Here is a 57,671-nt window from a genome sequence, read left to right as displayed (position 1 = left end):
GTCCTTCACTTCGCCGAACGTCGTGAATCCGTCCCCGGCGCCGGTCGACATGAAGTCGTTCGTCGTCACTTTGAAGGTACGGCTGTCGTTCAGCTTCCCGTCGACATAGATCGGAGTGCCATCCAGCAGCGTAATTTTGCTGTATTTCTGACCTTGCGGCTTCGTGTTATCCCACTCGACCTTCAAACCCGAGAATTGCATGGCCGGCAGCTTGGAATATTGGTCCGTGACCTCAAGCAGCGTTTTGATTTGCGCAGCGGTCATCGTGCCCGTGCGGTTGTAGTTACCGAACGGCAGCACCTCGAACATCATGCCGTAGGTTACTTTGCCCGGCTCGATATCCGCGCGCAGCCCGCCGATGTTCGTGAAGGCGACATCGGACTTCTCGGCCCAACGCATTGCATCGGTGACGGAGTTGCCGATCGGCGTCACGCCGTCGCGCACCTGATTGCCGTTTGCGTCGTAGCGGTAGGAGCGGGTCGTCCATTTTTCAGAGGCTACGGCGATTTGCTTGTTGGTTTGCTCGGCGATTTTCGCTTGGTAGTCGGCGACCGTTTTTTGCACGTCTTTGTTCGCAGTCGTCAGATTCGTGTACGTTTCCAGCAGGCTGGCGTTCGAGGAAACGACTTTTTTGCTGTTCTTATCGACATAAAGCTGAATGTGGCCGACGGCGTACAGCCAGCTCTGCGCTTCAACGACCGGAATGTGGTTCACGATCCCCGCTACGCGCTTATGGGAATGACCCCCGACGATCGCATCCAGCGTGCCGTTGCCTGTCCCGTTCGCGAGCTCGACGAGCTCGCCCATAATTTCCTGCGATTTGGCGTCCTGCTCGCCCGGCAGGTGGGAGGTCACCAGGACGATGTCGGCGCCTTTGGTGCGCAGCTCGGCCGACAGTTCCTTCGCGTACGGAACCGGGTCGGCGAACGTCAAGCCTTCGATGTTGGTGGACTTGGTCGTCGTCTTGGTCTGCGGCGTGGCAAGGCCGATAATGCCGACCTTCAGTCCGCCTTTCTCTACGATGGTATAAGGCTGCGTCCAGTCGACGCGCTTGCCGGTTTTGTCTTCGATGATGTTGGCTCCGAGAATCGGGAACTTCGCTTTCTTGATATTGTCGATCAGCGTGTCGCGGCTGAAGTCGAACTCATGGTTGCCGATGGCAGCGGCGTCATATTTGACCTGAGCCATCGAGTCCATGACAGATTGCCCGTTCGTCGTATTGGAGATGAGCGTTCCTTGCCATGCGTCTCCGCCATCCACGACGACCGTGCCGCCGGGATTGACCGAACGGAAATCGTCGACGATGCCGCCGAGCGTTTCGATGCCGCCCTGCGCCTGATTGCGCTTCTTGTCGAAGCCCACTTCGATATGGCCGTGAATGTCGTTCGTCGTAAGAATATCGATAACTTGGAAAAGGACCGGTTTCAGCGCCTTGACCGCTTCGTCGCGGGTCACGGAGCCCTTCGGATCGAAATTGCCGTCCAGCTTCGGCTCAAACAAGCCCGCAAGCGCGCCGTAAGCGACAAACGGACGGGCCGACTCGCTGATGGAGGAGGCGTCCTTGAAGTAGCTCAGCACGTTCTGGTTTACTTTCGGCGCTTGGCCTTTGGTGAGCGCGCGCACGACGAGAACGGCCAGCTCTTCGCGGGTTACCGGTCGGTTCGGCTCGAAGAGGCCGCTGTCGCCTTTGGATACGATGCCGGCGGCGACGGCGTTGGTAACGGCTTCAAGCTGCCACGCCTCCAAGTCGGAGAAAGGCTGCGACGATTTGTCGCTCTTCGCCAGCTTGGCTGCCCGGTTCAGCATGGTGACGAGCTCCGCGCGGGTCACCGGCCGGCTGCCGCGCAGGTCGGTTTCGTTCGGATATCCTTCTACCGCGCCCTTCTCGAAGGCTAGCTGCATGTCCGTTTTGGACGGTGTCGAAGCGGCGGCTTTGGTCGCGGCCGCCGGTTCGGCCGCCAGCGCGTAAGGGGTGCCGGAGAGTCCGGGCGCGCTCAGCAGCGAGGCGGAGAGCACCGATAGGACGGCAGTTTTTTTCCAGTGGGACGAATGCTTGGTCAAATGATTTTTCCTCCTAAATCATGGTTATATATGGGATCGAATCTATTATAACGGATAATTGTCATCGTGGTATGAACGCAATTCATATTTTTTTTTGATGAAGCGGGCCTTGAAAGTTTGCTATAATAGAACGATCATGAACGATCGAGGTGCGACCGATGCAAAAATATTTAGATCTGCTGCAGGACATCATGACAAGCGGGGTGCGCAAGGAGGACCGTACCGGAACGGGAACCATCTCGGTATTCGGGCGGCAGCTCCGCTTCGATTTATCCGAAGGCTTTCCGCTGCTGACGACGAAAAAGCTCCACATCCGCTCGATCTTGCACGAGCTGCTGTGGTTTTTGAGCGGGGACACGAATATCCGCTATTTGCAAGAGAACGGCGTCACGATATGGGACGAGTGGGCGGACGAGAACGGCGATCTCGGGCCGGTTTACGGCTCGCAGTGGCGTTCGTGGCCGGCTCCGGACGGCCGGAGCATCGACCAGATCGCCAAGCTGATCGAGCAGATTAAGCGGAACCCCGATTCGCGCAGACATTTGGTCAGCGCGTGGAATCCTGCCGAAGTGGACAACATGGCGCTGCCGCCTTGCCATTATGCGTTCCAGTTTTATGTGGCGGACGGCAAGCTGTCGTGCTTGTTCAACATGCGTTCGGTCGATACGTTTCTCGGGCTGCCGTTCAACATCGCAAGCTATGCGTTCCTGACGCATATGGTGGCGCAGCAGTGCGATCTGCAGCCGGGCGAGCTGATCTGGACGGGCGGGGACGTGCATATTTACGCCAATCATGTGGAGCAGGTCAAGCTGCAGCTGACCCGCGAGCCGTATCCGCTGCCGCAGCTTGTGATCAAGCGGAAGCCGGATTCGCTGTTCGATTACCGGTTCGAGGATTTCGAGATCGTCGGGTACCAGAGTCATCCGGCGATCAAAGCGCCGATTGCGGTATAACGAGAGCGTACGGGGGCATCATGAGGCAAAAAGGACGCTTGCAGTTCGCGAAGCGGCATACTATACGCAAGGAGAGGTTCGCGTGACGATTTCTTTCATTCTCGCGATGGACGAAGCCCGCGGCATCGGCATCGATAATACGCTGCCGTGGCGTTTGCCGGCGGATTTGGCTTATTTCAAGCAAACGACGAAGGGACATACGGTGCTGATGGGCCGCAAGACGTTCGATTCCATCGGCAAGCCCCTGCCCGGACGCCGCAATGTCGTGCTGACCCGGGACGAGCGATTCGCCGCGCCGGGCTGCGAGGTGGTCCATTCGGCGCAGGAAGCGGCCGACGACTACGGCCGCGGCGGAAGCCGGGCTTCCGAGGAGCTGTTCGTCATCGGCGGCGCGGAGGTGTACCGGCAGCTGCTTCCGTTCGCGGACCGGCTGTACATTACGGAGATCGCGCACCGGTTCGCGGCGGATACATTTTTTTCCGAGCTTGAGCCCGGCGAATGGCGCGAGGTGTCGCGGCAGCGCGGCGTGAAGGACGAGAAAAACCCGTACAATTACGATTTTGTTGTGTACGAGCGGGCCGGAATGTAACGTATCTCCAAAAAAGGAATGAAGCCGTGGCTTTTCGCGCATCTTAAAAGTTGAACCGTGTGCACATCCAGCATATTGAGAGGAAGATGCCGAACATGACACAGGTCAACCAGCATCAAATGCCGATCCGGCATGTGATCGACAACGCGGAGAAAGCGATCCAGGTGGCCAAGGACGCCGAAATGGCCGTCCGCCATGCGCAGCTTCAGTCCGACCCGCACAAGCTGTCCTCTGCGCTTGCGCAGCTGGAATCTGCGCATCAGGCGCTGGCGAAGGCGCAGAGTCAGATGGCGGCGCAGGACCACGCGCATCACGGACAGGAGCTCGTGCAGGTGCAGGACCAGTTGAACCAGACGCAGCAAAGCTTGGACGTGGTCGCATCGAACACCGAGCAGCCGAAGCAAGTTCGCTGACCGGACGCAGATTCGCGCCGCCCTGCGGCATTTAAGCGAAAAAAAGCACAGGCCCGCCGATCAAATTCGGCAGAGCTTGTGCTTTTTGTATATTATGGAACCTGGAGCAATTCGAGACCGTTTCTCGGGACGCTACCGTTACGCCTGCAAGTGCTGTCACGCCGGTAGAAACGATCCCTTGAACCGAGTGTAACGTATGGAATGCATTTCATAGCAAGCGTTTTTTTCTATGAAAAGCGATGTGTTACAATACAGCTAATGAGGCGAGGAGGCGGACGGTTATGGCAAACATAAAAGAAATTGCCCGCATGGCAGGCGTTTCGGTCACGACGGTTTCCCGCGTGCTGAACCGCCACCCGTACGTGAGCGAGGATAAAAGAGCTGCCGTGATGGAGGCGGTGCGGAAGCTGGACTACGTGCAGAATTTGAATGCCGTCCATTTGATCAAGGGCAAGACGTCGATGATTGCCGTCGTGCTTCCTTATGTGGATAATCCGTATTTGAGCTCGCCGGTGGAAGGCATCTTGAGCGAAGCGAACCGGTGCGGGTACCGGGTCGTCCTCTGCCAGACGAACTACCGCCCCGAGGAAGAGCTGAAAGTGCTCGAAATGCTCCGAATGAAGCAGGTCGACGGCGTCATTATTACGTCGCGGACAAACGATTGGGACGTGATCAAGCCTTATTTGGCTTACGGTCCGATCGTCGTTTGCGAGGACGCCGGGGACGAGCCGCTGTCCTGCGCCTATATCGATCACTATCGCAGCTTTGAAACGGGCCTGTGTTATTTGACGGCCCAAGGACACCGGCACGTCGCTTGCTGCATCGGCAGGCGCGGCAGCAATACGAGCCTGGCGCGGGAACGCGCCGTTCGCGAAGCGCTCGCCGCCGTGCAGGAGCCGCTGCGGCCGGAGTGGATATTCTACGACGCGCTGTCGATGGAAGCGGGCGTTGAGGTCGCGCATCGGCTGGCCGGCATGAACCCGCGCCCGACGGCGGTGCTGGCGGGCGCGCATCAGACCGCGGCGGGGCTGGTTGCCGAAGCGCGCAAGCTCGGGCTTCGCGTACCGGACGATTTGGCGGTGATCGGCTTCGATAACCATATGCTCGGACAGTTGCTTGACATTACGGCGGTGGAGCAGTCGAACAAGGACGTGGGCCGCGCCGCTTTTCAAATGCTGCACCGCTATATTGCGGAAGAGCGGTATGAGGCGGAGAAGCAGGAGCTGCCGGTCCGGCTGGTGGAGCGGTCGACGGTCTGAAGCGCGTGGAAAGCTGGACAAGCAGAGCGATGCCGGCTATACTAATACCTAGAATTACGATACATAGATTTACGATGCTTATTCCGAAAGACAGCATAGGCTTGGAAAGGAGGCGCGCTCTGCCATGAAGCTCAGCAAGGAACTGCTGAAAGGAAGCACCGGGACGATGATACTTACGCTGCTCGGGCGGCGCAACATGTACGGGTACGAACTAATTAAGGAGCTGGAGAAGAGCTCCGGCGGGATGTTTTCGCTGAAGGAAGGGACGCTGTATCCGATTCTGCACGGCATGGAGGCGGAGCGCTGGGTTGAAGCGTACTGGGAGGAGGCGCAAGGGCGGCAGCGCAAATACTACCGCATCACCGAGGCTGGCAAAGGGCATCTTCAAGAGAAAACGGCGGAGTGGAAGCAGTTCCGCGACGCGGTCGATCTCGTTTTGGGGGAGGGAAAAGCATGATCCGTGAGCACGAGAACGTGCGGGATTATTTGAGCAGCGTTTGCTCGCAGATACGGGCGAGGGAACTGCATAAGGACATCCGGCGGGAGCTGGAAAGCCACTTGGAGGAGCTGGTACTCGACAAGGAAGCGGAAGGCGCGAGCCGGGAGGAAGCGGTCGCCTGGGCGATCCGGCAGATGGGCGACCCGGTAACGGTCGGCCGTGAGCTGCACCGTATCCACAAGCCGCGGATGCATTGGGGCTTGCTGTTTGGCTTGATAGTGTTTTTAGGGTTGGGTGTCTTCGCGATGTACAGCATCGAATCGAGTTATGCGGCGATGCGGCCCAACGGCCTCGGCGGAGTTGGTTTCGCAATCTTTAAAATGTTTTTCATCGCGCTAGGACTGCCGGTTTTATTGGTGTTTTATTTTATGGATTACCGGAAGCTGAAGGCTTGGTCGCTTCTTATGTATTATCTTGCCGCCGTCGGTATGCTTTACGTGCTGCTGTTCGGACATCAGGTGAACGGGGCGAGAAGTTATCTGTCCATTGGGAGATTTTCAATAGATTTGACAACCGTTACTTCTTATTTATTCATCGCTGCGGCGGCTGGCTTGCTTCTCGATTGGCGGGGGCAGAAGCGTAATTTTTGGCTGAAATCGATGCTAGCTTTTGTTCTCGTACCGGTCATGCTCTATATTATGGTGCCTTCGTTATCGACCATTCTATTTTATCTGGCAAGCTATGGGATATTATGTGGGGTCGTTACCCGTAAATGGTGGCTTGCGCTGCTGCAGACGGGAGGAATACTGCTTCTTCTAGGTGGAGCGTTCTTGATCCGGTTTTACTTGAGTCAGCGAGTGTTGGCCTTTCTTAATCCCGATAGAGATCCTTCGGGCGCGGGGTATATGTATATCCAGATGAAAGAGGCCCTGGGCAGCGCCGGCTGGTGGGGCCACGGATTCGGAGCGGTCAATCCCAAGCTGCCCTATGTACATAGTGAACTGATTTTCACTTATCTTGTTTACAGCTTTGGTTGGGGCGTCGGTATCGCGGTTGCAGTCGCCGCCGTATATTTCGTCGCCCGGCTGCTCCATTCGATGGGGCAAGTCCGCGAGACATACGGCAAAATGCTGATCGTGGCCGCCACTTCCATCATCGGGGCGCAATTCGGCTACTGCATCGGCATGTCACTCGGCTTGCTGCCGATTACCTCGGTTGTCCTTCCGTTTGTCAGCTATGGCGGCACCCATACGCTGATCGAGATGGCGGTCATCGGCCTCGTTCTCGGCATATATCGGCGGAAGGACATGATCCGCCTTGGCAGGACCTTCTGACGGCAAAAAAGACGCCAGTCGCACCCGGCACAGCGGGACGGTGGCGTCTTTTTGCATGTCTAAGCGGCTACGTCCCGCTTGCCGAAGATGAAGAACGACAGCGCCATAAACAGCACAAAATAAGCGAGCAGCATCGTAACCGAGAAGCCGAGGGTCATTCCTTCGATCAGCGGTTTCCCTTTCAGATATTGCGTCAGATCGAGGTGGGCGAACAGCACATACTTGACCCATGGATATTCGCGAAGCCCGTACACGATGCTCGTTCCGACAAAGAGCAGGGCAATGGAGCCGCCGATGGCGAAGGAGCTTGACCGGAACACGGTGGAGATCATGAATCCGAACGTCGCCATCATTACGAGAGAAACGCTGTTCAGCGCATACGTTTGAAGCAGGGAAGCGACCATGCTTTGTTCGATCACCATGCCGTCCCTTACGTCGAGAACGGGCTGATGAAGCGCGCCAAGTCCGTAGAAGCCGATGCCGAGAAGCCAACTGATGGCGAAAACGGTAACCAGCAGAAATAAAGCGAAGCCGAGGGAGGCGATATATTTGCTCAGCAGCACCTTCCACCGTTTGGCCGGCCGAATCAGGATGAGCTTGATCGTACCTCCCGAAAACTCCCCGGCGACGTTGTCCGCCGCGACGACGATCGTGAAGATCGTGATCAGCGTGATCAGGTTTGCTCCCAACGTGACGGGAGTCCATAAGCTGCGTTCGTTGACGGGAATGTCGTGCTCGATGGCATACCGGTCGAGGAGGATGCTTTCCTGAAGACGCAGCTTCTGTCCTTCGCCCGTCCGCGCGTCACTCATCATTTGCTCATTCTGCTGAATGTTTGCTTCGAGCCGGGTTTTCCAGTCCCTTTGATCATTCGGCTTGTCCATAAATTGGACGGTGGACAGAAGCGTCATAAATACGACCAAGCTCGCGGCCATCACCCAGGTTCGCCACCGGCGGAAAATTTTCATCGATTCGTTCTGCACTAAAGGCATCAGCCTAAGCATGCCGCTCCCCTCCCGTCAGCTCCAAAAATTGCTCCTCCAGCGTCCGGCCCGAACTGCGGACGCCGTACACTTCGATGCCGGCTTGCACCAGCGTGCGCACAGCGGAAGGGATGCCCCGTCTGGCGAGCCTGCCTTCGACGGCGCCTTCGGACGTCCCGCCGCGTTCCGAACCGGTACACTCGAAGGCTGCTTCTGGATACGAGGAAGCGAGCAGCAGCTGCGCGCTCGCCGGCTCGTTCACCTCGAAGACGACGGGGAGCTTGGCGTCAGAGGGCCCGGCGGCCAGCTCCCGTACCGGACGAACATCGATCAACTCGCCTTGCCGAATGATGGCTACCCGGTCGCACATCAGTTCCATCTCGGACAGCAGGTGGCTGGAAACGATAATCGCCAGCCCTTCCGTCTGGGCCAGCCGCCGCAAATAATCGCGCAGCTCCCGGATACCGGCGGGGTCCAGGCCGTTGGTCGGCTCGTCGAGGATAAGCACCTTCGGACGGTGAAGCAGTGCTTGCGCGACGCCCAGCCTTTGGCGCATCCCGAGAGAGTAGGTGCGCACCTTATCGCGAATCCGCTCCTTCAAGCCGACCAGTTCGGCGACCTCGTCGATTCTGGCTTTCGTCACGCCCTCGTGCATTCTCGCAAAATGCAGCAAATTGTGGTAGCCGGACAAATACTTGTACATCTCCGGATTTTCGACAATAGCCCCGACGCGCTTCATGGCGTCTTCAAACTGCCGTTTGACGCTGAGGCCGTCGATCATCACTTCCCCGCCCGACATGCCGATGAGACCGACGATCATGCGGATGGTCGTCGTTTTCCCTGCGCCGTTCGGGCCGAGCAGACCGAATATTTCGCCAGCCCGCACCTCCAGATCGAGCCGGTTGACGATCGCCTTTCCCCGGATCGTCTTTGTAAGCCCGCGAATCTGCACTACGGGCGGCCGATCCTGCCATGCCTCGGAACCCGTTTGTTCCGTCGGGCGCTTTTTTTCTACAGCATGCTCTGCTTGCCTGTTCAAACCATATCCCCTCCGTACGATATCCTTCCGATCAAAGCTCAGTATAGCCGGGACATCTTAATAACTAGCGGAGGAAATTCTTAACAACATCTTAAATTCAGGTGGACTGGCAAAAGGGGGAGCGCAACGACGAAGAGGACCGGAGCAGCGCCCGGTCCTTACAAAGCTATATCATGGTTAATTGTGTACATGTATAGGAATCAGAGCGGCTGCACATGCTGGTAGGTCACAATCAGAGCGAACGTGAGCAGCAGACTTAAGAGCGCATACTTCATTTGCTTCAGCGTGAAATTCATGAGCTTCCCTCCCTTTCCTAGCCTGTGAGATTCATTGTAACGCAGGACAATAGGTCTTGGTGTTAAGATTTTGTAACGACACGTCTAGCGGTCCCTTAGCCATCGGGTCGTAGATAGTTGTCATTACCCGTCCGATTGTCTGCCTGAATCATAGCGGCAAGGTGAATAGTTAAGTAATTTAATTATCAGCTATTTATCATCCGATTGCAATTGAAGTAAATGGAAGAAAAGGAGACGATAGTTTTGTAGATGATAGAGAAGGAGAGAGGGATCGTGGGATCAAGAATCATGCACTACTGCATAGGCCAGCGGATTGCACAAAAGCTTTCTATCGAAGACCGCAGCGATTTTTTGCTTGGGGGGCTTGCGCCGGACGGCCTTCATGAAATGAACCATACCAAAGAGGTTACCCACTTTGTCGAAAGAGAGCCAACGGGGAGACGCCGCATTAACTACCTGAGGTTTGTTGAAAAGTACAAAGAGCGGATACGGGAGCCTTTTTACTCGGGCTATTTATGTCATTTGATTGCGGATGAAGTGTGGTCGGTGGATACGTATTTTCAAAAGGTGCGGTCGTTGTCGGCAGAGGAACGGAACGAGGCGCGGAACATGACCTACAGAGACTTCCGGAGACTCAACGGTGTCATTATTGCGCGATATGGGCTACAGCGGAACCCGCATCCGATTCCCGAAGTGGCTATGGACGAAATCAATGCGGAGTCCGTTGCGTCATTGCTTGACGATTTGGATAAAGATTTCGATTATGACGAAACGGTGGCGCATGAGCCACTGGAGTTTCTGCGGCGCGACGAGGTTTTTCACTATATCGAAGCATCGGTCAACCGGTGTACGGCCTTCCTGCTGGAGCACGTGATGGAGCCCAAAGTTGGCGAGCTTCAGCCGGCCGCTAGCCCAAATCCCGCGGCAGGCTGTTCCGGCTGCGGAAAGCTGTCGGACTAATGCCATAAAAGGCGGCAAACTGCTTTGAAAAATAATGGATCGAATCGTAGCCGAGGTTGTCCGAGATGGACGTGACCGATTGCCGGCTTTCCAGCAGCAAATTGGCCGCTTTTTTCATTTTCATCCGCAGCAGGTAATCCTTCGGGGTCATGCCGGTTTCCTGCTTGAATAGCTTGTAAAAGTAGGACTTTTTCAGCCGGCATTTGCGGCACCAGTCCTCAAATGAATAACGGCGCTCCGGGTGGCGCTCCATCTCCTCCATAATTTGCAGGATACGGTAATCGTTCGGTGCAGCGCTTTTGATGCTGTTGAACCAACGCAGCAGGAACGCGCGCATCAGCGATCCCGTGATCGCTTCCGCATAAAAAGGAGCGTCCTCCGATCTGGCGATTTGCACAAACAGTTCAATCAGGTGCGGGTGGGGGCTCAGCGACATTTTGGTCGGAAACTCGTCCAGTTCGGGGCAGGCTTCCTGCCAGGTCAACATCGACCGGTCGGGCGGATCGGGATAAAAGGCGAAGCGCGGCTCCGGAATCGGATGCCGCTCCCATAAATCGCAGTAAATGTTATACGAATCAAGCGGAAAGCCGGGCTTATGGTGAAACGAATGCACCTGTCCCGGACGAATGAAAATCAGGGTGCCTTTTTCCACGGAATACGTGACGTTATCTACGACGATATCTCCGCGGCCGTCCAGAAACAGATGATAGGCGAACGTATAGCCGACTCTTGTTCCTTCATGCTCGCCGCCGTTATACGTATAAGGAGCCGCCGAACGCACAAACGGAGCGATGTCTGCCAAATTCTTCATCTCGGGTTCCTCCGGGCGTTAGGTTTTCGCGAATAGCGGAATTTTGTACAAATCGATGGAAGGCCTTTCAAATACATGCCCAACGTCCTAATGATACAATAACCCCGACAAAAGAAAAAGCGCAGGAGGCTGGAAGGCGATGGAACACGCTGTCTAGACCACCCGATCAATAAAGCCACACAGCGGCTTAACTCAACTACACCAAGAAAGCGAGGTCGCCAAACGATGCGATTCCGACAAGTACACTTAGATTTCCACACCTCTGAAATGATCCCGCATATTGGGCGGAAGTTTTCCAAGCCGCAATTCCAAGAAATGCTCAAGCGGGGGCACGTCGACTCGATTACCGTCTTCGCAAAATGCCACCACGGCTGGGCGTATTTTCCTTCCGAGACGAACGAGATTCACCCGCATCTCGACTTCGACCTGCTCGGCGCGCAGATCGAAGCGGCGCACGAGATTGGCGTGAAGACGCCGGTCTACTTGTCGGTCGGCTTCGACGAGAAGCTGGCGCGCGTCCATCCCGAGTGGCTGATGCGGGATGAGAACGACCAGACGAACTGGGTCAAAGGATTCATGACGCCGGGGTATCACCAGTTTTGCCTGAATTCGCCCTATCTTGATCTGATGATCCGCCAAGTGGAGGAGGTCGTGCGCAAGTACGATGCCGACGGGATTTTCCTCGACATCGTCGGCGTTCGCACCTGCTACTGCCATACCTGCGTGGCCATGCTGCGCCGGGAAGGAAAAGACCCCCGTGAGAAGCGGCACGTTGTTGAGCAAGGCGAGCGGATTTATGCGAATTACACGCAGCGGATTCGCGAAGCGATCCATGCGATCAAGCCGGAGATGCCGATTTTCCACAACGCGGGGCATATCTCGCAGGGGCGCCGGGACTTGGCGGCGATGAATACGCATTTGGAGCTGGAATCGCTGCCGACCGGCGGCTGGGGCTACGATCATTTCCCGCTGTCGGCCCGCTACGCGCAGCCGCTCGGTATGGATTTTCTCGGGATGACCGGCAAGTTCCACACGTTCTGGGGCGAGTTCGGCGGCTACAAGCATCCGAATGCGCTGCGCTACGAAACGGCGCTCAGCTTGGCGAACGGGGCGCGCTGCTCCATCGGTGACCAACTGCATCCCGAAGGGCTGATGGACCCGGCCACCTACGAGCTGATCGGCAGGGCGTACGCCGAGGTCGAGCGGAAGGAAGCGTGGTGCGCGGATACGACGGCGATCGCGGATATCGGGCTGCTGTCCGTCGAATCGGTCGGCGTGGACAAAATGGGCGGCGCAATGTTCACGGGCAACTCCGACGCTGGTGCGGTGCGGATGCTGCTCGAAGGCAAATTTTTGTTCGACGTGATCGATCCGGACGCCGATTTCGACCAATACAAAGTCATTATACTGCCGGACCACGTGCTGATCTCGGACCGGCTGCACGCGAAGCTGGAGCAGTTTCTCCGGCAGGGCGGGAAACTGCTCGCTTCGGGCAAGTCCGGCCTGGATGCGGAGGAGCGCGATTTCGCCATCGATTTCGGCGTGCGGCGGGTCGGCGAGAATCCGTTCAAACCGGACTATTTCCGCCCAAAATTCCCGCTGCGCAGCCTTGGCGAAGCGTCGTTCGTTATGTACGCTGCGGGGCAAAAGATCGCATTGGACGGCGGAACCGAGCTAGGCCGGCGCGAAGATCCTTATTTTAACCGGGAAGTATTCACGTTCTCGTCGCACCAGCATACGCCCAGCTCGATGAATGACGGCGGCCCGGGAATGGTGGAAGGCGCCAGCGGCATTTACATCGCTTGGAACGTCTTCGAGGACTATGCAACGAAGGGCAGCCTGTTCCTGAAAGAAATCGTGCTCTACGCATTGGACCGGCTGCTGCCGGACAAGACGCTGACCACAAGCTTACCCGCTCAGGGGATCGTTACGCTGCAGGAGCAGCAGGTCGAGCGCCGTCTCGTGAACCATCTGCTGTACGCCGTGCCGGTCAAGCGCGGGGACGGCGTCGAGATCATTGAGGACATCGTTCCGCTTTATAATATCGATGTGAAGCTGCGTTTGCCGGGACGACGGGTGAAGGGCGTATACCTCGCACCGCAAGGAACGCCGCTCGATTACAGACTAGGCGCCGAAGGCATCGAGTACACGCTGCCTGAGCTCGAATGCCATCAGATGGTCGTCATCGATCTGCAAGACTAAGACAACTTCAACGTTTTACCAATCCGGAGGTGTTCCAATGCACCTCCGTTTTGTCCTATAATGAAACTCTGATAGCGCTTACTGCGGGAGAGGTGACGGGGCTTGCTGACAGCTATGAAAAACCGCGTACTGGACTATTATTACTCGCTTTCCGTCAATAAAAAGATCACGCGCTCGTTTATGACCGTCCTGTCCTTGCTGCTGATTTTGCTGTCCGTTTTTACGTACCGTGTCTCGTCCGCTATACTGATCGACAAAGCGATCGAGAATACGGAGCAAAATTTGCGGCTGGTCTCGGAGAAGCTGGAGATCATCCTCGACAACTCGGAAAACTACTCCAAAATCGCGATTACGAACAACAGCGTACAGCGCTACCTGAGCGCTCCGCCCACCTCCGACCCGCTGGAAAATTATAACCGATCGGTTGAGGTTTCGAATGCCCTCGCCGATATCGTCGATTCCAAGACGTTCGTTGACGGTATGCTCATCTACGACCGCAACGGCCACCTGTACGATTCCGGCGGGCTCAAGAACGTCCGGAACGTCAACGACGAATATGTCCGGGCATTCTCAGGTTCGACTTACGGACCCGTATGGAAGGATACGGCCAAAAGCAACTACGAGAAGGAAGGGGGGGCTCACCCCGTCGTCTCGCTCCTTCAGAAATTCAACACCGCCAAGGACGGGAGTCCCCTTGGAGTAATCCAACTATCTATCGACGAGCGGTACATTGCCGATCAATACGCTCATATCAATATCGGGCACAGCGGCGAAATTTTTATCGTCAACAAGCAGGGCACGATCGCTTCGCACAGCGACAAAAGCCGACTTTACGCTTCCATCGGGCAGGAGCCGTATTATTCCTGGGTGATCGGGCATGAGGGCGGCCGGACGTTCAGCTTGAACGGCGAGGACAATCTGGTCGTGGCCCGCACCTATCCGCGATTGAACTGGATTATTGTCGGAATCGTGCCGATTAAGGAGATTACCCGCGATAACCAGATTTTGATGGAAAAAACCTTTTATTTAAGCCTCATTTTTGTCGTTTCGGCCATCATCCTGACCATTCTTATCGCCAGATCGATTACGAGGCCGCTGAATCAGATCAAGAAGACGGTCAAGAGCGTACAGGAGGGCAACCTCGATGTCTGGCTCGAGCTGAAGGAGCGCGACGAGATCGGCGCCCTGGCCAGAGAGTTTAACAAAATGGTCGTCCGCACCAAAACGCTCATGGAAAACATGGTAGAAGAGCAGAAGAAGAAAAAAGAGTACGAGCTCGCCGTCATGCAGTCGCAAATTAATCCGCACTTTTTGTACAACACGCTGGAGAGCATCTGCGCGCTTGCCGATTTGAAGCGGAACGCGGATATCGTGAACATTGTCAATCAGCTGGCGCTGTTTTACCGGGGTGTACTCAGCAAGGGCAGCCATATCATCTCCATGGAAGATGAAATCATCATTACGCAAACGTACTTGGAAATTTTGAAGGTGCGCTACGGCGACCGGCTGGATTCCCGTTTCGAGATCGACGACAACGTGTACAAGTACTCGACGATCAAGCTGCTGCTGCAGCCGATTGTGGAAAATTCGATCAATCACGGGCTTCGAAATAAAAGGGGAAAAGGACTGATCCGCATCCAAGCTTATGTTCTGGACGGCAAGGTGCGGATCGAGGTGAGCGATAACGGTACGGGCATTACGCCGCAGCGGCTGCGGCAAATTTTGAAGCCGAACCCCGGGCATTACCGAACAAAAAGCTTCGGGCTGAAGAGCACCGACGAGCGAATCAAGCTTTATTTCGGTTCCGAATACGGGTTGGAGATCGACAGCGTGCCCGGGGAAGGAACGACCGTACGCATGACGCTGCCGGCGATCGAGAACGGGGGGATACCGCATGATTCAAGCGATGATCGTCGATGATGAATATTTGATCCGGGAACGGCTGAAGGTCGGTGTCGATTGGCAGGAGCTCGGTTTCGAGATCGCCGGGGAGGCCGAAAACGGGGAGGAGGCGCTGCTGCTGCTTGAGCATGCGCCGATCCGGCTGGCGATCGTCGACATTAACATGCCGATCGTGGACGGCCTGGCGTTCGCAAAGGCGGCGCAGCACCGGTTTCCCGAGCTTCGCATCATCATCCTTACCGGCTACGGGAGCTTCGACTATGCAAGAACGGCTTTGCAGGCAGGCGTGTCCGATTATTTGCTGAAGCCGGTCAACATGGAGGAGCTGACGCAGGTGTTAACCGCGATGTCGGCCAAGATTCGGGAAGATATGGCGCGGCATTCGCAGCAGGAGGATTTCAGGCAGAGCGTCCGGGAAAGCAACACGATTTTGCGCCGGACCTTCATCCAAAGCTTGCTGGACGGCACCGGACCCGGCGGACCCGAGCACAGCCCGGACAAATGGCGGCAGTTTTGCCCGAATCTGCGGGACGATGCGCTGCTTGCCATGGTGTTCTCCATCGACAAATCTCCGGGAGACGGGAAGGAGCAGCCGCCCTGGAAGCGATTCGCCGTATTCAATATCGTCGGCGAGCTGTTCGGCGGGCTTCGGCCGTGCGAGCTGACGCTGGATGACGACGACCGGACGGTGCTGCTGGTGCATCCGCATGATGGCAACAGCCGGGAGAAGGAGTGGCTGGAGCGGCGGGGCGCGGAAGCGGTGGAAGCGGTACGACGGTTTTTGAAGTTTACCGTGACGGCCGGCATCGGCCATATCGCGCAAGGCCCCGGCGGTATTCCGCAGTCGTATAAGGAGGCGGTCCTGGCGTGCAAGCATCGTACTATCCTCGGCGGCGACCGGGTAATCCCGTTCGAGCGCTTGCCGAAGCCTGCGCTGAAAGCGGACCTGTCCTTTATCCGGGAGACGCTGATGGTCCAGCTCAGGCTGGGCAACAAGGCAGCGGTGGAGCACGAGCTGCGCCAATGGCTGGAGGGGATCGTGCGGCAAAAGCTGTCATTGGATACGCTGTACATGACCGTCTACGAGCTTGTGGCGACGCTGAATCTGTACGCCGCGGAGAGCAAGCTGGATATGACGTTTTACGGGGGCGATACGTTCAATCCGGTGCGGCTGGTCGACGAGCTGGAGCGGATGGAGGAGATCGCGGATTGGGCAGCGGCGCTGTTCGGACGGGTGCTAGAGCAGACGCACAGCTTGAAGCAGTCGACGCCGGCCAAGCTCGTGGATAAGGCCAAGCAGTTTATCGACGGGCAATATGCCGACCCGGACCTCGACTTGAACGCGATTGCCAAAAGCATTTTTATTCATCCGAGCTATTTGAGCCGTATTTTCAAGAACGAGACGGGCTATTCGGTCGTGGAGTACATGACGAGGCGGCGGCTCAACAAGGCCAAGGAAATGATGGAGAACGGATGCAAAAATTTGCTGTTCGTCTCCGAATCCGTCGGCTACAAAGACCCGCATTATTTCAGCAAATGCTTTAAAAAGCATTTCAGCGTGCCGCCTTCCCGGTTTACCGGGAGCGATTCCCGCGAATGATTTTGTCGAAGACGGCCCCGTTGTGCCGCTGTGCGAACGGGTGCGGTCTTTTTTTGCATGGAATGTTCACGGAATGTTAAAAATATTCCCGGTGCCGTAAAGATATTGCATTCATGCGGCGAGCGGCGCCCCTTATAATGACACTATGTCGAACAGACAAACAGCAGTTGAGATCAAAACATAAAATGGGGAGGTTGCTTAACACATGAAAAAAAGAGCGCTTACACTAGGGCTGGCATCGCTGTTCGCTGCTTCAAGCCTGCTGGCAGGCTGCGGTTCGAATGACGCCGCTCAAGGCAATACGGGTACCAAGGGCGACAGCAAAGGCGGCGACAAAGTCAGCATCCGCATCTTGACGCGTATCTCGGGTACCGATCCGAAGTCCGTAGCGTTCCAGAACCTGCTCAAGCAATTTATGGAGAAAAACCCGGATATTACGGTAGTCGACGAATCGTTGAACGACGAGGCGGCATTCAACAACAAATTCAAAACGGCCGTGGCCACAGGCAGCGTCCCGGAAATTTGGATGAACTACGGCGGGGTGGCATTTAAAGACTACGCGAAAAACATCGCGATGGACCTCGATCCTGTCCTGAAAGAAGATAAAGCGTGGGCCGACTCGTTCCTGCCGCTGTTCGACACATGGAAATACAAAGACCTTCCCGGAACGTACGGCGTGCCGAACGAGTTCTACAGCGTCGCGATCTATTATAACAAAGAGCTGTTCCAAAAAATCGGCGCCGAGCCGCCGAAAACGATCGAGGACTTCGAAGCGGTCGCCGATAAATTCAAAGCGATCGATGTTGTACCGATGGCGATGGCCGATAAAGACAACTTCCGTGGAGGCCACCTGCTGACGAATCTGGCGCTGAAAAAATACGGCTTCCAGAAAACGGAAGACTTGATGGGCGGCAAAGCGAAATGGAACGATCCCGATATGGTTTCCTTGCTGCAAACGATGAAAAATTGGCAGGATAAAGGCATCTTCGGCAAAAACATGGTCACAACCGACGGCAACGCGATCACGAGCATGTTCCTCGGCGGCAAGAGCGCGATGATGTTCGAAGGCGTCTGGGCGATTTCCTCCATCGCCGCTTCTCCGATTGCCGACAAAATCGGGGTTATCCCGTTCCCGGGCTACAAAGACAAGCCGGAATTCAAGGACAACTGGTTCGGCGGAGCGGGCGGTTATTCCGTCTCCAAAGAAATCACTGGCGCGAAAAAAGACGCTACGATCAAGCTGCTGAAGTTCCTGACTTCCGTCGATGCGTTCAAGTATTTCCTCCAGGAAACGAAGGGCGGCGTCTATCCGGTCAAAATGGATTCGGGCTCGGCTCCGGTCGATCCGGTCACCGCAGAGTACGTCAAGGCGCAAAGCGCCGCGAAAGACTTCAAAGGCGAGATCGAGGAGTACAGTCCGATCATGCAGCTGCAGGACAAGGTGCGCAACGAAGTCCAAGGCATGTTCGCCGGCAACCCTCCGCAAAAGACGGCGGATACGATTCAGAGCTTTGTCGATTCGACAAGAAGTAGGTAGGGCGGAAAACCAGCTTCGCGTTTTAAATTTTCCGTCATAGACCGGTGGGGTATATCCCTCCAGCCGCTGCCCTCCCCCGGAAAGTGAAGGGAGACCTTCGAAGCTTATTCCGATTACTTTCCGGGGACCCCTAATTTACCCGCGAAAGTTTGATTAAAAGTAGAGGTGTTTTCGCGGGGTTCAAAGGCGGACGTTGCACTCTTCCGGGATATACCCCACCTGCTATTATTGGAGAATTGTTGAACTACAAAAGCTAGTTTTCCTCGCGGAAAAGGAAGCAATAATGAGAAGCAAGCTTTCCGATGGAAAGCTTCAGGCTGTCAAGAAAGTGGTTTTGACAAGAATAGAGATACATGCGGAGATGGGGTATCTACTGGAGGAGCGATAGCGTTCGCCTTTGTCTGCGGGAAATATCCGCTGCTAAGCAGCTTCCAATTAAGATTTCCTGCAGACAAGAGCGACCGGAAGTAGATACCCCGTCCCCTCATAACCTCTATTACCTGTTTTTCCATCTTTCTTGACAAGCTCCGGCTTTCCTAAGGAAAGCCCTGAGGAGGGGAACAACATGGTCGGCCGAAAGCCTTATTTGATCGCAGCCGTTTTTTTGCTGCCGGCGCTCTTGTTATATACGCTGGCGTTCATCGTGCCGATCTTTCAGACGGCTTACATGTCCTTTTTTAGCTGGAACGGCATCAAGAACGTCGCCTTGGAATATGTCGGGCTGCAAAACTACAGCGCCATGTTTCAAAAGCCTGAATTTTACCGTTCGCTCAAAAATATCGGCGTGTTTATCTTAGCTTCGTTCGTGCTGATTTTGCCGGTCGCGTTCGCGCTGGCGCATATCGTCACCAGCAAGATGAAGGGAAGACGCTTTTTCAAGATCGCCTTCTTTATGCCTTCCGTGCTCCCGCTCACGGCCGTCGGCCTGATGTGGCAGTTTTTGCTCAAAGGGGAGGGCGGCCTCGTCAACATGGTGCTCTCGGCGATCGGCGCCAGCTCGCTGACCCACGATTGGCTCGGCGAACCGGCCATTGCCATCTACGTCGTTGTGGTGGTCAACGCCTGGATTTACTGCGGGCTGAACATGATCATTTTCGCCAGCGGCATGGTGGCGATTCCGGAGCAACTGTACGAGGCGGCGGCTATGGACGGAGCGGTCGGCTTCAAAAGACTATGGTACATTACCGTGCCGATGATGAAGGAGACGCTGAAAATTTTCTCGATTCTTGCCGTGACGCAGTCGCTTCGCGTGTTCGGGCAAATTTTCGTCATGACCGGCGGAGGGCCGAACGGCGCCACGGATGTGCCAACCACGCTGCTCTATTACGAGTCCTTTAAATACAACAATTTCGGGATGGGCAATGCCATCGGCACCTTCATTATCGTGGCGGCACTCTTATCCACGGTCGTACTCAACAAGCTGATGAACACGAAGACGATGAAATAAAGGCAGGTGAAATGGAACATGACGCTTCGCTCGTATAAAATTCCGGCATATTTGTTTTCTACGCTTTGCGCGGTTATTTTTATGTATCCGTTGTTTTTTTCGGTGATTTCTTCACTCAAGGACAATCTGGAAATATACAATAACGTCTTTTCGCTGCCCGAGGTATGGCGCTGGAGCAACTACAAGCTCGCTTTTGCCACCGCACACATTGATAAAGCCGTATGGAACTCCTTCATTTATGCGATCGCAGGCACGCTTTTGACCTTGGTCTTGGGAACCATGGCATCGTTCATCCTGACCCGGATCTCGCTGAGGTGGAACGGCGCTTTATATATTTATTTCATCATGGGGCTGATGATCCCCGTCTATTCCCTCGTCATTCCGATTTCCCGGATGATCGGCTCGTTCAACGGCTTTAACAACTATCTTGTCATGATCGTGCTGTACGCGACATTTCAACTGCCGCTCACGATATTTTTAATTACCGGCTTTATGAAAGGAATTAACAAGGAAATCGACGAATCGGCGGTCATGGACGGCTGCGGCCCGGCGACGCTGCTGTTCCGGATCTTGGCGCCCTTGTCCATGCCGGCCATCTCGACGGCGGGAATTCTGGCCTTCTTTGATATTTATAACGATTTGATATGGAACGTCATTATGGTCAATGACCGGAGCATGTTCAACATTTCGATGGCGCTGATGTCCTTCGTAGGGGAACGGGGCAGCTCGCAGATGGGCCCGACGTTCGCGGGCATCATACTCACGATCATTCCGACCATTGTCATCTATTTGCTGTTTCAGGAAAAGGTCGAGTCCGGCTTGAGCGCGGGAGCTGTGAAGGAGTAACGGAAATAAGCCGGCCTTCTCGGGAAGGGCTCCGGCGTGATCGGCTGAAAGCCCGGCAGAGGGGCTTTCAGCGCCTAGTGTTTTTTTAAAACTACCCTACTGTACGTTCGAAAAATTTCGCAGCAGCGCGTTCTGCCCCTTGAGTTGGACCGGCATCAACCGCTTTTCTCCCGTTTCCGGGTTCAAAATCCACCTTTTCGCCTCCTTGAAGCTCCCCGACTTCGGCGCGGAAATAAAGGAAATTTCGTTGCGGTCCAGCGCAATCAGGTTCACGTTATTGTGATGCTCGGCAGTCGGGGGGAAAATCGTTTTGACATTCGCGCTCGCCAGGTCCATATATTCAATCGCTCCGCCTTCCCCATTGGCCCCGGTGTAGCTGATAAAGGCAACATGGCTGCCGTCCGACGTCCAGATGGCTTTCCCGATGGCCGAACGGTCGGAAGGGGAATAGATCATATTATTTTGACCGCTCGTCAGGTCATAAACCCACAGGCTTGAGGCCAGCCATAGCGGAACATTTTCTCCTTTGGCATAATTGCGGTTCAACGTGGCGCTGTACACGATCCGATTCCCGTCGGGGGAAAGGACCGGCGCGGCAAACTCGACCATCAAATACCCTCCGGCGTCGTCGAGCGGAACCGGCTTCCCTCCGTATGTTTTTACTATTTTATCCAATTCGTCTTGGGTCTTATAAAACTTCATCCGTTCTTCTCCGTTCTCTTCTTCCGCTCGCTTGACCAGCCAATTTCCGCCCTTGACCAAGGTCTTGACTTTCCCGCTGCCCGTATCCAACACGCCGATCTCCTGGTCGACATGGGTGGTCTGGTCGCTTTTCACAAACAAGATCCTCCGGTGATCGGGGAACCACGAGATCGTCTTGATTTCGTTCATCGCAGGGAGGTTGTCGAAAAATACGTTTTGCTTGGAGCTTGTCAGCGATTGAACAACCAGATACCTGACCGTCTGCTGCTCGTTCCATTGGGTATAGGCGGCTTTTGTCCCGTCCGAGCTGATCACCCCGAAATTGTCCGGAGTCACGTTCGGCAGCTTTAAAATCGTCTTGCTCTCCACCGGCTCCGGATGATAAGCGACAAGCAGGCTCCCCGTTCCGTCGGCCGTAATGCCCGCAAGCCAGCCTCTATAGTCTTGAGCGCTCTTCTGACCCTGGATGCTTGTGATCAACAGGTGCACGATCCACGAAAGACCGACAATAAGGATTAAAATTAACGCGATGATATGGAAGCGGTTTACCGTTTGCTTAGACCCCATAATTCCACCCCAGCCTGAAAATAATCGTAAACCATTCGGAAAAAAAGGTGCTCCTGTTCCATCATTTCTCAAGAAAGGAGCACCGGTAAAGCTGCAATCGGCCGTAAAACGGCTTATGCTTGAATAGATGCGGACGACCCGTTAAATATTACGGATTCCAGTTTTCCAACGGCACCAAAGTTCTGGAGTAAAACACGCCGTCGCTTGTGTTCCCGTGGAGATCTTTAAACACGGTTTTGTCCAGGTCGGCGATGACCTTCACGTAGCGGCTGCCCGGGCATTGGTTCGGACCGAAATCGTTTCGCTTGATCGTCGACGCCTTGTCCTTATCCACATCCCGGATGGTGAAGTTGATGTTCATTTTGACATCGACCGTAGTTTGCCCCGTTGTGCTGGAGCCGTTCCGGTAAGGCAGCGCATTTTTTCCCGACGTATTATACCAGGTGGCGTTGCCGTAGCTGAGCAAATATTTGCTGCCGGAGGAATTTTGCAGCTCGCCGATCGTATGCCGGGCATACGTGTCTTTCTTGTTGCTGCCGCACTCGTTCGGATTCCAGTAGCCGATCAGAATAGGGTTATTTTCCGTGTCGTAGCGGCGTTCTGCAGCGGCCGCATTCAAGCCGTTGTTCTTCAGGCCCGGTAGCAGCGCTTCGAAAGAAGCTTGTTGGCTTTGGAGCGCTTGCTCCTCCGGCGTCGCGTATACGGCTCCGGGCATGTTGGACAGGACGGACCCGCCGATCGCGTCCTTGTGGATAAGGACTCCCGACTGCTCCTTTCCCGCAAACGCCGACGACGTCGTAATGGCGCCTAGCAATAAAGCAAACGACAAAACTTTCACGAGCTTTTTTTCCATGGCACACAACACCTCCGACAAAAAGTTCGTTTTGTCATGTCATGTTGTTATGTATTGAAAGGTGGCCACCCGTTCAATCGCAAAAAAAGTTCACAAAATCTAAATAATTGAATAAATAACTATATTTTCCTGTTTATATCAAGGCTACAGGATGGAATTCATATTTTCAATAGCTTCTCATAAAATGGTAGCTTCGAACTAGCCTGATTCGAAAAAGATAGCTCTTGTCGTCGCAGTTTGTCGAGGGTACGAGAGGAGGGAACGTTCAGGGAAGAAAGGCTCTGAGGCCGGGGCCATATTCGATTGTTGCGCGTCGAATAGGAAAAGCCGTCCGGCTTGTGCCGCACGGCTGTGTGATGAATAGCATGAAGCGCCTTTACTTGGAAAATCCTGCGACGACATCCGCCGCTGCCCGTACGAGCTCGGGATCGACTTTATCCTGCGCACGGTTCCCGCGGCGCACGCCGGTGCCCATATGTACCTCGCTTACGCCGGTATCCCGAATAAACGAGGCCAGCGATTGGAGATTCAGGCCGCTGCCCGCAAGAATGGCGATCGGACGCGACAGCTCGATAGCCTGCAGCCGGAGAATCTCGTCCCGGGCGTCCAACACGCTCGGCTTGCCGCCGGACGTCAGCACGCGGTGGATTTGCGGATATTGGGCGAGTACGTGCAGCGTGCCCTCCAGATCGTCCGTCTCGTCAATCGCCCGGTGAAAGGTGACCGACAATTCGCCGACCTCGGCCAGCAGCTTCTCGAGCAGCTCCGTATCCACTTTGCGTTCCGGCGTCAAGCAGCCGGTTACGATTCCGGCGGCGCCGAGACGCCGTACCGTCCGAATATCCGTCAGCATCGTTTCGAGGTCCCATTCGTCGTAGCAGAACGAATTGCTGTGCGGGCGAATCATGACATTGACGGGAATGCTGACCGAAGCGACAACCTGTTCGATGAGTCCATAGCTTGGAGTTACGCCGCCTTCGCAGATGCCGGAAATGAGCTCGATTCGTCCCGCTCCGTTTTTTTCGGCAATAATTGCATCGGCCACGCTCGTGGAAATGACTTCCAAGATCATGTTGACAAGCTCCTTTTATATAAATTGGGAAATATGCGAATTGACCATTTTAGCGCGAATCAATCGGAACCATCGCGGGCTTTCATACGCCGGAGCTCCTTCAAGGAATAGAAGGTGCCCCTCCAATAAATCCCGCCTTGCTTCAAGGTCAGCCAGACCGAACGGGTGACGATATAACATAACAGAACGACGCTCAGCGGCATCAGCAGCGCCTCGAATCCGCTTTTTCCGGTGATCGAGCGAATAAGCAGAAAATAGACGGCGAGCATCAGCGCGACCGACAGCGCGAAGCCCCAGGCTGCCGGGCCGGACAGAAGCAGCATGCCCGCCCAAGGGAACAAGAACAGCGCAAGCTGACCTAGCACGCCGAGAGCCGCGAAGCTTAAACGGTAGCCGAAGCCCGAAAACAAGTTTTTCTCCAAACCGCGAATGGCCTCCCCAAGGCTTGTATACCATTCGACGGCAATATGCTCCGTGCCGGAGGCGAGCCGCTGCCGGAGCCGCGCTTCCTTGACCTTCCGGCCGAGCTGAAGATCGTCGTCCGGCCGCAGTGCGATGGCCTGGTGCGTGCCGATCCGTTCATACGCCTGTCTTGTGATCAGATTGAAGGCGCCGATTCCCATCCCGTGCCGGTGCTGGAAATCGTCGTTCCCCCGCCAAGGGCGGACAAACAGACTGAGCGTAAAAAAGAAATACTGCACGAACGTTCGAAGCCATAAGCCGCGGACAAGCATCCGGGGCGCCAGCGTCACATGATCCGCCTGCTGCTCCTGCAGGAAGCGAACCGCATCCTCCACCGTTCCCGGCTCGAACTGCACGTCGGCGTCCGTGAACAGCAAATATTTGCCCCGCGCCTGCAAATAGCCTTGGTACAGCGCATGATTTTTGCCAAGCCAGCCGGATGGCAGCGACGTGATGTGAATGACCCGCAGCGGCACCGCGATGCCGGCCCGTCCCTCGGACCACCGCCGCAGCTCGTCCAGCTTGCGACCGGTCGTATCCTGCGACCGGTCGTTCACGGCGATGATTTCGATCCGCGGGTACGTTTGCCCGAGCAGATGCTTCACCGTTTCAACGATGGACGATTCCTCTTCTTTCGCTGCGATAATAATCGAGACAAGAGGCGCTTCGGATTCTTTGCCGTCCTGAGGAGTTCTGCCCATTCTCCATCCCGCTTGTCCCGGCTCCGAGCGGGGAAGCTTCAGCATCCATTGCCGCGCCCGCAGCGTATCCCACAGCATGAACAGCCAGTAGGCAAGCGCCGCCAGCGCCCATATGTCCATGACCCCCATCGGGTTGATCCCTGCCTTCCGCCGGTTCTGAGCTGTACTTGCGCTCACCTTGCTTTGTCCGAATTATAGCATGTCTCACGCCGCAGGAACAAATATTGAAAGCGGTATTCCTATGAAGTATGCTACTATATAAAAACAAATGGAAAGGGGAAACGCAATGACGAATGAGCAGACGCAGCCGTTATTCCGCAAGAAGCTGAAGGCTGCCGAGCTGCCCGATTTTTTGCGCATGATTCGAACGCGCGGCTTGACGGCGGAAGACTTGGTATTTCTGTGCATCGGCACCGACCGCTCGACGGGCGACGCCCTCGGACCGCTGGCCGGCACGATGCTTCAGGAAGCGGGATACCCGCATGTGGTCGGTACGCTTGCCCATCCGTTTGATGCAAGCAACATGCGGGAGCGGCTGAATGAAATTCCACAGGGGAAAACCGTGATTGCGATCGACGCTTGTCTCGGCCAGACCGCCTCATTAGCTTGGTACCAGGTGTCCAACCGCCCGCTGGAGCCGGGGAAGTCGGTCGGCAAGCAGCTTCCGCACGTCGGCGACTATTCGATTGCCGGGATCGTCAACGTGGACGCCGGGCAAAAATACGCGATCCTGCAAAGCACTTCCTTATTCCGCGTCATGAACATGGCCAGAGAAGTCGTGTCGGCCATCCGCAGCGTATTTCCACCAGAGGAAGTGGCTTGTGCCCAGATCAGGGAAGAAGCATGACCGTCCGCACGGTTACTGCCGTCACGCAGCAATAGAGCCGCCGCTCCGTTGGGAGCAGCGGCTCTTTGCCGTTTGGCGTACGCCGTATGAGATTAGGCCGTTGCCTTCAATCCGACGATGCCGCCGACAATGCACAGCAGGAACAGGACACGCAGCAGATCGCGCGGCTCGCCCAGAAAAAACATCCCCACAATGACCGTACCTAACGCGCCGATGCCGGTCCATATCGCATAAGCCGTACCGATCGGCAGCGTCTTGAGCGCTTGAGACAGAAAATAAAAGCTGACAATCATCCCTGCGATCGTCACGACGCTCGGCCAAAGCCGGGTCCAGCCCTGCGTATATTTTAAGCCGATCGCCCATACGACCTCCATAATCCCTGCAATCGTCAAATAAACCCATGCCATACTCATCCACTCCCCTCTAGGATGTTCTGTCTTCCGCAATACCTTTCCAGTAGATTCCCCAAACGGCTGCCAACCGATGCTCCCAGTCGTTGGGCCGGTAATAGAACTGCTGCAGGAACGAACCGTCCAGCAGGCAGTAGAACGAGGCGATCAAATCCTCGGAGCGCTCGTGTCGCAGCACGCCTGAAGCCATGCCCTCCTCGAAAACCTTCTGCAGCAGCCCGGTAAGCTGCTCCTCCGATGCGGCAAACCGATCGCGCAGCACCTCCTGCAGCGCATTCGGCGGGAACAGCATCGTCCGCTTAAGAAAGGTCGAGTATTCCTCGCTAAGCAAGTAGGTGCGGCACACGTCATACAGAATCGTCCGCAGCTTTTGCTCCGTGTCGAGCCCAGTTAGCTTGTCGGTCAATTGCCGGACACGGGAGGCGTGCTCCGCCAGACAATCGTCGTATACGGCCAGAAACAGCTCTTCCTTGCTCTTGAAATGTGCGTAGAGCGAAGGCGTCTTGATCCCGACCTCCTTGGCGATTTCCGATAGCGGCACCGCATCGTAGCTGTTCTGCGCGAAGAGCCGCAGCGCGGATGCCTTGATTTTGTGAACTGTCATATAAACAAGCACCTTCCTAACTAACGATAATTAGGTTAAATTCATTATAGACCAACATTCCTTCCGGATCAACCTACTTTTTTTAAAAATTACACATATCCCGGTTCGTCCGAATATATAATGGGTATTACCTTTTTAGTGTTCAACGGAAAGGAGCATACACATGAGAGAAGTGAGACATATCAATCTGAGTGATTCGGACGGCCGGGTGTACTGCTGTCTGCGGAATAGAGTCGTGAAGCTGGATGATGGACAAAAACAAGCTTTTTGCAGCGGCTGCCGCATGTATGCGGGGGAAGCGAGCGGGAAAGGCGTCGAATGCGTATGGGAGGACCATCGTCCGGTGAGCGATCCGCATGTGGTCCGCGATCCGTTCGCCGAGCTGGCCAGCAATCAGAAGAGGCAGATTTGGCCGACGGATCATCTGTCCACCTGTATGGTCTTTGGCGGATGAGAAAAAGAGGGATTTGGAAAGAAAATGTCGAATGCTATGCAGAGAGGTCGCAAGCCTGTTTCCCTCAGGCGCAACGACCTCTCTGCGGCGTTTAGAGCATATCCCAAATTTGCTTGCCGATCAAGATGGCGGTAATTCCGATAAACAGCGGCTTCACGTACCTGGAGCCTTTACGGATGGCAACCTGCGAGCCGACAATCGAGCCGGCGATCATGGCTAGGCCCATCGGCAGACCGTAGCCGAGATGCACTGATTTTAACCAGAAAAACGACGCCAAGGAAGCGACGTTGCTGGCGAAGTTGAGCACCTTGGCGTTGGCCGAAGCGCCCACGAAATCAAAGCCCAGCATCAGAAATAGAAAAAGTAGGAACGAGCCGGCGCCAGGGCCGAAAAAGCCGTCGTAAAAACCTAAAGCGAACGCGCATACCGCCGTCGCGAGCCCGCGGACGAACGTGAACCGGACCTGCTGTCCCGAGCCGTCCCAGTTTTTTTTCAGCAGCGTATAGATGAGAATGACGATCAGAAGACCGACCACCAGCGGCTTCAGGAAGGTGGATGGCACCAGATGGATCGTATACGTGCCGAGAGCCGATCCGATGAAGGACAGCGGAAACAGGAGCAGCACCAGCTTGCCGTTAATTTTGCCGGAAAATAAAAAGGAGACGGTGCTGGTTAACGAGGATAGCGTTCCCCCCAGCTTGTTCGTTCCGAGCACCATATTGGTCGGAAGTCCGGTGAACATCAGCGCGGGAACGGCGATAAGCCCTCCTCCTCCGACGACGGAGTCGATGAAGGCGGCGGCGAACCCGACAATAACAAGAAACAAAATCATATCGAATGACGGCAGTTCCACGAGCAATTTCTCCTTACGACGTCAAGTCAAATATTGGCGGACCGAAACAAATAATGCATTCTAAAGTATAAAAAAAAATACAGGTTTGTACAATGTTAATTTGTTGGGGACATTACTTGGGGGAGAGGAGAGGGTCCATGATTCGCATCATGCGGCCCCGGACGGTGAAGCAGCGTTTTCGTCTGTGGATTGCGCTGGCCATTCTCATGCTCGGGCTTTCGATCAACATCGCCTTTTATATATTGTATCAGCAGGAAGCTCAGGCGGAGGCGCTGCGCAATTTGTCGGACAAGCTGAATCTGCAGACGTTGTTCATCGACCGGTGGGTGCAGGAGCGGGAGTTGGATATGCGTCTGCTTACTGAGGATGAGGCCGTCAGAACGCTGAACAAACCCTTGATGGAGGCAATCTTCCGCGATTTCACCATATTGCAGAGAGACTTTGCTTCGCTATCCTATGTGAACGCTGACGGTGTCACGGAAGTGGATACGTATTCGGCTCTGGGCCTTCAGGTCAACGAGCGCGATTACTATTGGGCGGCAAAACAGGGCAAATCGTCGATGTCGGATGTCATCATCGGCAAAGCATCCGGCGAGCCGGTCATTATTTTCTCCGCCCCGACTTATGACCAAGAAGGACGATGGAGCGGGCTGCTGCTCGGCTCGGTCAAGCTGGAAACGATTCAACGTGTGGTAGGTTCCCTGAATACCGGGGAGACGGCGGATTTTTATCTCCTCGACCGGGTCGGCGTGCCGGTGACGAAGCCGCGTTTTATCGACGACGTACGCTCAAACCCGCGGCCGATCTCGACGGAAATTACGCGCCGGGCAGCGATACAGTCGGTCTCGAAGGAGGCGTATGCCAACTACAAGGGAGACAGCGTGTTCGGTTCGTATCAGTGGATAGCCGGCCACCGCTGGCTTCTGGTGGGCGAAGTGAGCGAGAAGGAACTGTATGCGAATTTGTACGGGCTGATGTTTGTTTTCATTGCTATAACGTTGGCTACGCTGGTCCTGAGCTTCAGCGGTATCGTTATTCTCACGCGACGGATCGAACGTCCGCTTGAATTTTTGCTACAGGGCACCCGCATCATCAAGGAAGGGCAATATGGATACCGCATCGACCCGGCCGTCTTCAAGCATGCCCCTGCCGAGCTTCAGGAGCTGTGCGATACGTACAACCTGATGAGCCGTAAGCTGAAAACGACGGTCAAGCTGCTTGAGGAGTCAGCAATGATCGATCCGCTCACCGAATTGTACAACCGCCGCTATATGATGCAGAACGGCAGTCTTCGGCTCCTTCGGACCTTGGAAGAGGGGTATCCGTGCTCGGTGCTATTAATCGATATCGATTATTTTAAGCAGGTCAACGACACGCACGGCCATTTGGTCGGAGACCGGGTGCTGAGGCATGTAGCGGGAGTGCTTCAGAGGCAGACGGGAGGCGACGAACTGGCCGCGCGGTACGGCGGAGAAGAATTTATGGTGCTTGCGCTGCGCTTGGAGGCCGTGCAGGCCAAAGCCTTGGCGGAGACGATTCGCCGGGCGATAGCTGCGGAGCTTTACGAAGCGGATGGCATACGTATCGCGCTGACGGTCAGCATCGGCGGCGCAGCGTGCACAGGTCTGGCCGAAGGGGCGGACGCGAAAGTGCTGCTGGAGCAAATGATCGAAGAAGGGGACAAAGCGCTATACCGGGCCAAGCAGCTTGGCCGCAACCGGGTCGAATGGGAAGCCGGACCGCCGGGAGACGGCTGATTGGCCACCGGTGTGTTCAGGAGCGGGACCTGCCTTTTCACCTCCGGGCGAAAGCCTGCATATACTGGGGTCATTGCTCTTGGAGGCGCCGGTGCTACAGCCGAGGGGCTGCCGGTTTTGTTGCTGCAATTCGATAACCATAGGAAGGCGAGGCGAAACTATGGCCAAGCATGCCATCGTTGCAGGGAGCACAGGTCTTGTCGGGCGCGAGCTGGTAAGCTTGCTTCTTGAGCACCCCGCATACGACCGGGTGGTCACGTTGGTCCGGAGCAACTCGGGAATCCGGCATCCGAAGCTCGAACAGCATGTCATTTCCTTCGACCGTTTGGCTGACGAGGCGGCTGGCGGCTTCGAGGGCGCTGACGTGTTCTGCGCCCTCGGGACGACGATCAAGAAAGCGAAGACGCAGGAGCAGTTCCGCAAGGTCGATTACGGCTATCCGATGGAGCTCGGCCGGCTGGCGTCCGTCTCGGGCGCCGCGCAATTTCTCATTGTCACGGCCATCGGGGCGGACAAGCAGTCGGCCTTTTTTTACAGCCGGGTCAAAGGCGAAGCCGAAGAAGGGCTCCGAGCGCTCGGGCTGCCGTCGCTGCATATTTTCCGTCCTTCGCTGCTGCTCGGCGAGCGGGAAGAGGTCCGCTTCGGGGAGCGCATGGCTGCGCTTCTGTCCCGAGTCGCCGGTTTTGCCATGCGCGGACCGCTGCGGCCGTACAAGCCGATCGCCGCGCGAACGGTGGCCAAGGGCATGCTCGAAGCGGCGCTCCGCGGTGCCCCGGGCACTCATGTGTACCCGTCGGACCGGATCGAAGCGCTGGCTTTCGAATTATAAATGAGAAAGGCCGCGGTTCGCGGCCTGAAAGGACTACTGGCCCGGCAGCTTCTTAGGCTTGCTGCCGAACCACTTCACGTATAACGCCTCGTACGTTCCGTCTTTGCTTAGAGCTTCGATTGCGCCGTTGATTCTTCCGAGATGCTTGTTTTTCTTTTTCGTGACAATGGCGTAGCTTTCTTTGTTCAGTACTTCCCCGACCATCTTCACTTTGCCTTCCCCGTCGTTTTGCAGGAAATGGTGAACGTTGCGCTCGTCGAAAATGACTGCGTCCAGCTTTTTATTTTTCAAGTCGGTGTAAGCATCCGAGATGTCGGGATAGCCCCGGATCTCTTTGGTGCCTTGGATTCCGCCGGCATAAATATAAGAAGTCGAGCCGCTCTTGGTTCCGATGACTTTTTCTTTCAGATCGTCCTTGCTCTTGATCTCTTCGTTGTCCGAAGCGGTAAGCAGGACCAGCCCGGTCTGAAAATACGGATCGGAGAAAGCAAAATTATCCTTGCGGGCTTTATTGACGGTCATCCCCGCGATCGCCATGTCCACTTGGCCGGATTTTACGGCTTTGCTCAGCTCCCCTTGCGTCATCGGAACTAGCTCGTATGGCAGGTTCGCTTTTTGCGCGATCGCTTTCCACAGCTCCACTTCGAACCCCTTGTTCTCTCCGTCCTCGGTATACGTGAACGGGCGGAAATTGCTCTCTATCCCGACTTTGACCGGTTTTTCCTCGCCGCATCCCGCGATCAGGAGCGTCAAGAGGACGGCCAGCAGTCCGATTCCCCGTCCGCTGCGAATTACGACATCCATTCCCTTCGTACCTCCTTTTCAGGTAAACAAAGGTATTGTTTGTCTTCCGAGGGACGGTTATGCAATCTTGCTGCCGGGCGGATAAAAAAAGAGGGACCCGTTTGGCATCAGCCCCCGAACGAGTCCCGGAACGCTTTGGCCAAAGCGTCCGATTCCACTTCCCACAAGGCGGCCACTTCGCCGCAGACGTTCTCGTCGAACCAATCAGCCAGCACCTTGCGGTTGTCCGCGTGCTCCGAAATATAAGGCAGGTTCAGCAGCACCTTTTTGTAATACAGCTCCTCCGCCTGCGCTACCGCTGGCTGAGGGATGTAACGTCCCAGCTTTTTGCGGGCGCGGTACAGCTCCCGGCTGCAGGTACGGCGAATTTGCCGGGCGGACGGGTAAGGCCGACTGTGCTTCATTTGGTTTGCTGGATTCATCGATAGCGGCATCTCCTTCCTGCCATTATGCTATGCGGAAGAAGAGCGGGCGGGTACTGCCGACGGCGGATTTTGGAAAAGGGGCGGCGTCTACTCGTCGATGACCAGGTAACCGACCATCGGTCCGTTGTGCGCCGTATCGGGATGGGTCAAGCAGATAATCCGGTAGACGCCCGGGTTGGAGGCGCGGAAGGAAATGACGGTTTCTTTTCCTTTTTTTACCTCCCCTTTGATGTTAAGACCCTCGATGATAAAAGGATGGCTGGCGCCGTTGACGCCGTAGATGCTGAGCCGGATGCGCTCGCCTTTCTTCATATAGATCGTTCCCGGGTCCCAGCGGTAAGCTTCGATCGTTTTGCCGTCCGATGTCGTCGATTTGAACTCGCCGGTCACGAGCTGGATCGTCCGTTCGGGTCCGGAAGGGCTTATCGCGGCCCGGATCGTTTCGCGTTCCCAGAAGAGCAGCGCGGCACCGGCCAGCAGCACGGCGGCGGCTCCGATTTTCAATCCCTTCAGTCCCTTTTGGCTCAGCACATATACCTTGGTCATCGGCATCCCCTTCGGTTTCGGTTCGTTTGTACGAGTATATTCGGGTGCTTGTCTGAACATGCAAGATCGGTTTCAAACCGGAAAGCGCGGGGTAAAGGTTCTTAACTTAAAAAGACACCAGGGGGAGGACGATCCATGATGCGCTTAAAAGGTAAGCTGGCTCTGCTGGGGCTGTGCCTCGTTCTGCTGATACCGTGCACAGCAGGCGCGCAAGCCGGATCGGCGCGGGAGGCCGCGGCAGAGCTGCGGGTCCGAATGGACGCTTTGCTTGGCGAGCATGCGCTGCTGGCTGTTTTCGCGATGCAAAAACGGTACGACGGCGCGGCTGATCATGAACAAGCTGCTGTGCTGCTCGGGAAAAATACCGAACGGCTGGCAGCTACGCTGCGGTCGACATACGGGGAAGAGGCCGCCAAAACCTTCGAGCCGCTTTGGTCGTCGTATGTCGAGGCTTTGCTGAACTATGCGCAAGCGGCTGCGGCAGGTGAAGAGACGACACGGACGCAGGCGGCGAACGGCTTGGAGGCCTACGATAAGGAGCTGGCGCTGTTTTGGGCAAGGCTCCTTCCGGATCTGGGAGCAGCGGGGCTGGAAGAAGGAACGAAGCGGCATACCGATCTGATGCTTCAAGCATTCGATGCCTACACGGACAAAAATGACGCGGCAGCGTATAAAGCGATGCGCGAAGCTTACGCCCACGCAGTGGCGAGCGCCGATCTGCTGGCGGCGGGCATGGCTGCGCAATCGCCTGACCGGTTCGACGCGTCCGGCATGAAGACCCGCAAGGCCGATTTGCGCTCGGCGCTCGGCCGCTTGCTTGGCGAGCATGCGCTGACAGCCGCATTTGCGATGCAGAAAAGCATCGACGGCGCAAGCGACTTCGACTTCGATCAGGCGGCTACGGCGCTGAATGAGAATGCGGTGGATTTGGCCGCCGCCATCGCTTCGGTCTACGGGGAGACGGCCGGCACATCGTTTCATACGGCATGGACTTCCCGTACCCGCTATATTTTGGATTACGCCAAGGCGGCAGCATCCAAAGACGAGTCAGCGCGGACAATCGCAGCGGGCAATCTGGAGAAGGCTCAAGCGGAGCTGGCGCAATTTTTCACGGATGCGAACCCGCAGCACGGGAGCAAGCCGGAGTTGCTGAACGGTCTGAGCACGCAGATCGGGCAAATGACTATGGCCCTCGACCATAGTGCGCTGGGCGAGTACGCAGCCGCTTATGAACGTACGGAGACAGCCTATGCTCAGATGTCTCCGCTAGCCGACCTGCTGGCGCAGGAAATCTCGGATCAGTACCCTGACCGGTTCCCGGACGCTCCGGCATCCGTACAGAAAACTGTGACGATGCAAATTGGCGTTAAGGAGCTGACCGTGAACGGCCAGACGATCCGAATGGACGTCTCTCCCGCGCTTCGGGAGGGCGTCGTCTATATTCCACTGCGGGTTGTCGCAGAAGCCGCCGGCGCCACGGTGACGTGGGACGCGGCGACGAGTACGACGCGGTTAGCTTGGGGTGGCAACCAGGCGTCCTTCCCCGTCGGCTCGGATCAAGCGGAAGTCAACGGCAGGAAGAAATCGGCCGGAGGGGCTCCGACCGTCATGCAGGACGGGCGGGTCATGGTGCCGATTGACATTCTTGGCGAAGCGACAGGCTGGAAAGCGGAGCTTGGAAAAGACGACGGGTCGATTCGCTTGACCACGACCGTTGAGGAACGTTTCTAGCCATCCGGCAAGCATGGATAAAAGGAAGGATCGCCCTCCCGGCTGTTGGCCGAATCGAAGGCGATCCTTTTGGTGCGGGTAGCTCAATGCGGCATTCGGTTATTTACGCAGCGCGGAGGCTTGAGGCTTGCCTTTGACCAGCGTACCCGAGACGTAGATGGCCAGAAATAGAAGCATCGCCAGCGCCGATAGCAGATACATCGTGGAATAGCTTGTCCCCGAAGCGATGCCGCCCAGCAGCAGGGAGCCGAGCGCGATCCCGAGATCGATCGAGTTGTAGAACGTTCCGTTCGCCGTACCGCGCATTTCCGGGCTTACCTGCTTCACGGTCCAAGCCTGCAGCGATGGTTGCAAGATGCCGTAGCCGATACCGTAGCACAACGCCGAGGCGAGAAGTCCGGTCATGCTGGATGTATACGATAGCAATACGAGTCCGACGGCTACCATGAGCGCGCCGGGAGGCAGGACGGCGAAATGGCCTTTTTTATCGAAAATTTTGCCGGAGACCGGGCGAACGAGCAACACCGCTCCGGCATTGCATAGAAAGAACCAGCCAACGTTCCCGATATGCACCGCTTTGCCGAACAAGGCGAGGTAGCTGATCAAGCCCCCGTACGTAATCGAAAGCAGCATGTTCAGAAAACAGGGCAGCGCGACCCGTCTGTACGTTCCGCGCGTATCCGGAGCAGCGGCCGGTGAAGGGGCGGTCGCCGGCTTCGAAGCGGACGGGGTGCTGCGGATCAGCAGCGACAGCGGGATGATCAGGATCGCGAGCAGCGTCGAGACGAGAATCAGCGTGCTGAACCCGTAGCTGCCGAGCAGCCACAGCCCGATGACCGGAGCAGCCGACATCGAGAGGCTCGTCGACAGGCCGAAGTACCCCATCCCTTCGCCCATCCGCCGGATCGGAATAATATCGGATACCATCGTGCCGAACGCCGTGCTGGACACGCCGAAGCCGATGCCGTACAAGATGCGGATGAGCAGAAATAAAGCCAACGTTCCGGCGGCGTAATAGCTCGCCGTTGCCAGCATATAGACGGTAAGGCCAAGCAGCAGAATAAGCGCGGTTCGCCCGCGTTTAAGCCAGGCGCCGGCGAAGAAGCGGGTGACGATGGCCGATAAAGCGAACAAGCTGATGACCAGACTGACGGTCCACTGGCCCGCTCCGAACTGTTCGGTGACATAGGCGGGCAGCGACGGTGTGATCATTTGCAGATTCAAATACAAAAATAAATTGCTGACTGTAAGCAGGACGAAGTCCCGGGTCCACAATTTTGAAGCGGGTATGTCGTGTTGTTCCTTCATGAAGCGGTTCTCCTAGTCTTAAGGTTTCAGTAGAGTATCCAGATGGGTTATCAACCGAAGATGAGTCTGTCTGAAGGCTTCGAGCTCCGATTCGGACATCCAAGAGAAAATATCTTCGATCGTTTGCCGTTCGATTGGCATCAGCACTTGGAGCTTATGCCGGCCGTGCTCCGTCAGATAGACGAGAAACGATCTCCGGTCCGTCGCGCTCGTTTGCTTGCGCACCAGTTCTTTGCGGATCAGACAGTCCAAGATGCGCGCGGTCGTAGGCTGATCTTTCACCGTACGGTCAGCGATTTCTTTCTGGCTGATGCCGTCCGATTCGTGCAGGCGGCACAGCACCGAAAACTGCTCCGGCGTCATGTCGTGCTCTTTCAGCCGTGAGGTCAAGACGTTCAGCATCTTCCGGTACGTTTGGCCGATAATGAAGCCGATGGACCATTCGTGCGGGTTAGAATTCAATCGCAGCACCCCCTTTATTCCGAATTAATTGTCACAACAATTATAAGTCTGACATGTAAAAAAGTAAACAGGTTTCGACAAACGGGTCAAATGTCTGTGTCGAAACCTGTTTTTGTTTGTCGCAGCGCCGGGTTTACAGCCAGCGCTGCGGATAAGTGCGGCGGCATACCCGGTGGTAGCCCCAAGCGACGGCAACGATCAGCAGAGAGCCGAGCAGCACTGGGCTCCATAAGAAGCTCCAAGCGGAACCGGCCATCATGACGAGAAGCGGATCGGCGCCGGCCGGCGGATGCAGCGTGCGCGTCCACTGCATCGCCGTAATGGCCAGCCCCAGGGCAAGCGCGGCGGACCAGGCGTGAAAGCCTGCCGTGTGCAGCAGCACAAGCCCGATGGCGGTGCTGAGCAGATGGCCGCCGACGATGCTGCGAGGCTGGGCAAGCGGGCTGTCGGGGACGGCGAAAGCGAGCACGCATGAGGCTCCGAAGGGAGCCATCAGGAGCGCGACTTCGCTCCACTGCCCGAGCAGCAGAGCGGCCAGCACGGCCAGGAACGCTCCGGCTCCCTGCAGCCCGTAGGCGATTCCTTTGCGCAGCGCCGACGGCGTTGTTGAGGATGGATTCATGGGGCATTCTCCTTTATCTAATTGTTCTGGACGAAATGATTAACGTTATGCTAGCATGAAAGTAATTCATTTGTGAAACGAATGTTATCGATGCTATTCATTTCATTTATCGATATCTAAGCTTTTGTTTCCCGCAATTTTTCGTCTGTTTACGAAACCTGTGGAGAAGGAGCTCGTATAAGGTATGATTGAAAAATTGGAAGGCCGTTTTTTGGTGACGTTTCTGGCCGTGCTGGAAGAGAAAAGCTTCAGTAAAGCCGCCGAGCGGCTCGGTTATGTGCAGTCCACGGTAACCTCGCAAATGCGTCAGCTGGAGGAAGCGGCCGGGCAAAAGCTGTTCGACCGGCTTCCCCGCGGCGTGGAGCTTACCGGAGCGGGCCGCAGGCTTGAGGTCTATGCACGCCGGTTTATGCAGCTCGGGCGCGAGCTGGAGGAAGAAATGAACGAGGAAGGCGCTCCCCGGGGAACCGTGCGGCTGCGGGTGCTCGAATCGTTCGCCGCGACTGCGCTGTGGGGTCCGCTCCGCTCGTTCATGGACGCTTATCCGGACATCGATGTGCAGGTCGAAGCCGGCTTTCAAGCGGAGACGCTGGAAGCCGTACGGTTGCGGCAGGCTGATATGGGGCTTGTTCCCGCAGACCCGTGCGCAGCGGATCTCACGTTCGATCCGCTGCTCGAAGACGAGCTGCTGTGGATCGCCGCGCCGCGCGAGGCAGAGACTGTCGGCCGCGAAGGCTGGAACGCGATCCGCCGGATGCGCATCGCCGGCTTCGGCGAACGATGCATGTACTCGCAGGCCGCCGAGGCTCAGCTTGCCGTGCAGCGAACGGCTCCGGCCGGGCGGGCGGAATTCGCCTCGATGGACATGATCAAGCGCGCCGTATGCAGCGGTTGGGCGCTTGCGTTCGTCCCGCGTTCCGCCGTCGCGGCGGAGCTGGCGGCCGGCGTGCTGGCGGAGTGCGCGCCGCTCGGCAGGCAGCCGATCTGCCACGGCTTAATCCGCCATAAACCGCGCGAAGCGAGCCGGGCGGCGCAGCTGCTGCACCGATATTTGCTGGGATGCGGCATGAGAGAGGTTATGATAGAATAAGATAGGTTGAGAGAGAGAACGGACCAATACGTATTCGGAGAGGAAGAGGGCTGAGCAATGCTGCATGACTTGATTCAATCGGCGCTTCTGTTTATTGAAGGGCTGGGCGTATGGGGAATTTTGCTGGGCTTGATGCTTGAAGTGATTCCGAGCGAAATCGTCCTCGCTTACGGAGGGTACCTGGTTTCCCGCGGGGAAGTATCCCTGGTGGGCGCCATCGTATTCGGCACGATCGGCTGCTTGTTTCAACAAGTGATCTTGTACTGGATCGGGCGATATGGCGGCCGACCGGCCTTGAACAAATTCGGCAAACTTCTCCATATAAAGAGCAAGCATTTCGATATTGCGGAGGGCTGGTTCAACAAGTACGGTCCCGGCATGGTGTTTCTGGCCCGGTTCGTCCCCGTGCTGCGGCAGGCGATTTCCATCCCGGCTGGCATGGCGCGGATGCCCATGTGGAAGTTTTTGTTCTATACGCTTCTCGGCACGATTCCTTGGGCGATTCTGTTCGTTTACCTTGGACGGGCCCTTGGAGACAACTGGGAGCAGATTGATGAAGTGGCGGCACCTTACACGAAACCGGCTCTGATCGCCGTTGCCGTCATTGCTGTGCTGTATGTGCTGTGGAAAGTGCTGACCCGCAAAAAGTCCGGCGGCAAAAAGGGCCACCGCGCCGACACGAACAACGGCTACGGTGTGGAAGGCGAGAAAAGCACAGCCCACCAGCTCAAATATATCGGCGCAGAGTACCGCGTTTTGCATGGACGCCGCGTTCATGCGGGCGGCGGTACGCAGGAATTCGACCATATCGTGGTCGGGCCCAACGGGGTGTTCCATATCGACTCGAAGCATTGGTCGGGGGACATTCATTTTACCGGCGAGGGAGTCGAACGCGTCAAACCGCATTCCGACCGCGGAAAGCAGGACGAGCCGCACAGCCAAGATCCGACGGCGCAGCTGTACCGCCACGAGTATGTGCTGAAGGAGCTGTTCAAGCAGCACCGGATACAGGCCGATTTGGTCGGCATCGTATGCTTCACCCACCCGAACTGCCGTCTTGTCGGGACGAGCCCGGCATTTGCGACGCTCAAGCTGGACCGCCTCGTCCATCACATCAAGACCTACAAACCGAAGCGGACGTTAAGCGCCGCCGAGGTAGCGTCCATCGAAAAACTGATCAAAGAAAACAGCAAATAGCGAGCCCGGTCCGTCTCCTTTTGATTGGAGCGGACTCTTTTTTTTGGTACAATGAACCATAGTGTGAACATACCGAAGGAGGAGAAACGTTATGAGCAAAAACTTGAGCGCCAAGCTGCGCCAAGGCTTGTCCCCGCAGCAGTTTACGGACGGCATGACGAAAAATCAGGAGAAATTCAAAGAGTGGTACGATCTGTTCGTATGGGAAAGCGAAGAGGACAAGGAGTTTTTCGAATCGCTCAATAACCGCGACGATCTCCGCTGCCTTATCCTTGCGGCGGACTGGTGCGGCGACGTGGTGCGCAATGTTCCTGCCGTGTTCCGCGCGCTCGAAATCTCCGGCATTCCGACGGAGGTGCTGATCAAGGAAGAGCATCCGGACGTGATGGCTCAGTTCCTGACCGGCGGCGGAGAAGCGATTCCGATCGTCATTTTTACCGATTTCAGCGGTTTCGTCCTCGGCCATTGGGGGCCGCGCCCGGCGAACGTGCAAGCGGTCATGAACAAGTTCAAGCAGGAGAACCCGGACCGCGAAGCGCCGGATTACAACGATAAAATCCAGATCGCCCGTCAGGAAATGGTCAAGCAGTACGGCGAAGGAACCGGCTACCAGACGGTGATCGTGAAAGAGCTGCGCGAGCTGCTGTCCACATTCTAGTCCGTCATCCGACGTATATGTAAAGGAGCTCGTCACCCTATGGAAACGAAGCAAATCAAAATCGAAACCTTCCCGCTCGGGCCGCTGCAAACAAACGCTTATCTCGTCTCCTTGCCCGAAGAGAACCGCGGCTTCGTCATCGATCCCGGGATGAACCCGCAGCCGCTGCTCAAGCGGATCGAAGGCATGGAGATCGAAGCGATTGTCCTGACGCACGCTCATTTCGATCATATCGGAGGTGTGGACGCCGTGCGGCGTCTGAAGGGCTGCCCCGTGTACTTGCACGATGCGGAAGCGGACTGGCTGACGAACCCGAAGCGCAACGGCTCCGTGATGTGGCCGGAGCTGGGCGGGCCGATCACGACCGACCCGGCGGAGTATGCGCTGGACGACGGGCAGAAGCTTAAGCTGCTCGGTCTCGTCTTCCAAGTACTGCATACGCCAGGCCATTCCCCCGGAAGCGTCAGCTTGCTCTACGGAAATCATCTGTTCGGCGGCGACGTGCTGTTCCGGCTGTCGGTCGGACGCACCGATCTGCCCGGTGGCGATCAGCAGGATCTGCTGGACTCGATTCATGACAAGCTGCTCAAGCTGCCGGATGAGACGATCGTCTACCCGGGGCACGGAAGCCGGACGACGATCGGCTACGAGCGCGAGCACAATCCGTATCTATAAGCCACAATGCAACGACTGTCCCGTTCCGGGCGGTCGTTTTTTTATTCCCTTCCGGACGAAGCCTCTGTCAAAGCTCCACTCTCGCCCCTAACCACTTGTCGAAAAATATTATCGCATAGACGTTTTTTTAACCAGTTTTAAATGAAGGCTGGTAGATTGATAAATGGATTTATCCAACACATAAAGGAGAATGCCGATGGTTTCAGCTTGGTTACAAAAAAAACTTATGCCTCTGCGCATCGTTATGACTTATGCGCTTATTGCCGCGCTCCTTGCTTTGGTCTGGGACGCTCCCGCCAGAGCGAGCGGCTCCGGCTTAAGCGGCAGCTCGTTCAATCCGTTTTCGGTTACGGCCGAGGATACGGTTTATTACAGCGGCTACTGGCTCGGTTCGGGAAATTATACGAAGGAGACCCCCGTCTATCACTTCGCATTTTCGCCGACAGAAGAGCTGCAAGCCGGAGATACAATTCAAGTGCAGCTGCCTTATCAATATAATTTCTTAGGCAATTCGGGCTTTTTCTGGTCGCCCAATGTTACCGTTCCCGGCGCTAGTGTGAATTCTACCGTAGGCGGAGCGCCGGACAGCCTGTTCGATGCCGTGACAACGCAATTGTCTCCGGACTGGCATCCGGCGCTGGCTTTCCGCTTATCCAAAAATGTACCGGCCGGTGCGAGCGTGGACATTCGCTTGGCGAATTTCTTGATCACGCCTGATTATCATCACCGCTCTCCCGGACTTGAGGAGTTCGCTATCGCCGCATCCTCCAACACCGCTCCGCTGACGGCACAGCACAGCATCTACATGCGCAGCGTTGCGAATTATTACCCGGATGCCGATACGTATGCGACCGCTACCGCGACGGGGTATCATTTTAAGTTTACCGTTATGCAAAAGATCGATCCTGCGGACAATGCCAGGATCACAATCACGTTTCCGCAGGGAATGAGCCTGCCTGCTTCAATTGGCGCGCCCAGCATAAAAATTAACGGCATGGCGGTCTCCTCGGCGGTTGTGAACGGCAATCAGCTGATTCTTCAGCCGTCCGTCGCGCTGCCGAGCTACTCCGGCGCTGCTATCGATATCGATGCTTCGGCACAAATCAAGAACCCCGCTTCGCCCGGATATTACGATTTTGGTTTGTCCACCAGCGTAGACCCGCTGTCGGCTACCCGGCGGATCGGCATCATTTCGGCGTCCGGCGCTTCCTTGGCCGATAACCCGTTGGGGGATAAGGGGTATGTATTGATTGCACAAAACGGCAATTTAAGGTTTATGTTCGCCAGTCCGACAATTTTGAAAGCGGGAGACACTGTCACCGTTACCAGTCCTCCGGGAACGTTATTGGCAGATCCGTCCGTCTCTCCCGGCGACATTCGGCTGGATTGGCCGTCCGAGGGGGTGGAGCTGGACGGCACCGCTGCCTCAATAACCCGTCTAGCCGATAACCAGCTGCAATTTGTACTGCCGTCTAATTATTATCTCGACCCGGACTATCATCTCGTATTCGAGCTGCCGAACCGGTTCGATCAAAAGTACGGAACATACGATATGCAGGTAACCACTTCTCGAACGACCAAGCCTGCTACCGTGCAACTGTTGATTGCGCCGCCTACAGCCCAGAATTTCACCGTGGCTGCAGGCGTGAAATGGGCAGGGGCGTCTCAAGTGCCATATACGTTTCATTTTCAGACGAACGTGCCGTTGTCGGCAAATGACGGGAATACGGTTACGATCGTATTTCCGCCGCAAATAGCAGTACCGCCCGGTATCAGTCCAAGCTTTGTCACCGTTAATGGACTTCCTGCTCCAAGTGTGAGCTACTCCGGCTTTACTCATAACCTTATGGTAGGCATACCCAAGGATATTCCCTTACTCGGTGACGTAACCGTTGCGATAAGCGGGAATGCCGGGCTGACGAATCCCGGCCCCGGAACGTATTCGTTCAGCGTTTTTCCAAACTGGGACGACTATATGAAAGCACAGGCTTCGATAGAGTACGGAACGGAACCGGTTGTAACCAGCATTTCGGCAGCGCCGAAAGAAGTGCGGCTGAAGCTGGGCGGTACGGTCGTCCAGCAGCTACAAGCGACGGCGCGGCTATCCGACGGCACCGCGAAGGATGTAACGGCGGCCATCTACGGCACGTTGTATAGCAGCAGTGATGCGAATGTCGCCGTCGTTACTGCAGACGGGCTGGTTCAGGCGAAACGGGAAGGGCAGGCCATCGTTACCGTTACAAATGGAAGCTATTCCTATACCGTGCAGGTAGCGGTAGAGAAAGCCGATGTTCCGCCTCCGATCGTTAAAGTGACGGGCATCTCGGCAGCGCCAAAAGAGGTGCGGCTGAAGCTGGGCGGTACGATCGTCCAGCAGCTGCAAGCGACGGCGCGGCTATCAGACGGCACGGCGAAGGATGTGACGGCGGCCACCTACGGCACGTTGTACGGCAGCAGCGATGCGAATGTTGCGATCGTCACCGCAGACGGGCTGGTTCAGGTGAAGCGGGAAGGGCAGGCAACCGTTACCGTTACGAATGGGAGTTATTCCGATACCGTGCAGGTAGCGGTAGAGAAAGCCGATGTGCCGCCTCCGTCCGTCAGTGTGACGGATATTTCGGCAGCGCCGAAGGCGGTGGAGCTGAAGCTGGGCGGTACGGTCAGCCGGCAGCTCCAAGTGACGGCGCGGCTATCCGACGGCACAGCGAAGGATGTGACGGCGGCCACCTATGGTACATCTTATGCCAGCAGCAATACGACCGCGGTCATCGTCACGGCGGACGGATTGATTCAAGCGAAGCAGGAAGGGCAGGCTATCATTACCGTTGCGTATGGCGGCTATACCGCTGCCGTGAACGTGACCGTGCGGGCTGCCGATTCGAATTCGGAGAGCAGCGGTGATACGAATTACGGTTCTTCCGGCGGAGGAACAGGCTCTGCCCCGGCGCCGTCAACCGGTTCAACCGTTTCGCAAAAAAAACAAAGCGTGGAGCGGGAGATCATGGCATCCCGTGGAGGTACGGTGGAGTTGAACGGAGTAGCTTCCGTAACGATCCCCGCAGGTGCGCTTCCGAAAGACGGCACGGTTAAGGTGGCCGTTGTTCAGGCCGGCGAATCGCCTTCGACAGCGGGGAGAGAGAGTCTCGGCTCCATCGTGGAGTTTGCCAGCACGACGGGTCAATTCGTGGGGCAGCCGCTGAAGTTCACTTTGACGTACGATGCGTCCAAGGCCGGGGCAGGCTCGAAACCGGCGGTATACTATTACAATGAAACCCTTGCTCGATGGGTATATCTTGGCGGCAGTGTCACAGGGAACGGTCAAATTACGGCGGAATCGAAACGTTTTGCCAAGATCGCCGTTTTCCCGACCCGTCTGACGAGCTTCTCCGATATGACCGGCCACTGGGCGGCAATCTATGTGGATCGCTTGGTGGGGATGGGGGTCATCCATGGCTTCGAGGACAGCACCTTCCGGCCGGACCAGACGGTAACCCGGGCCCAATTGGTGAAAATGATTGCGGATGCGCTCGCCCTGAAAGCAAGCGGAACGCCGACCCGGTTTGTTGACCGCGATTCGATGCCCGATTGGGCAAAGGACGCGATTGCGGACGCCGTACAGGCCGGAATCATTCAAGGCTACGAGGAGAAGGGCGCCTCGTGGTTTAAACCGGATCAGCCTTTTACGCGCGCGGAGCTCGTCGTTGTGCTCGCCAGAATACTGGAACAGAATTCCGCTGGCGGGACCAAGGAGATAGCAGGCTTTACCGACCAAACGGATATTCCGGACTGGGCTCAGCAGGCCGTTCAAGCAACCTTCGCTAAAAAAATCATCAGCGGCTACCCCGACGGATCGTTCCGTTCCGGAAACCATGTGACGAGAGCGGAAGCGGCCAAAATGATCTATATGCTGCTGGATTCCTTATCCATGTAAGCGGGTTTAAAAGATTCAACACAGGGACAGGCGAATGAGAGCATTCGACCTGTCCTTTGTTTGTGTATCCACCGGAAACCGCCGATGGATGGGCCGTTCGATCGATCCGAAAGTCCTCTTGGGGGCTGCTCGGGGCAAGCGTCTAATTTTGCACGGCTAGGTGAATACCGTGTTCCTTATAGGTGCTACACCATAGACTGATGGTGTGTTCGATGGGAACACGTAACCAATCAAGTTGCAGATCCGGCGCCGCTGCCGGCTTTGCAATTTGGGTAAATTTCACGGAGGTGTTCATCTGTATGGAAAAGTTTCAACCGAATGCGTTCCCTAAACAGAGCATGGTGTCGCCATTATCGTCGAATTTTCCACCTTCTCCAAGCGTATCGCCGTATTCGGCGCCAGGGCCGAATATCGCTCCCTACTCCGCTCCGATGTCGAATATCGCTCCCTACGCGGCTCCGATGCCGAATATAGCGCCGATGCCGAATATGCCTCCGATGCCGACAGCCGTCTCGCCTGCATTCGTAGCTCCTACGTCGCATTATCCAACGGCAAATGTTCACAACATTAATGAGATCAACGTTATTATTCCGAAGAAGAAGAAACACCACCACCACGTCTATCCTTGGCGCGGGTGCGGGACAACGACAGGCATTATCCTCGTCTTGTTTATTTTGTTGGTCATCGTCCTGCGCAGCAGGCACCGTCACCATTGCTGACGCGTAGCGCAGGCGGTCATGCTCGGTAGTTCTCTACCGGCTCCACCGCCGCTATGCCAAGGCTCCCTGCGGTAACGCCCGGTCATCCTTCGATCTGAGCATTGCTCGTTGATTGCCGCGCGTTACGACGGTTCGATCGCAATCGGCGAAACCGTCCCATCCCGCAAAGTGTGCAGGGAGCCTTGCGAGGGTGGAAAAAGGGGTTGACAGGACAAAAATTTGCGTGTTATTGTTTTAAACAAACGTTTAATTTAAATAAATGTTTAATTAAAGTACATACCTAGAGGAGAGTACACACGATGTTTCAAGCTTTGCGCGCGTATTTGAAAAAGCCGGCGACGATTATCGGGATCGTTACGGCGATGATGTTCCAAATTATTTTCAGTCTCGTCTGGATGTCCGGTTATCAAGGGGTGAACGAGAACGTCAAGCAGCTCAAAATCGCCGTCGTTAACGAGGATCAAGGCGTCGGTAAGCGGGTGGAGGAGCAGCTTGTATCGTCGCTGCCGTTTCGCATGATCAGCGAGCCGTCGCTGAGCCGGGCTCAAGAAAAGCTGAACAACCGGGAGGTGCAGATGGTGCTGCATCTTCCGGCCGATTTTTCCAAGCAGTTGCAGGCGCAAGGACAAAAGGGACGGATCGATTATTACATCAATGAATCCAATCCCGCACTGATCAAAAGCATCATGCAGGGCGTCGCGAACGGGGTAACCGCTACGGTCGGCAAAGAAGCGGCGGCGATGGGCATGCAGGCTATGCTGGTTCAAGCGAATATGCCCGCGGCCCAGGCGCAGAGCGTGGCGCAAGGGATATCCGATAAGGTAGAGTCCAACATCGAGTCGGTCAATCCGGTTCAAGGCATGCATAATCAAATGGTGCCGATGATGATGGTGCTCGCCTCCTACGTCGGAGCGATGATTATGGGGATGAACATACAGCAGGCGACCGCGATGCTCGGCCCGAGCTTCTCCAGATGGAGCAAGTTCGGTGCCCGGGTGATCATCAACGTCGTATCCGCCGTGTTCATCGCGCTGATCGGCTCTTCATTGGTTGTGGCAATGGGCGGTCAGACCGCCGCCGGTTTCGTATCGCTGTGGCTGTTCCAAACGTTGTTTCTGATGGCGTTCATGTTCTTCTCGCAGATGTTTCTTATCGTCTTCGGAATGGCCGGCATGCTTTTCAATATTGCGATGCTGTCGATTCAGCTGGTTTCGTCGGGGGCCATGGTGCCGCGGGAACTGCTTGGGGGCTTCTATCATACGTTTAGCGAATTTTTGCCTGCGACTTATGCGGTGGACGGCGGCATGAACGTGCTGTTCGGCGGTCCGTCCGTATCGGCCGATGCGGGGGCGCTCGTAGCCATTACGCTCAGCTGCCTCGTTGTCGGCTTGGCTGCCACCGGACTGCGCAGGGAAGGGCGTGCCGCCGTGAAGCCCGCAGGAGCAGCGGCCGCTAACGCGTAATCGGAAACCGGGGCAAACGGCCGGAAGCTTGGGCGCGATCCGGTCCGTCTTCCGGTTTTGTGGTACAATAATGAAACTTATACAGTCAAAACGGAAGGGGACGCTTTAGTTGGCCCAGACGGAAACGGATATGAAAATGCGTATTTTATACGCCGCCAAGAAGCTGTTTGCCCGGCAGGGCTTCGAAGGGACAAGCGTTCGGCAAATCTGCGAGGAGGCAGGCGCGAACGTCGCCTTGGTCTCGTATTATTTCGGCGGTAAGGAAAAAGTATTTCATGCCATTTTCGAGCATTTTTTTCCAGGCCGGCAGCAGCTTTCCGGAGGCGAGGCTGCTTTTGCTCACCCGGTTCGGGGGCTTAGTCTCATTGTTCGGGAAATCATCCGCTTCAGCCTCACCGATCTGGAGCTGAGCACGATCATTCAACAGGAAATGGTCCTGAATACGCCGCGTGCAGAGGTGGTAAACTCCTTTACCTCTCCCGTCTGGAGCATGGCCCGCAGTATGCTGGAACAAGGCCGGAAGGAAGGCTTGTTTCATTACGAATCGTTGGATCAAGCGCTGCTGTTCGTCATGGGAGCGACGCTGGCCCACAAGCAAATCGGCTGCGGCCGGGAGCTACTGTCACTGCCGAACCTGCTTGCAGACGAGACGGCGGAGCACACGCTGCATTTTATTTTAAAGGCGCTTGGCGCGCCCGGGTCACCCGCCTAAACCTTCCGGGCGCCTCTCCCATACAATAAAACAAGAAGAATAAACGAGAGGGGAGAGCGCAGGGTGAGCAAGCTGCCTACGGTATTCCGCAGCGTTAACGAAAGCTTGGATGAAATTTTGACCTCTTTCGACAAACTCAATTCGATCTACCAGTCGGCGAAACAGATGTCCCCGTTGTTGAAGCAGGCGGCCAATCTGATTGCCGAGGCGAATGCGGCTGCAGCGGAGCAGCAAGTGAGGCTAAGCGAAGCGATGAAGACCACAAGGAACAGGCCGGTCGGAGGAAAACAAGGCAAAAGGAGACCGGCCCGCAAGCGGAGGCGGATGCTTTAAATCGAATCGGATGCCGGGCTCGGATGAGCCGGGCTTTTTTTGCGCGCAGTTCTTTATCCCGCTTGCACCGTTTCCATAGCAGCTTTTCGTTGGCACGGTGTGGTCCGAAGCGGTATACTGGGTTTGGGAAATTACGGGATACGATCCGATACAACGGGGAGGGTAACTTTACATGGCTTTTATCGATTGTCATTTTTTCTCCGAATCGCTCGGGCTGTCTACGTCGATGTACGTTTTATTGCCTCAAACGACAGTGGGACAGATTGGCTTAAACAACCGCAGTACGGGGGGGAAGCACCCAGTGCTGTTTTTGCTGCACGGCCTCTCGGACGATCATACGATCTGGCTGCGCCGAACGTCCATCGAACGGTATGCAGCCCCGCTCGGACTCGCGGTTGTCATGCCGGCCGTGCATCGCAGCTTTTACGCGGACATGGCGAGCGGTCCGAAGTACTGGACGTTCGTCAGCGAAGAGCTGCCCGCGCTTGCGAGGTCTTTCTTCCCGCTGGCAGAGGAGAGGGAACGCACCTTTGTGGCCGGCCTGTCGATGGGCGGATACGGCGCGCTGAAGCTGGCGCTCCGTCATCCCGAGCGGTTCGGGGCGGCCGCCAGCTTGTCTGGCGTAACGGACATCGAAGCGATGGCGCGGGAGCGGCTGTCTCGGGAGGAAACGGCGGCGATATTCGGGTCGGCGGACAGTCTGCGCGGCAGCGATAACGATTTGTTCGGGCTGGCGTCCGGATTGGCGCGTTCGGATGCGGGGCAGCCGAGGTTGTATCAATGCTGCGGCACGGAAGATTTTTTGTACGAGGACAACATCCGTTTCCGCGACCATTGCCGGAAGCTCGGATTAGAGCTTACTTACGAGGAGGAGCCCGGGACGCATGATTGGAGCTATTGGGACCGCAAAATTCAAAGCGTGCTGAATTGGCTGCCGCTGGAGAATGGTCTGGCGAACAACTAAAAAGGATCGGCTTATAGGCTTGGGTATGCTCCGTTTGGCGGGCGCATCCAAGCTTTTTTTGTTGATTGTCCTTATAAGATCCTTATAAGACAAGGACGGCTCTGCCGGTTATCCGGGTATTCACAGGGATCTTATAGAAATTTATCCCTCTTTCTGGAGGAAATTATCCGTTACAACGTGGGAGCGATCCCTGATAATGGAAGCAAGAAAGATGAGAGGAGGAATATCGCCCGATCAACGACGATGATATTAACCGGATTGCAAAGGATTGTTTGCCGGAAAGTAAAATGTAAACAAAGGAGCTGTTGTAGTTAATGATGAAACGAAAAGCTTGGGCGCTGCTGCTGGTCGTCGTGCTGTTGGCTTCGCTGCTGCCTGCGGCTGCCTTCGCCGCTGCGGCTTGGGCGCCGAATACCTCGTACAAAGCCGGTGACATCGTCTCCTACGGAGGCTCGGACTATCAATGTCTTCAGCCCCACACGTCGCTCGTCGGATGGGAGCCGCCTAACGTTCCCGCCTTGTGGAAGCTGCATAGCGGCGGCGGGACGGATACCCAACCTCCTACCGCACCGGCCAATTTGACCGTGACCGGCAAAACATCGACCACCGTCAACTTATCCTGGGGCGCATCGACCGATAACGTCGGCGTAACGGGATATGACGTGTACCAAGGCGGGACGCTTGTTGGAAGCGCTGCCACAACTTCGTATACCGTAAGCGGCCTGAAGCCGTCGACCTCGTATACCTTTACGGTAAAAGCTAAGGACGCCGCCGGCAACGTATCCGCTGCCAGCAATGCCGTCACCGTCACAACGGACGGGGGGACTGGCGACACGACGCCTCCTACGGCGCCGACAGGTGTTAGCGCTTCCAACGTAACGTCGAGCAGCGTGACGTTAACCTGGACGGCATCGACCGATAATGTCGGCGTAACGGGATACGACGTGTACCAAGGCAGCACGCTTGTTGGAAGCGCTGCCACGACCTCGTACACCGTAACCGGTCTGACGGCTTCGACGTCGTATACGTTTACGGTGAAAGCCAAGGACGCTGCCGGCAACGTATCCGCCGCCAGCAATGCCGTTACGGTTACGACTTCCGGCACCGGCGGTGGTGGCGGCAAGAAAATCGTCACGTACTACCCGGCGTGGGCGGTCTATGGACGCAACTTCAAAGTACCGGAAATCGACGCATCGAAGGTTACCCATATCAACTATGCTTTTGCGGACATTTGCTGGAACGGCAAACACGGCAATCCGGATCCGACCGGACCGAACCCGCAAACCTGGGCTTGCGCCGATGAGAAGGGCAATATCAACGTACCGAACGGATCTATCGTGCAGGGCGATACTTGGGCCGATACCGGCATGTCGTATCCGGGAGATACGTGGGATCAGCCGCTCAAGGGCAGCTTCAATCAATTGATCAAGTTGAAAAAGGCGAATCCGAACCTGAAGACGCTCATTTCCGTCGGCGGCTGGAGCTGGTCCAACCGGTTCTCGGACGTGGCGGCCGATCCGGCGACACGGTCCAATTTTGCCAAATCGGCGGTTGACTTCATCCGCAAATATCAGTTTGACGGCGTCGATCTCGACTGGGAGTACCCGGTCACCGGCGGTTTGGCAGGCAACAGCAAGCGTCCGGAGGATAAGCAAAACTTCACGCTGCTGCTGCAGGCGGTCAGAAGCGAGCTGAATACCGCCGGTGCGGCCGACGGCAAGCAGTACTTGCTTACGATTGCTTCCGGGGCAGGCCCGAATTACGTGAACAACACGGAGCTGTCCAAGATCGCGCAAACGCTCGACTGGATCAACATCATGACGTACGATTTCCACGGCGGCTGGGAATCGAAGTCCGGACACAACGCTCCGCTGTATTTCGACTCGGCGGATAACAGCGAAGATCCGGTCAACTTCAACGTCGACAAGGCGGTTGCGAATCATCTGAATGCCGGCGTGCCGGCCTCCAAGCTGGTGCTCGGCATCCCGTACTACGGCAAAGGCTGGCAGGGCTGCGCCTCTGCGAATAACGGCCAATATCAACAATGCTCCGGCGTATCCCAGAAAGGAACATGGGAGAACGGATCGTTCGACTTCTACGATCTGGAAGCCAACTACATCAACAAAAACGGCTATACGCGCTACTGGAACAACGTAACCAAAACACCGTTCCTGTATCAGCCGAACGGCGGCATCTTCATCTCGTACGACGACGCTGAATCGATTCAGCACAAGGTCGATTACATCAAGTCCAAAGGACTTGCCGGCGCCATGACGTGGGAAGTGACGCAGGACCGCAACAAAACGCTGCAAACGATCGTGAAAAACGGTCTGAATCCGTAAAACACCCGACAACGAGAGCACCGCATACGCTTCATACCGCACTAATGATTTCCGGCCTTCGCCCTCATCGGGCGGAGGTCTTTTGTTTATCCTGTAGCGAAGGATGCAGGTACAGCAGTGAACCGGCCGTAGAAAGCAAGCCGCCCAGCAAAATGGTCCCGTGCGTTCCGAACTGTTCGGCCAGCACGCCAGCCAAAAAAGCCGCCACCGGCATCAGCGTCCACGTCATAAACCGGCTCGTCGCCTGAACGCGTCCTAACAGCCGGTCGGGTGTCAGCGTTTGCCGGATCGTCACGATGCACGGGTTCATAGCGGACGCGGTGATCGTCCCGGCCGCATTCGACAGCAGCAGCACGGCGTAAGTCTGCGATTGGCTAAAGACGACGACGGACAACCCGCCCAGACAGGAAGCGGCGAATAAAATGGTCCGGTAAGAGAATCGTTTGCGCAGCACGGCCGTCACCAGCGCTCCCCCGACCGCCCCCAGTCCTCCCGCAGACAAAAGCCAGCCGATGCGCCCGACAGGCAGCTGAATCGTTTCTTTGAGATGAAATACCATCATTGTCAGGAACAGGGTCGTTCCGAAGACGGATACGAGCATCGCCAGGTTCGTAAATAAAATCGGCTTCGTCCGCACGACAAACTGAAAGCCTTCTTTTAAATCTGCATACATGCCGTTTGCCTTATGGGCGCCCGCAGCCGTCTTTCGGATGGGAAGGCTGAGAACCGTCAGAAACGAGATAAAAAACGTAGCGCTGTTGACGAGCACTGCATATCCGGGATTGTATAAGCCGATCACCATTCCTCCCAGACCGGGCGCTGCGAGCACGGCCAAGTTCGCAAAGCCCGAATTGACCGCATTCACCGTCTGCAAATCGCTTTTTCGGACGAGATTCGGCACGGAGGCGATTTGCGCCGTCGTATAGATTTGACCGAGCACGCCGGCGGCCAAGGCGGCGATGTACACGTGCCACATTTCCAGCGAATCCATGATAAACAGAAGGCCCAGCAGCCCCGTAATGACACCTCTGCCGAGATCACAGAGCAGCAGCAGCGTTTTACGGTTCAACCGGTCGGACCAGATGCCGGTCAAGGGCTGCAGCAGCACCGGCAGGCGTTCGAGCGCGGTTACGATTCCCATGCTGACCGGTGAGCCCGTAATCGCCAGAACGAGCAGGGGAATCGCGATAAGCTGAATTTGATCTCCGCAGTAGGAAATAAAGCTGCTTCCTACGAAGCGGAAGACCGGGTAATTTCTTTTGAATTCCGGCAGCGAAGGCTCGGGGCTTCGTCCGGCAGCCGATGCTTCCATGTTCCGTCCACCTTTATTCGTCTTGTCGTAAATAATCGGCCAGCTCTTGGGCCAGCGTATCGATGGCTTTCGTCTTGACGCGGTACTTGGCATCGCGGATGTCGACCAGCCTTGCGGCACGGAGCAGCTTCAAATGATGATGAATCGTCGATTTTCCGATATTCAACCGATCCGTCAAATCTTGCAGGCTCCGGTCCTCTTCGGACAGCAGCTTGACGATGCGCAGCCGGATTTCGTCGCCGAGCGCCTTATGTTTAAGAACGAGCGAGGCGTCTGGCATGTACTTGTCGGCAGGATGGATGCTATCGCTCGCTACAGGATAATGAAAGACCTTCGTCCCTTCGATATCCGCTTCGATGTTCCATGGCCGGTAAACGATTTGCGGGATGAGCAGCACCCGGTGAACACTCGGCTCCGGCGAATACGTGACGCCGCCCGTGGCCCATTCGACAAGCTCTTCCGGGGTCATCCTTTGCTGCATGCTGCGCTTGGCTTCGCTATCTCTGGTCAAAACGGCAAGGAGCTGCTCCGCTTCCGGCTCGATAACTGCCTCGTACCAGCCTGACATCACTTCCGCGAGATGACGCTTCAGCTCCGCCGGATCGGTTGTGCAGATAAAATCGATATAGGCCGGGAAAAACGGGTTCCCGTTTGCGAGTTCCTGCAGCCTTTGTGCAGCCTTCCTGTCGCCGGAAGCCGCCTGCTTGCGCGAGTTCTGGTGCTCTTTTCCGAGATAGGGAAGACAGATGCTTTTCAACTCCTCCGGGGCCAAACGCTCGATATAGGCCAGAAAATCGGGCAGGGAAGTGAAAGCTTGCTGATGGAGCAACTGAAGCAAAGCCTTCCAAGTATTGTGCTTCTCTACAAAAGCCAAGTGCTCCAGCAGTTCTTTGGATAACGAGGCTTTGAGCTGCTTCCAATGTTCCGATGGTTTCTCCAACGTATGGAGAAGCGGCGTGTTCGTCACAGCCGCAATCCCCATCGCGCATTCCCACAGCAGCGAATACTCGAGCTGCACTTGATACGTCTCCCGCTTCCGTCCCGTAGCTTGAATGATGTCCAACCTAATCACCTCTTCGAATTAAATGATTCTAGTGTATTCTATAATATTAGAATTTTAAATTCAATATTTTTAGAATTAAAATTCAAAAAAGACCGACGGTCTTCCTTATTTGAGGGAGACCGTCGGCCGGGTGAAACGTTATTTCGCTACCGTCTTGTTATACTGTGCAAGCTTCGACGATATTTCTTTAGCTGCGCCGTCCAGCGCTTCTTTCGGAGACTTCTTGCCGTTCAGCACTTCTTCGATTGCGCCTTCGGTAAGCTGGCGGGCTTCCGGGAACACGCCCATAACCGCGCCCTGCGTTGCTTTGTTCGCTTTCGTTTGGTGCAACTGGTCGACAGCTGTTTTAAACTGCGGATATTTGGTCAGATTGTCCTTGACGAGCTGCTCGTCATACGCTTTTTTCGTGATCGGGAAGTATCCCGTGTTGACGTGCCAGTAAGCTTGCTGCTTCGGATCGGTGAGGAATTTGATGAACTCCCATGCGCCCTTCTGCTCCGCTTCGGAACGGTTGTTCAAGATGTACAAGCTCGCGCCGCCGACGATGACGCCGCCATCCTTCGCGTCCTTCGGCTTCGGCAGGAAGGCGGTACCGACTTGGAACTTGCCTTCTGCTGCACTGACAATCCCGCGCAGGGAAGCGGTCGAATCGAGCGTCATCGCGATTTGGCCGGCGGCAAACGCTTTTTTCGTATCGTCGGTTTTGCGGCCGAGGTTCAGCATCGTTTTGTCGTCGATCATTTGCTTCCACCAAGTCATCGTGTTGACGCCGGCATCGCTGCCAAGCAAAGATTCCGTTGCCGGGCTGGTGCGGCCGTTGCCGTTGTTCAGCAACTCGGCGCCTTGGTTCGCGAAGAACTGCTCCATGAACCAGCCGTAGATGGCGAAGGAAGCGCCGGCTTTGCCGTCTTTAGTCAGCTTTTTGGCTGCTTCGGCGATTTCTTCGTAGGTGACGGGCGGCTTTTCCGGATCGAGACCGGCAGCTTTGAACATGTCTTTGTTGTAATACAGAATCGGGTTGGACGTGTTGAACGGCATCGAATTTAGCTTGCCGTCCACCGTATAGTAGTTCAAAATGTTTTCTTCAAGCTGGGAGACATCGTATTTGTCAGCATCGATAAATTTTTGCATCGGTGTGATCGCTTTGGAGTCAATCATGAAGCGGCTGCCGATTTCGTACACCTGAATGAGCGCCGGACCGCTTTTGGAATCCATGGACGCTTTCATTTTGTTCAAGCTTTCGTCGTAGGTGCCTTGGAATACGGCTTCGACGACGACGTTTTTCTGGGAGGCGTTGAAATCGGCGACCAGCTTGTCCACCGCTTTGCCCAGCTCGCCGCTCATCGAGTGCCACCAGACGACCTTGACCGGCTCCCCGGATTTCGGCACTTCCTTATTTTCTGCGCCGCCGGCCGCAGGCTTGTCGCCAGCATTGCCCGCCGTGCCGTTGCCGCATGCCGCCATAAACATCATGACGAAAGCAAGCAGCAGAAGCAGCATGCTTTTTTTGTTCAGGTGCTTCATTTCGGTTGATCTCTCCCTTTAATTTGTTATTTATATATAGAGCGAGGAGGGGGTTGGAAACTCGTCGACTCCGTCATGCGGAGCGAGCCAAGAGCCGGTCCTCGCGCTATGTCTTACCCTTTGATCGCTCCGGCCGTCATCCCGCGGACGAGCTGCTTTAGACCGAGCAGCAGCAAAACAAGCGACGGCAGCAGCACCGTCACGACGCCCGCCAGCACGACGTTCCAATAGGTCAGCTCTTCGAATTGCAGCATGCTGATGCCGATCTGGACCGTGCGCATCGATTGCCCGTTCGTGACGAGCAGCGGCCACAAGTACATGTTCCAGTTGCTCAGGAACGAATATACGCCGAGCGTGGCGAGCGCGGGCTTGGCCAGCGGCAGCACGAGCCGGATAAAGCTGCGCAGATGGCCGCAGCCGTCGATTTTGGCGGCTTCGAACAATTCGCGGGGGAGCTGCAGGAAAAATTGGCGCAGCAGAAACGTGCCGAAGGCGGTTGCCAGAAAAGGCACGATCAGTCCCTGGTAGCTGTCGAGCCAGCCCCAGCTTTTGACGGTCAAATAATTGGGAATGATCGTCACTTCCCACGGAATCATCATGGTGGACAGGAACAGCGCAAACAGGAAGCTTTTGCCCGGAAATCTCATATATGCGAATGCATAGGCGGCCAGACTTGCCGTCACGAGCTGCCCGAGCATGATCGTGCCCGAGACAAGGAAGCTGTTGGCGATAAATTGACTGACCGGAATTTGCTTGAGCACTTGGATATAGTTCTCCCAGTGCAGGCTGCCCGGCAGCAGCTTCGGCGGATACGAAGCCGATTCCGCGTTCGTCATGAACGAGGCTGCAACGGTATACAGGATCGGATACAATGTCAGCACCGCAGCGACGATGAGCACGGTGTACACGAACGTATTTTGCAAGCGCGAACTCATTGGTAATGCACCTTCCTTTCCAGAAAACGGTACTGGAGGAGGGTCAGAATCAGCACGATGGCGAACAGAATGAGCGCCTGCGCGCTGCCGATACCGAAACGGAAGTTCACGAACGCATCTTGATAAATATTAAAGACGATGACGTCGGTGCTGTTCATTGGGCCACCCTTGGTGAGAATGTGAATTTGTCCGAACGATTGGAATGCATGAATGACCGAGACGATCCCGACGAAAAAGAGCGTGGGCGATACGAGCGGCACCGTAAGCTGGAAAAAGGTGCGCAGCGGGCCGGAGCCGTCGATTTTGGCGCTATCGTAAATTTCCTCGGGTACGCTCTGCAAGCCGCTAAGCAGGACGATATAATTGAAGCCGAGATTCATCCAAATCGTCATGATGGAGACCGAGATGAGCGCCCAAGCCGGATCGGTCAGCCAACGGACCGGTTCCACGCCGAGCAGCGTCAAAAAATAATTGAGAGTGCCCAGCGTCGGATGATACAGCATCATCCAGATGACCGAGCCGGTGCCGACGGAAATGGCGACAGGCAGCGAGAACACGAATTGGAATGCTTTCATCCCCCGAAGCTTGCCTTGGGACAGCGCAGCGAGCAGCAGCGCAAGGGCAATGCCGACAGGGACGGTGAGAACCGTGAAGGACAGGGTGACTTTCAAGCTTTCATAAAATTTATCGGAGGCCAGCAGCTCGGTGAAGTTGTCGAGGCCGGCAAAAGCGGCGATGCGCCCCCGGGGGTCGGTCAAATGCAGGCTGAGGTAAACCGACTTCAAAAGAGGATAGAACAGAAAAATACCGAACAGCAAAAGAGAAGGTAGCAGGAAAGCATAGGCAAGCGACGCTTCCTTCCACTGGGTCACGCGCAGGCTTCGCCGGCCGGCGGCTGCCGCAGTTTGCCTCTTGGCTGAATTTGGGGCCGGACGAACCGCTGCGTTACGGTCGAGCAAGGTCATGCGGACGCTCCTTTCAGGGACTGGTCTGAACGAGCTAATTATAATGCGGGGGTGTTATCCAAAGGTTAATTGTGCGTTAAGATATTGTGGAGAACCGCTTGAAATTTACAAATTCTAAATAAACGGCGGCAAATCGGTTGTTGAAATTTTGGTAAAACTATGATAATTTATAAGCAATCTCATTACATTGTGCGGAAGAACCGCCTTATGTCATGCATTGTTTGCATGCGTAAGGCGGTTTTTTGTCGTTGTCTGCGAACGAAAGGCGGGGGAACGAAATCATGCTGCATTACGGCTTACAACCGGGTCAGACGTTGACGGGACGCTACCGGATCATGGCTCCTCTGGGGAGTGGCGGGATGAGCCGGGTGTTTCTGGCGGAAGACTTGAAGCTGAAGGGGAAGCGGTGGGCCGTTAAGGAGACGTATATCGGGGACGACCCGTCCGCAGGGGAAAGCGGCCAGGAGGCGGCGCTGCGGCGGCACGTGCTGCTCAAGGAAGCGGAAACGATGAGCCGTTTGAGTCATCCGAATTTGCCGGATATCGTCGATTACGTTCCCGCTAATGCCCACGGTTTTTTGTATCTGGTCATGGATTATATCGAAGGGGAAACGTTGCTGCAGCGTTTTGAACGGCTGGGCCGCCGCATGAGCGAGGGACAGGCGGCGGAAATTGCGCTGCAGCTTTGCGGGCTGCTCGATTATTTGCACTCGCTCCGCCCGGAGCCGATCATCCACCGCGATTTGAAGCCGTCCAACCTGATGCTGGACGCGGACGGACGGGTGCGCTTGATCGACTTCGGGACCGCCCGCAGCTTTAAAGCGGAGCAAGCCGCCGATACGGTGCTGCTCGGCACGGTCGGCTTTGCCGCGCCGGAGCAGTTCGACGGGCGGCAGAGCGATCCGCACACCGATCTGTACGGCCTCGGCGCGCTGCTTTATTTTTTGCTGAGCGGCGGCGCGTATTACAATCCGCAAAATCCGTATCGCGAAGCGGAAGCGGCGATCCCGCCCGGGCTTGCACCGATCGTGCTGCGGCTGCTGCGCGCAAGCCCCGACGGCCGCTTCGCAGACGCGCGCGAAGCTGGCGCCGCGCTGGCGGGCTGGCT

Annotated in this window: 52 protein-coding genes and 1 pseudogene (1 of these 53 running past the window's edge); 31 read left to right on the top strand and 22 right to left on the bottom strand. The window is 56.0% G+C overall.

Annotation, left to right across the window (positions count from 1 at the left end; translation table 11 throughout):
* Window positions 1–2,061, bottom strand: the 5' portion of a protein-coding gene (locus PEL01S_RS10870) for a 5'-nucleotidase C-terminal domain-containing protein (protein WP_127460312.1). The gene continues 123 nt to the left of window position 1, outside the view; the window shows 2,061 of its 2,184 coding nt (coding positions 1–2,061); it begins with the start codon at window positions 2,059–2,061; the stop codon falls past the left edge of the window.
* A gap of 158 nt (window positions 2,062–2,219) precedes the next feature.
* Between PEL01S_RS10870 and thyA the strand changes: the two genes are divergently transcribed.
* The 6 genes from thyA (at window position 2,220) to PEL01S_RS10840 (ending at window position 7,048) form a co-directional block, all read left to right on the top strand.
* Window positions 2,220–3,014 (top strand): thymidylate synthase, encoded by a 795-nt coding sequence (gene thyA / locus PEL01S_RS10865; protein WP_063180154.1) that lies wholly within the window; start codon window positions 2,220–2,222, stop codon window positions 3,012–3,014.
* An 82-nt stretch (window positions 3,015–3,096) separates the two neighbouring features.
* Entirely contained in the window at window positions 3,097–3,603 is a 507-nt protein-coding gene (locus PEL01S_RS10860) for a dihydrofolate reductase (RefSeq protein ID WP_127460311.1), read from the top strand.
* A gap of 95 nt (window positions 3,604–3,698) precedes the next feature.
* The gene (locus tag PEL01S_RS10855) at window positions 3,699–4,016 is read left to right on the top strand and encodes a hypothetical protein (RefSeq protein WP_127460310.1); all 318 of its coding nucleotides are present in this window, start codon (window positions 3,699–3,701) and stop codon (window positions 4,014–4,016) included.
* Window positions 4,017–4,297: 281 nt separating this feature from the next.
* Window positions 4,298–5,275: a LacI family DNA-binding transcriptional regulator gene (locus tag PEL01S_RS10850; protein WP_127460309.1), complete on the top strand. Its 978-nt coding sequence runs from the start codon at window positions 4,298–4,300 to the stop codon at window positions 5,273–5,275.
* Window positions 5,276–5,399: 124 nt separating this feature from the next.
* Entirely contained in the window at window positions 5,400–5,732 is a 333-nt protein-coding gene (locus PEL01S_RS10845) for a PadR family transcriptional regulator (RefSeq protein WP_127460308.1), read from the top strand.
* Complete coding sequence (locus tag PEL01S_RS10840; RefSeq protein ID WP_127460307.1) at window positions 5,729–7,048, top strand: FtsW/RodA/SpoVE family cell cycle protein; 1,320 nt, start codon at window positions 5,729–5,731, stop codon at window positions 7,046–7,048. The genes PEL01S_RS10845 and PEL01S_RS10840 overlap by 4 nt, the downstream gene beginning before the upstream one ends.
* A 59-nt stretch (window positions 7,049–7,107) precedes the next feature.
* On the opposite strand, the gene PEL01S_RS10835 is transcribed toward PEL01S_RS10840, so the two are convergent.
* Together PEL01S_RS10835 and PEL01S_RS10830 are read right to left on the bottom strand one after the other, a co-directional pair.
* Window positions 7,108–8,052 (bottom strand): ABC transporter permease, encoded by a 945-nt coding sequence (locus tag PEL01S_RS10835; protein ID WP_063180165.1) that lies wholly within the window; start codon window positions 8,050–8,052, stop codon window positions 7,108–7,110.
* Window positions 8,045–9,070 (bottom strand): ABC transporter ATP-binding protein, encoded by a 1,026-nt coding sequence (locus PEL01S_RS10830; protein ID WP_204343567.1) that lies wholly within the window; start codon window positions 9,068–9,070, stop codon window positions 8,045–8,047. Before PEL01S_RS10830 ends, PEL01S_RS10835 begins: the two co-directional genes overlap by 8 nt.
* Before the next feature lie 569 nt (window positions 9,071–9,639).
* On the opposite strand from PEL01S_RS10830, the gene PEL01S_RS10825 reads away from it, so the two are divergent.
* On the top strand, window positions 9,640–10,326 hold the full coding sequence (locus PEL01S_RS10825; protein ID WP_127460306.1) for a zinc dependent phospholipase C family protein: 687 nt from the start codon (window positions 9,640–9,642) through the stop codon (window positions 10,324–10,326).
* Here the strand turns inward: PEL01S_RS10825 and PEL01S_RS10820 are convergent.
* Window positions 10,274–11,137, bottom strand: coding sequence for a helix-turn-helix domain-containing protein (locus tag PEL01S_RS10820; RefSeq protein ID WP_127460305.1), 864 nt, complete (start codon window positions 11,135–11,137; stop codon window positions 10,274–10,276). The genes PEL01S_RS10825 and PEL01S_RS10820 overlap by 53 nt on opposite strands.
* A gap of 225 nt (window positions 11,138–11,362) precedes the next feature.
* Here PEL01S_RS10820 and PEL01S_RS10815 point away from each other — a divergent pair, with 225 nt between their 5' ends.
* The 6 genes from PEL01S_RS10815 to PEL01S_RS10790 all read left to right on the top strand — a co-directional run bounded on the left by PEL01S_RS10815 (window position 11,363) and on the right by PEL01S_RS10790 (window position 20,671).
* A complete protein-coding gene (locus tag PEL01S_RS10815) occupies window positions 11,363–13,339 on the top strand; it encodes a beta-galactosidase trimerization domain-containing protein (RefSeq protein ID WP_127460304.1) in 1,977 nt (658 codons plus the stop codon).
* Between the two features lie 102 nt (window positions 13,340–13,441).
* Window positions 13,442–15,259: a cache domain-containing sensor histidine kinase gene (locus PEL01S_RS10810; protein ID WP_239551345.1), complete on the top strand. Its 1,818-nt coding sequence runs from the start codon at window positions 13,442–13,444 to the stop codon at window positions 15,257–15,259.
* The gene (locus PEL01S_RS10805; protein ID WP_127460303.1) at window positions 15,234–16,841 is read left to right on the top strand and encodes a response regulator; all 1,608 of its coding nucleotides are present in this window, start codon (window positions 15,234–15,236) and stop codon (window positions 16,839–16,841) included. The genes PEL01S_RS10810 and PEL01S_RS10805 overlap by 26 nt, the downstream gene beginning before the upstream one ends.
* Window positions 16,842–17,046: 205 nt before the next feature.
* On the top strand, window positions 17,047–18,378 hold the full coding sequence (locus tag PEL01S_RS10800) for an ABC transporter substrate-binding protein (RefSeq protein WP_127460302.1): 1,332 nt from the start codon (window positions 17,047–17,049) through the stop codon (window positions 18,376–18,378).
* Window positions 18,379–18,943: 565 nt separating this feature from the next.
* The gene (locus tag PEL01S_RS10795) at window positions 18,944–19,825 is read left to right on the top strand and encodes a carbohydrate ABC transporter permease (protein ID WP_063180177.1); all 882 of its coding nucleotides are present in this window, start codon (window positions 18,944–18,946) and stop codon (window positions 19,823–19,825) included.
* A gap of 18 nt (window positions 19,826–19,843) precedes the next feature.
* On the top strand, window positions 19,844–20,671 hold the full coding sequence (locus PEL01S_RS10790; RefSeq protein WP_127460301.1) for a carbohydrate ABC transporter permease: 828 nt from the start codon (window positions 19,844–19,846) through the stop codon (window positions 20,669–20,671).
* Between the two features lie 96 nt (window positions 20,672–20,767).
* On the opposite strand, the gene PEL01S_RS10785 is transcribed toward PEL01S_RS10790, so the two are convergent.
* From PEL01S_RS10785 to PEL01S_RS10770, 4 genes are all read right to left on the bottom strand, one after another.
* The gene (locus PEL01S_RS10785) at window positions 20,768–21,940 is read right to left on the bottom strand and encodes a TolB family protein (protein ID WP_127460300.1); all 1,173 of its coding nucleotides are present in this window, start codon (window positions 21,938–21,940) and stop codon (window positions 20,768–20,770) included.
* A 148-nt stretch (window positions 21,941–22,088) separates the two neighbouring features.
* Complete coding sequence (locus tag PEL01S_RS10780; protein ID WP_063180184.1) at window positions 22,089–22,793, bottom strand: hypothetical protein; 705 nt, start codon at window positions 22,791–22,793, stop codon at window positions 22,089–22,091.
* A 376-nt stretch (window positions 22,794–23,169) separates the two neighbouring features.
* Window positions 23,170–23,865, bottom strand: coding sequence for a copper homeostasis protein CutC (locus PEL01S_RS10775; protein ID WP_127460299.1), 696 nt, complete (start codon window positions 23,863–23,865; stop codon window positions 23,170–23,172).
* 59 nt (window positions 23,866–23,924) lie between these two features.
* Window positions 23,925–25,157, bottom strand: a complete 1,233-nt coding sequence (locus tag PEL01S_RS10770; protein ID WP_127460379.1) for a glycosyltransferase family 2 protein — start codon at window positions 25,155–25,157, stop codon at window positions 23,925–23,927.
* A gap of 157 nt (window positions 25,158–25,314) precedes the next feature.
* On the opposite strand from PEL01S_RS10770, the gene yyaC reads away from it, so the two are divergent.
* Window positions 25,315–25,875 (top strand): spore protease YyaC, encoded by a 561-nt coding sequence (yyaC, locus tag PEL01S_RS10765; RefSeq protein ID WP_127460298.1) that lies wholly within the window; start codon window positions 25,315–25,317, stop codon window positions 25,873–25,875.
* 92 nt (window positions 25,876–25,967) lie between these two features.
* Here yyaC and sugE read toward each other — a convergent pair whose 3' ends face one another.
* The gene (sugE, locus tag PEL01S_RS10760) at window positions 25,968–26,282 is read right to left on the bottom strand and encodes a quaternary ammonium compound efflux SMR transporter SugE (protein ID WP_010499159.1); all 315 of its coding nucleotides are present in this window, start codon (window positions 26,280–26,282) and stop codon (window positions 25,968–25,970) included.
* Window positions 26,283–26,298: 16 nt separating this feature from the next.
* Complete coding sequence (locus PEL01S_RS10755; RefSeq protein WP_127460297.1) at window positions 26,299–26,889, bottom strand: TetR/AcrR family transcriptional regulator; 591 nt, start codon at window positions 26,887–26,889, stop codon at window positions 26,299–26,301.
* A gap of 163 nt (window positions 26,890–27,052) precedes the next feature.
* Here PEL01S_RS10755 and PEL01S_RS10750 point away from each other — a divergent pair, with 163 nt between their 5' ends.
* Window positions 27,053–27,343 (top strand): hypothetical protein, encoded by a 291-nt coding sequence (locus tag PEL01S_RS10750; protein ID WP_010499162.1) that lies wholly within the window; start codon window positions 27,053–27,055, stop codon window positions 27,341–27,343.
* A gap of 91 nt (window positions 27,344–27,434) precedes the next feature.
* On the opposite strand, the gene PEL01S_RS10745 is transcribed toward PEL01S_RS10750, so the two are convergent.
* Complete coding sequence (locus PEL01S_RS10745; protein WP_127460296.1) at window positions 27,435–28,196, bottom strand: sulfite exporter TauE/SafE family protein; 762 nt, start codon at window positions 28,194–28,196, stop codon at window positions 27,435–27,437.
* Window positions 28,197–28,333: 137 nt separating this feature from the next.
* Here PEL01S_RS10745 and PEL01S_RS10740 point away from each other — a divergent pair, with 137 nt between their 5' ends.
* Window positions 28,334–29,953 (top strand): sensor domain-containing diguanylate cyclase, encoded by a 1,620-nt coding sequence (locus PEL01S_RS10740; RefSeq protein ID WP_163767995.1) that lies wholly within the window; start codon window positions 28,334–28,336, stop codon window positions 29,951–29,953.
* Window positions 29,954–30,113: 160 nt separating this feature from the next.
* Window positions 30,114–30,782, top strand: coding sequence for an oxidoreductase (locus PEL01S_RS10735; RefSeq protein ID WP_127460294.1), 669 nt, complete (start codon window positions 30,114–30,116; stop codon window positions 30,780–30,782).
* A 33-nt stretch (window positions 30,783–30,815) separates the two neighbouring features.
* Here PEL01S_RS10735 and PEL01S_RS10730 read toward each other — a convergent pair whose 3' ends face one another.
* The 3 genes from PEL01S_RS10730 to PEL01S_RS10720 all read right to left on the bottom strand — a co-directional run bounded on the left by PEL01S_RS10730 (window position 30,816) and on the right by PEL01S_RS10720 (window position 32,557).
* A complete protein-coding gene (locus tag PEL01S_RS10730) occupies window positions 30,816–31,586 on the bottom strand; it encodes a substrate-binding periplasmic protein (RefSeq protein ID WP_127460293.1) in 771 nt (256 codons plus the stop codon).
* 107 nt (window positions 31,587–31,693) lie between these two features.
* A complete protein-coding gene (locus PEL01S_RS10725; protein WP_010499169.1) occupies window positions 31,694–32,008 on the bottom strand; it encodes a hypothetical protein in 315 nt (104 codons plus the stop codon).
* Window positions 32,009–32,098: 90 nt separating this feature from the next.
* A complete protein-coding gene (locus tag PEL01S_RS10720; protein ID WP_127460292.1) occupies window positions 32,099–32,557 on the bottom strand; it encodes a cupredoxin domain-containing protein in 459 nt (152 codons plus the stop codon).
* 135 nt (window positions 32,558–32,692) lie between these two features.
* On the opposite strand from PEL01S_RS10720, the gene PEL01S_RS10715 reads away from it, so the two are divergent.
* The gene (locus tag PEL01S_RS10715) at window positions 32,693–34,288 is read left to right on the top strand and encodes a copper amine oxidase N-terminal domain-containing protein (RefSeq protein ID WP_127460291.1); all 1,596 of its coding nucleotides are present in this window, start codon (window positions 32,693–32,695) and stop codon (window positions 34,286–34,288) included.
* 99 nt (window positions 34,289–34,387) lie between these two features.
* On the opposite strand, the gene PEL01S_RS10710 is transcribed toward PEL01S_RS10715, so the two are convergent.
* From PEL01S_RS10710 to PEL01S_RS10700, 3 genes are all read right to left on the bottom strand, one after another.
* A complete protein-coding gene (locus tag PEL01S_RS10710) occupies window positions 34,388–35,596 on the bottom strand; it encodes an MFS transporter (protein WP_127460290.1) in 1,209 nt (402 codons plus the stop codon).
* 18 nt (window positions 35,597–35,614) lie between these two features.
* Window positions 35,615–36,067: a MarR family winged helix-turn-helix transcriptional regulator gene (locus tag PEL01S_RS10705; protein ID WP_255320097.1), complete on the bottom strand. Its 453-nt coding sequence runs from the start codon at window positions 36,065–36,067 to the stop codon at window positions 35,615–35,617.
* A 124-nt stretch (window positions 36,068–36,191) separates the two neighbouring features.
* On the bottom strand, window positions 36,192–36,680 hold the full coding sequence (locus PEL01S_RS10700; protein WP_063180212.1) for an HPP family protein: 489 nt from the start codon (window positions 36,678–36,680) through the stop codon (window positions 36,192–36,194).
* 184 nt (window positions 36,681–36,864) lie between these two features.
* On the opposite strand from PEL01S_RS10700, the gene PEL01S_RS10695 reads away from it, so the two are divergent.
* The 12 genes and pseudogenes from PEL01S_RS10695 to PEL01S_RS10645 all read left to right on the top strand — a co-directional run bounded on the left by PEL01S_RS10695 (window position 36,865) and on the right by PEL01S_RS10645 (window position 50,764).
* A complete protein-coding gene (locus PEL01S_RS10695; protein WP_127460288.1) occupies window positions 36,865–37,770 on the top strand; it encodes a LysR family transcriptional regulator in 906 nt (301 codons plus the stop codon).
* 57 nt (window positions 37,771–37,827) lie between these two features.
* Window positions 37,828–38,424: pseudogene (gene uptA / locus PEL01S_RS35205) on the top strand (undecaprenyl phosphate transporter UptA); the annotation flags it as partial.
* Window positions 38,401–38,967: a nuclease-related domain-containing protein gene (locus PEL01S_RS35200; protein WP_255320101.1), complete on the top strand. Its 567-nt coding sequence runs from the start codon at window positions 38,401–38,403 to the stop codon at window positions 38,965–38,967. The pseudogene uptA and the gene PEL01S_RS35200, both read left to right, overlap by 24 nt.
* Window positions 38,968–39,058: 91 nt before the next feature.
* Window positions 39,059–39,625: a thioredoxin family protein gene (locus PEL01S_RS10685; RefSeq protein ID WP_010499183.1), complete on the top strand. Its 567-nt coding sequence runs from the start codon at window positions 39,059–39,061 to the stop codon at window positions 39,623–39,625.
* Between the two features lie 39 nt (window positions 39,626–39,664).
* A complete protein-coding gene (locus PEL01S_RS10680) occupies window positions 39,665–40,300 on the top strand; it encodes an MBL fold metallo-hydrolase (RefSeq protein WP_127460286.1) in 636 nt (211 codons plus the stop codon).
* A gap of 196 nt (window positions 40,301–40,496) precedes the next feature.
* The gene (locus PEL01S_RS10675) at window positions 40,497–44,231 is read left to right on the top strand and encodes an S-layer homology domain-containing protein (protein ID WP_164824270.1); all 3,735 of its coding nucleotides are present in this window, start codon (window positions 40,497–40,499) and stop codon (window positions 44,229–44,231) included.
* Between the two features lie 299 nt (window positions 44,232–44,530).
* Window positions 44,531–44,950: a hypothetical protein gene (locus PEL01S_RS10670; RefSeq protein ID WP_127460284.1), complete on the top strand. Its 420-nt coding sequence runs from the start codon at window positions 44,531–44,533 to the stop codon at window positions 44,948–44,950.
* 299 nt (window positions 44,951–45,249) lie between these two features.
* Window positions 45,250–46,413, top strand: coding sequence for a YhgE/Pip domain-containing protein (locus PEL01S_RS10665; protein WP_127460283.1), 1,164 nt, complete (start codon window positions 45,250–45,252; stop codon window positions 46,411–46,413).
* Between the two features lie 109 nt (window positions 46,414–46,522).
* On the top strand, window positions 46,523–47,125 hold the full coding sequence (locus PEL01S_RS10660) for a TetR family transcriptional regulator (RefSeq protein ID WP_127460282.1): 603 nt from the start codon (window positions 46,523–46,525) through the stop codon (window positions 47,123–47,125).
* Between the two features lie 63 nt (window positions 47,126–47,188).
* Window positions 47,189–47,458, top strand: coding sequence for a hypothetical protein (locus PEL01S_RS10655; protein WP_127460281.1), 270 nt, complete (start codon window positions 47,189–47,191; stop codon window positions 47,456–47,458).
* A 172-nt stretch (window positions 47,459–47,630) separates the two neighbouring features.
* The gene (locus PEL01S_RS10650; protein ID WP_127460280.1) at window positions 47,631–48,422 is read left to right on the top strand and encodes an alpha/beta hydrolase; all 792 of its coding nucleotides are present in this window, start codon (window positions 47,631–47,633) and stop codon (window positions 48,420–48,422) included.
* 314 nt (window positions 48,423–48,736) lie between these two features.
* Window positions 48,737–50,764: a glycosyl hydrolase family 18 protein gene (locus PEL01S_RS10645; protein ID WP_127460279.1), complete on the top strand. Its 2,028-nt coding sequence runs from the start codon at window positions 48,737–48,739 to the stop codon at window positions 50,762–50,764.
* Window positions 50,765–50,828: 64 nt separating this feature from the next.
* Here PEL01S_RS10645 and PEL01S_RS10640 read toward each other — a convergent pair whose 3' ends face one another.
* The 5 genes from PEL01S_RS10640 to PEL01S_RS10620 all read right to left on the bottom strand — a co-directional run bounded on the left by PEL01S_RS10640 (window position 50,829) and on the right by PEL01S_RS10620 (window position 56,563).
* The gene (locus PEL01S_RS10640) at window positions 50,829–52,076 is read right to left on the bottom strand and encodes an MFS transporter (protein WP_063180232.1); all 1,248 of its coding nucleotides are present in this window, start codon (window positions 52,074–52,076) and stop codon (window positions 50,829–50,831) included.
* A gap of 13 nt (window positions 52,077–52,089) precedes the next feature.
* The gene (locus PEL01S_RS10635; protein WP_127460278.1) at window positions 52,090–53,139 is read right to left on the bottom strand and encodes an ArsR/SmtB family transcription factor; all 1,050 of its coding nucleotides are present in this window, start codon (window positions 53,137–53,139) and stop codon (window positions 52,090–52,092) included.
* Window positions 53,140–53,277: 138 nt separating this feature from the next.
* On the bottom strand, window positions 53,278–54,663 hold the full coding sequence (locus tag PEL01S_RS10630) for an ABC transporter substrate-binding protein (protein ID WP_127460277.1): 1,386 nt from the start codon (window positions 54,661–54,663) through the stop codon (window positions 53,278–53,280).
* 113 nt (window positions 54,664–54,776) lie between these two features.
* A complete protein-coding gene (locus tag PEL01S_RS10625) occupies window positions 54,777–55,598 on the bottom strand; it encodes a carbohydrate ABC transporter permease (RefSeq protein WP_127460276.1) in 822 nt (273 codons plus the stop codon).
* Window positions 55,595–56,563, bottom strand: coding sequence for a carbohydrate ABC transporter permease (locus PEL01S_RS10620; protein ID WP_127460275.1), 969 nt, complete (start codon window positions 56,561–56,563; stop codon window positions 55,595–55,597). Before PEL01S_RS10620 ends, PEL01S_RS10625 begins: the two co-directional genes overlap by 4 nt.
* A gap of 248 nt (window positions 56,564–56,811) precedes the next feature.
* On the opposite strand from PEL01S_RS10620, the gene PEL01S_RS10615 reads away from it, so the two are divergent.
* A partial coding sequence (locus tag PEL01S_RS10615; protein ID WP_255320096.1) for a serine/threonine-protein kinase occupies window positions 56,812–57,671 on the top strand: 860 nt, incomplete at its 3' end.

The sequence above is a fragment of the Paenibacillus elgii NBRC 100335 genome, assembly GCF_004000865.1.
GTDB lineage: Bacteria > Bacillota > Bacilli > Paenibacillales > NBRC-103111 > Paenibacillus_G > Paenibacillus_G elgii.
Note: the sequence above shows the minus strand (reverse complement) of the source record. Positions and strands in the feature narration are given on the sequence as shown.

Coding starts and splice junctions, on each gene's coding strand:
- thyA (WP_063180154.1), top strand. CDS start 2,220: ATGCAAAAATATTTAGATCTGCTGCAGGACATCATGACAAGCGGGGTG.
- PEL01S_RS10855 (WP_127460310.1), top strand. CDS start 3,699: ATGACACAGGTCAACCAGCATCAAATGCCGATCCGGCATGTGATCGAC.
- PEL01S_RS10850 (WP_127460309.1), top strand. CDS start 4,298: ATGGCAAACATAAAAGAAATTGCCCGCATGGCAGGCGTTTCGGTCACG.
- PEL01S_RS10845 (WP_127460308.1), top strand. CDS start 5,400: ATGAAGCTCAGCAAGGAACTGCTGAAAGGAAGCACCGGGACGATGATA.
- PEL01S_RS10840 (WP_127460307.1), top strand. CDS start 5,729: ATGATCCGTGAGCACGAGAACGTGCGGGATTATTTGAGCAGCGTTTGC.
- PEL01S_RS10835 (WP_063180165.1), bottom strand. CDS start 8,052: ATGCTTAGGCTGATGCCTTTAGTGCAGAACGAATCGATGAAAATTTTC.
- PEL01S_RS10820 (WP_127460305.1), bottom strand. CDS start 11,137: ATGAAGAATTTGGCAGACATCGCTCCGTTTGTGCGTTCGGCGGCTCCT.
- PEL01S_RS10815 (WP_127460304.1), top strand. CDS start 11,363: ATGCGATTCCGACAAGTACACTTAGATTTCCACACCTCTGAAATGATC.
- PEL01S_RS10805 (WP_127460303.1), top strand. CDS start 15,234: ATGATTCAAGCGATGATCGTCGATGATGAATATTTGATCCGGGAACGG.
- PEL01S_RS10800 (WP_127460302.1), top strand. CDS start 17,047: ATGAAAAAAAGAGCGCTTACACTAGGGCTGGCATCGCTGTTCGCTGCT.
- PEL01S_RS10795 (WP_063180177.1), top strand. CDS start 18,944: ATGGTCGGCCGAAAGCCTTATTTGATCGCAGCCGTTTTTTTGCTGCCG.
- PEL01S_RS10790 (WP_127460301.1), top strand. CDS start 19,844: ATGACGCTTCGCTCGTATAAAATTCCGGCATATTTGTTTTCTACGCTT.
- PEL01S_RS10785 (WP_127460300.1), bottom strand. CDS start 21,940: ATGGGGTCTAAGCAAACGGTAAACCGCTTCCATATCATCGCGTTAATT.
- PEL01S_RS10780 (WP_063180184.1), bottom strand. CDS start 22,793: ATGGAAAAAAAGCTCGTGAAAGTTTTGTCGTTTGCTTTATTGCTAGGC.
- PEL01S_RS10775 (WP_127460299.1), bottom strand. CDS start 23,865: ATGATCTTGGAAGTCATTTCCACGAGCGTGGCCGATGCAATTATTGCC.
- PEL01S_RS10770 (WP_127460379.1), bottom strand. CDS start 25,157: ATGGGGGTCATGGACATATGGGCGCTGGCGGCGCTTGCCTACTGGCTG.
- yyaC (WP_127460298.1), top strand. CDS start 25,315: ATGACGAATGAGCAGACGCAGCCGTTATTCCGCAAGAAGCTGAAGGCT.
- sugE (WP_010499159.1), bottom strand. CDS start 26,282: ATGGCATGGGTTTATTTGACGATTGCAGGGATTATGGAGGTCGTATGG.
- PEL01S_RS10755 (WP_127460297.1), bottom strand. CDS start 26,889: ATGACAGTTCACAAAATCAAGGCATCCGCGCTGCGGCTCTTCGCGCAG.
- PEL01S_RS10750 (WP_010499162.1), top strand. CDS start 27,053: ATGAGAGAAGTGAGACATATCAATCTGAGTGATTCGGACGGCCGGGTG.
- PEL01S_RS10740 (WP_163767995.1), top strand. CDS start 28,334: ATGATTCGCATCATGCGGCCCCGGACGGTGAAGCAGCGTTTTCGTCTG.
- PEL01S_RS10735 (WP_127460294.1), top strand. CDS start 30,114: ATGGCCAAGCATGCCATCGTTGCAGGGAGCACAGGTCTTGTCGGGCGC.
- PEL01S_RS10730 (WP_127460293.1), bottom strand. CDS start 31,586: ATGGATGTCGTAATTCGCAGCGGACGGGGAATCGGACTGCTGGCCGTC.
- PEL01S_RS10725 (WP_010499169.1), bottom strand. CDS start 32,008: ATGAATCCAGCAAACCAAATGAAGCACAGTCGGCCTTACCCGTCCGCC.
- PEL01S_RS10720 (WP_127460292.1), bottom strand. CDS start 32,557: ATGACCAAGGTATATGTGCTGAGCCAAAAGGGACTGAAGGGATTGAAA.
- PEL01S_RS10715 (WP_127460291.1), top strand. CDS start 32,693: ATGATGCGCTTAAAAGGTAAGCTGGCTCTGCTGGGGCTGTGCCTCGTT.
- PEL01S_RS10710 (WP_127460290.1), bottom strand. CDS start 35,596: ATGAAGGAACAACACGACATACCCGCTTCAAAATTGTGGACCCGGGAC.
- PEL01S_RS10700 (WP_063180212.1), bottom strand. CDS start 36,680: ATGAATCCATCCTCAACAACGCCGTCGGCGCTGCGCAAAGGAATCGCC.
- PEL01S_RS10695 (WP_127460288.1), top strand. CDS start 36,865: ATGATTGAAAAATTGGAAGGCCGTTTTTTGGTGACGTTTCTGGCCGTG.
- PEL01S_RS10685 (WP_010499183.1), top strand. CDS start 39,059: ATGAGCAAAAACTTGAGCGCCAAGCTGCGCCAAGGCTTGTCCCCGCAG.
- PEL01S_RS10680 (WP_127460286.1), top strand. CDS start 39,665: ATGGAAACGAAGCAAATCAAAATCGAAACCTTCCCGCTCGGGCCGCTG.
- PEL01S_RS10675 (WP_164824270.1), top strand. CDS start 40,497: ATGGTTTCAGCTTGGTTACAAAAAAAACTTATGCCTCTGCGCATCGTT.
- PEL01S_RS10670 (WP_127460284.1), top strand. CDS start 44,531: ATGGAAAAGTTTCAACCGAATGCGTTCCCTAAACAGAGCATGGTGTCG.
- PEL01S_RS10665 (WP_127460283.1), top strand. CDS start 45,250: ATGTTTCAAGCTTTGCGCGCGTATTTGAAAAAGCCGGCGACGATTATC.
- PEL01S_RS10650 (WP_127460280.1), top strand. CDS start 47,631: ATGGCTTTTATCGATTGTCATTTTTTCTCCGAATCGCTCGGGCTGTCT.
- PEL01S_RS10645 (WP_127460279.1), top strand. CDS start 48,737: ATGATGAAACGAAAAGCTTGGGCGCTGCTGCTGGTCGTCGTGCTGTTG.
- PEL01S_RS10640 (WP_063180232.1), bottom strand. CDS start 52,076: ATGGAAGCATCGGCTGCCGGACGAAGCCCCGAGCCTTCGCTGCCGGAA.
- PEL01S_RS10630 (WP_127460277.1), bottom strand. CDS start 54,663: ATGAAGCACCTGAACAAAAAAAGCATGCTGCTTCTGCTGCTTGCTTTC.
- PEL01S_RS10625 (WP_127460276.1), bottom strand. CDS start 55,598: ATGAGTTCGCGCTTGCAAAATACGTTCGTGTACACCGTGCTCATCGTC.
- PEL01S_RS10620 (WP_127460275.1), bottom strand. CDS start 56,563: ATGACCTTGCTCGACCGTAACGCAGCGGTTCGTCCGGCCCCAAATTCA.